Raw genomic sequence first — 54935 nt, forward strand, 5'->3', positions numbered from 1 at the left:
CAACATGACCATGCGCCGCAACAGCCTGAGTTGTGGCGTTTCTTGCGGTTCCTGAGGTTCGGAAGGGTCAGTCATGGGCACCCGCCTGATAGAGTTCGTCATCGCGGCCGCGCCGCCACCCCGCCTTGATAAGGCGCTTGCACGGGATGTGCCAGAGCAAGAAAACTTGTCCCGCACACGCCTTGGCCGGCTGATCGAAGAGGGCGCCGTGTCAATCGATGGCGTCGCTGTACATGACCCCAAGGCCAGGGTTTCGGAAGGCGCGCAGGTCGGCGTTCGGATTGCAGAGGCCGAGGATAGCCATATCGGACCCGAAGACATTCCTCTGGATGTGGTTTTCGAAGACGACGATTTGATTGTGGTCAACAAACCGGCAGGCATGGTGGTCCATCCGGCTCCGGGCTCTCCCAGCGGAACATTGGTCAATGCGCTGCTGCATCATTGTGGTGATGACCTTTCAGGCGTAGGCGGGGTCAAGCGGCCCGGCATCGTGCATCGGATCGACAAGGAAACCAGCGGTCTTCTGGTGGTGGCGAAATCCGATGCCGCCCATCACGGGCTGGCGGCGCAGTTCGAGGCGCACAGCGTTGAGCGTTATTACCGCGCCATATGCTACGGGGTGCCGGACGCCAATGATCCGCGCCTTCGGGGCGTCAAAGGGGTCAGTTTCGAGCCCGGTAACATCATGCGCCTAACAACCCAACTGGCGCGACACAAAACCGACCGGCAGAAACAGGCAGTCGTTTTTCATGGCGGACGACACGCGGTCACCCGGGCGCGCATCGTCGAGAGTTTTGGGGCGCCAAAGTCTCTCTCGTTGATCGAATGCTGGCTGGAAACCGGGCGCACGCATCAGATACGGGTGCACTTGGCCCACGCGGGTCATGGCCTGGTCGGTGATCCGGTCTATGGCGGAAGGCGCAAGCTCGCCGCGCGCGCCTTCAGTGCCGATGCGGTCGAGGCGGTGCGTCTTTTCCCACGTCAGGCGCTGCACGCCGCTGTTTTGGGGTTCAAGCACCCCGTGACTGGCGAAAGCCATCGCTTTGAAGCCCCGTTGCCCGAGGATATGGAGGCTCTGTTGGCGGGTTTGCGCCAGCCCGAGGCGTAATTCGCAATGCCTTGTGAAAAGGTCATTTTCAGCTTTTCTTTACATTCAGTTAATTCCAAACTGTTAACGGTACCACTTGAAAGTGCTGGGTGATGTACCCATATCGCATGTTAAGGGATTAAACATTTGTCCAAGGGGCAGACTTAAATGGCAAATTACAAAAATCTTCCCGCGCCGACACCCGAAGGTGGACTGAACCGCTATATGCAGGAGATTCGCAAGTTTCCTCTGCTGGAGCCGGAAGAAGAGTACATGCTGGCCAAACGCTGGGTCGAAGAACAGGATACAGAGGCCGCGCATAAGATGGTCACATCGCACCTGCGTCTCGCAGCCAAGATCGCCATGGGTTATCGCGGCTATGGCTTGCCGCAGGCCGAGGTGATTTCGGAGGCCAATGTGGGCCTGATGCAGGCGGTTAAACGGTTCGATCCGGAAAAGGGTTTCCGCCTTGCGACCTACGCGATGTGGTGGATTCGCGCTTCGATCCAGGAATACATCCTGCGGTCTTGGTCGCTGGTGAAACTGGGCACGACCTCGGCGCAGAAAAAGCTGTTTTTCAACCTGCGCAAGGCCAAGGCGCGCATCGGCGCGTTGGAAGAGGGCGATCTGCATCCCGATAACGTCGCCAGGATCGCCAATGATCTCGGCGTCACCGAAGAGGAAGTCATTAGCATGAACCGCCGCATGTCCGGCGGCGATGCCTCGCTGAACGCGACCGTCGGGTCCGAGGGCGAAGGCACCATGCAGTGGCAGGATTGGCTTGAGGATGAAGATGCCGACCAGGCGGGTGATTATGAGGCGCGGGACGAACTGGATGCCCGTCGCGAGTTGCTGGCTGCCGCGTTGGACGTTCTGAATGATCGTGAAAAAGACATTCTGACCCAACGCCGTCTGATGGATCAGGTCGTCACGCTGGAAGACCTGAGCACGCAGTACAATGTCAGCCGCGAGCGGATTCGTCAGATTGAAGTGCGCGCCTTTGAAAAACTGCAAAAGAAAATGCGCGAACTGGCGCGTGAAAAGGGGATGCTGGGCTCGGCCTGATTGACCCGTTTTCTTAATCATTAAGCCGGTCTGATTCCCGTCAGGCCGGTTTTCTCGCGTATAGGTGAGCGTGACAGGCATGACAGACGGGCCCGCTGTTGGTAAAAGACCTGAAATTCGATAGCGCTAACGACGCGCGACGCGCGCACGACAGAGGGACGATCATGCAAAAACCGGTTCAATGGGGTATTCTTGGGGCCTCGAAATTCGCGCGCGAACAGATGGCGCCTGCTATTCACGCGGCTCATGGCGCGCGTTTGGCCGGGCTGGCCACATCCGACCCGGTCAAGGCCGAACCGTTTCAGCAGTTTTGCCCGGATTTGAATGTTTATAGCAGCTATGACGCGTTGTTGGCGGACCCGGCAATCGACGCGGTCTATATCCCGCTGCCCAACCATCTTCATGTGGAATGGAGCCTGAAGGCGTTGGACGCGGGCAAGCATGTGCTGTGCGAAAAACCGATGACAATGAAGGCGGAAGAGTTCGATCAGCTGATCGCGAAACGGGATCAGACCGGCCTGCTGGCAGCTGAGGCCTATATGATTGTCCATCACCCGCAATGGCAACTGGCACGCAAACTGATTACCGACGGGGCGATCGGCAAACTGGTGCATGTGACCGGCGTGTTCAGTTATGACAACCGTGCGGATACAGGCAACATCCGCAACCGTCCGGAAACCGGCGGCGGCGGACTGCGCGATATCGGAGTGTATGTGATCGGCAGCGCCCGGTTCGCATCGGGGCAGGAGCCCGCTTCGGTCACCAGCGCAATCCGGTGGGAGAATGACGTGGATGTCTTCACCGAGATTCGGGCGCGGTTTCCCGATTTCACCTATTCGGCATACGTCTCGACCCGAATGCACCCGCATCAGGAAATGGAGTTTCACGGCGAAGGCGGTGTTATCCGCCTGACGGCACCGTTCAACGCGCGCCTCTTTGGTGAGGCACGGGTTGAGCTGCACCGCCCGGGTCTGGAACTCCAGGTCACTCGCTTTCCTGGCGACGATCAGTACAAGCTGCAGGTCGAAGCCTTTGGACGTACCGTGCGCGAAGGGGCCGAGTATCCCTGTCCGCTTGAATTCGCACGTGGCACCCAAGAGGTGATTGACCGCGTGTTCGAGGGTGCTGCGCCCTTGTAACTTGTCACGGGCAGGGCAGCTTGATTAATCTGGTTTGACCAGATCAGGAGGATGCAATGGCGGGCGGCTGGGCGCGCGACGGCGCGGTGAGTGAACAGATCGAAGCGTCGATTTCGGATGAACTGGCACGGATGCAGGCGCAAAAGCGTCCTGTGGGTGAAAGCCTGACCCATTGTGCTGAATGCGAAGAACCCATCCCCGAAAAACGCCGCATCGCGCTGCCGGGGGTCAAGCTGTGTCTGGATTGCCAGCAGGACCGCGACAGCAGCTTCAAGGCACGTGGTGGGATCAACCGGCGCGGGTCTAAAGACAGTCAGCTCAAATAGCGCGAGGCGCCGGTGCAAGACACATCGCAAAGATCGTCTTGGTTTCAGAGCGGTCTGGTTCTGGGTTTTCTCGCGGCGTTTCTGTGGGGCACGCACAGCGTCATCGTGCGCTATCTAACAAGCGATTTGGGCGGGTTGCAGATCGCAGTGTCGCGTCTGTTCATTGCGGCGCTTGCGATCTATTGCATGTTGCGGTTGATGAAAGCCCAGGTTTCGATCCGGTTTGGAGACTGGAACTTTCGGCTGGCGGTTTTGTCGACCGTGATAAATTACATCCTGTTTCACATAGGGTTGGAGCATACAGGTGCAGCCAACGCCATGGTGTTGGAGAACACCGCCCCTTTCTTCGTACTTCTTTTTCTGTATTTCTTTGCGGATACCACCGTTGCGCGCAGGGATGTGCTGGCGACGATCTTGGCGATCCTTGGTGTGTTTCTGACTGTTTATCGCGACTTTCAAGGCGGCGGAGAACCTTTGCTGGGCGACCTGATGGAGATCGGAGCAGGGCTGAGCTGGGCGGTGTTTCTGATCTCAAGCAGTCGCGCGATGCAGGCGTCGCAAACCACCGCCGAACGGCTGAATTTCCTGTTCGGCATCTTCCTGTGCTCAGGCGTGATGTTGGTGCCGTTGGCAGCCTTCTCACTGCAGATGCCCACCGCTAACGATCTTGTTTTCCTGATCCTGCTGGGCGTCTTGCCGACCGCGCTGGCCTATTACCTGTGGTACGAGGCCGCCGCGCGGGTTTCGACCCTGACGGCGACCCTGATGTTTGCGGCTTCGGTTGTGTTCACCTTCCTCAACGCGGCTCTGTTTCTGGGCGCGACCATCACGCCGCTTGCCGTTTTTGGCGCAGTACTGATCGTTGCAGCCATCTTCCTGACCACGTTGAAGAAGACCGACGAATAGGGGCTGGATCAGCCCTCCATCGCTTCCAATTCATCGATAAAGCCCGAGATCATCGACAGGCCTTTATTCCAAAAGGCGGGGTCACTGGCGTCCAATCCAAAGGGGGCCAGCAGTTCCTTGTGATGCTTGGACCCTCCGGCGCGCAGCATCTCGAAATACTTGTCTTCGAATCCGTCCGCGCCGCTTTCGTAAACCGAATAGAGCGCATTCACGAGACCATCGCCGAAGGCATAGGCGTAGACGTAGAAGGGCGAGTGGACGAAATGCGGGATGTAGGCCCAGAAGGTCTCATAGCCCTCCATGAACTCGAATGCGGGTCCAAGGCTTTCGGCCTGAACGCTCATCCAAAGGGCGTTAATGTCATCCGGGGTCAGCTCACCCTCGCGGCGCGCGGCGTGGAGTTTGCATTCGAAATCGTAGAAGGCGATCTGGCGGACCACCGTGTTGATCATATCCTCAACCTTGCCTGCCAGCAGCACCTTGCGCTGTTCCGGGGTTTCGGCCTGATCCAGCATTTTGCGGAAAGTCAGCATTTCGCCAAATACGCTGGCGGTTTCGGCGAGTGTCAGAGGCGTAGACGACAACATCTCGCCCTGATCGGCGGCCAGCACCTGATGCACACCGTGGCCCAATTCGTGCGCCAGCGTCATCACATCGCGCGGTTTGCCCAGATAATTGAGCATCACATAGGGGTGTACGTCCGTGACGGTCGGATGCGCAAACGCTCCGGGGGCCTTGCCGGGTTTGACTGCTGCATCGATCCAACCCTTCGAGAAGAAGGGAGACGCGATCTCACCCATACGTGGATCAAAGGCGTTATAGGCATCCATAACGGTTTTCTCGGCCTCGTCCCAACCGACGATGCGGGTGTCTTCCATCGGCAGCGGTGCGTTGCGGTCCCAGACCTGCATCACGTCCAGTCCCAACCATTTGCGCTTCAACTCATAGTAGCGATGGCTCAGCTTGGGGTAGGCGGCAACGACCGCCTCGCGCAGGGCCTCGACCACTTCGGGTTCGACGTCATTAGACAGGTGGCGGCCGGTCTGCGCGGTCGGCATGTTCCGCCAGCGATCAATGATTTCCTTTTCCTTGGCCTGTGTGTTGTGAACGCGGGCAAAGGTTTTGAGGTTCGCCTGAAACACGTTTGCCAGCTCACGCGCGGCAGCTTCGCGCTTGGCGCGGTCCTGTTCCGTCAGCAGGTTCAGCGTGCCTTCGATGTTCAGCTCTTCCCCATCGACAGTAAAGGTCAGGCCAGCAATGGTTTCGTCGAACAGGCGTTCCCAGGCATCCCCGACAACGCCCAGATCATGCATGAATTTCTCAAGCTCATCCGACAGTTGATAGGGCTTCATCGCCCGAATACGGCGGAACACAGGCTCATAGCGTGCCAGATCGGCATTGGCCGAGAAATGCGACTTCAGCACATCATCATCGATCCGGTTGATCTCGAGCGTGAAAAACACCAGAGGCGTGGTAAAGATCGTGATCTTTTCCTGCATGTCCGACAGGAATTTGGCGCGATCCGCATCGGTGGTCAGCTGATAATAACGTAGACCGGCAAAAGACATTATGCGCCCGGCGATGCCGTTGATTTTCTCGTTGCGATGAACGCAGCGCAAAAGACCTGCGGCATCCAGATCCGCCAGCTTGCCCTCATAATCCGCTGCAAAAGATGCACATTCACCTTCCAACCAGTCCAGATCGCGCGCCAGTTCGGGCGCGTCTTCCGAGGTATATAGATCGCTGAGATTCCATTCCGGCAGGTTGCCAAGGTTGTCGGCCCCTCCAACTGCGTTTGCGTCACGGACTGGAAAGGGAAGGTCGCGCATGGATCACCTCGATAAATCTGCTTTGGCAAACATCTAGGCCCGAGGGGCGGGGATCACAAGCGGCCTTTGATCACAGAGTGACTTACTTCGACAGGATCATTGAGGACGAGGCGTTTGCTCCGGCGCTGGTAAAGTGCGTCGCCAATTGTTCGAACACCGGCCCGCGCACATCCGGGCCTTCCATCAGGACTTCGTGTTCGCCGTCCGGAATCTCGACCAGAGTGCCGCTGGGCCAGTCTGCCATGCGTGCGCGGATCGCCTTGCGATCGACGATCTGTTCGTGGCTGCCCAGAAAAGTCAGTGCGGGTATTTCCGGGGCGTTCTGATCCATCAGCCATGCACATTCATCCAGTGCCTCGCGCAGCCAGATGGTGGATGGCGCGCCCAGAGCAAGCTCGGGATGAGCCGTCAGCTGGTCTTTCATCATCTGGTACATCGCAGGATCGCGGGTCAGAAAGTTGCCGTCGAATGGCTGCGAGGACACATAGCTTTCCAGCGACGTCGTGGGCGGCGTTTTCTCGCCCAGACCTATCTTGGGTCCCCAATAGGCCGTCAACCGGCTGAGCGGCTTCATCAGCGGAGTGAAAAAGATCCCCCACATCGGGCCGGTAAAGGCGCAGGCGGTGAATTGGTCGTTCTCAAGAACGGTTCGCAGGCCGATTGCGCCGCCCATGGAATGCCCGATCACGTACCACGGTTTTGGAAGATTCAGTTCGACCGCCAACTCCAGCGTGGCGGCAACGTCATGCTGATAGTCGGTAAACACGTCCACATGCCCGACGCGAGGGTCATCCAGCAAGCGGTCAGCCAGCCCCTGTCCGCGCCAGTCAATCGCGAGCGTAGCAAAGCCGCGATTCACGAATTCACGGGCGGTATCGCCGTATTTCTCGATATATTCCGTGCGGCCCGGGAACAGCATGACGGTGCCGGCTGCCGCACCCTCGGGCAGCCAATGACCGACACGAATGCGTTTCCCGTCGGCAGTGGTCACCCAATGCGCGGTGCCACCGGCAGGACCGCCGGCCACGTCTTCGAAAAAGGGGGCCGGCGTTGCTGTCATCAGGCTAACGCCGATGCCAGTTGCATCGCAACACCCATGTCGCCATCCACGGTCAGCTTGCCCGACATGAACGCGCCCGTGGGGTTCAATTCACCGCTGAGGATCTGTTCAAACGTCTCGGCATCTGCGCTCATGGTCACTTCGGCATCTTCGTCGCTGACGCGCGCGCCACTGGCATCCAGTACGATCGAGCCGAGGTCTGCGATGTCAAATTTTGCCGACGCGCTGAAGCCGCCATCCGCCAGTTTTTCATTCAGTGCGGCTGCGGCCTTTTCCAGAGTATCGCTCATACTTTTCCTCACTTTGAATTGTGCGCCGAGAATGGACATCCTGAGGCGCTGCGCTACAGTGACCAATGTTATGAGCATTGCAAGCACCAAACTCAAAGGTATCGTTGCGGCAACAGTGTTGCTAGTCACGTATTCCACCAATTCGCTGGCGCAGCAGGCCGATTCCCGTGACGAATCCGAACTGCTGGGCAAGCTGGCGCAGGCCTCGCCCGAACAGGCCGCCGGGTTGGACCGTCAGCTCAAGGCGTTGTGGTCGCAGTCCGGATCGGCCTCGGCGGACTTGCTGTTGGAGCGTGCGCGTGAGGCTTTGGACGATGGTGATGTGGCAGCGGCCATCGATCATCTGACGGCGCTGACGGACCACGCCCCGGACTTTGCCGAAGGCTGGTTCGTACGGGCCTCGGCCTTTTTTGGCATCGACCGGTATGGAATGGCGGCTGCGGACCTGGAACATGCGCTGACGCTGAACCCCAACAATTACGAAGCGATCTACGGTCTGGGCCTGATCTTCGAGGTTCTGGATAAGCCGCAACAGGCCATGGATGCATATGAGCGGGCACTGGCTATACATCCTCATCACGAAGAAGTAACCAAGGCCGTGAATCGATTGAAGCCTCGGGTCCAGGGATCGTCCCTTTAACAACCGGGGCAGGGGGCAAAGGTGAGCGGGTCATCCCGAATCGTGGCCGTACTTGGCCCGACCAACACAGGTAAAACTCATTACGCGATTGAACGTATGCTGGGCTACCGGACGGGTGTCATCGGTCTGCCGTTGCGACTGCTGGCGCGTGAGGTCTATGACAAGATCGTTGCCATTCGCGGGCCGTCGGTCGTGGCGCTTGTGACGGGCGAAGAGCGCATCGTACCGCCGCGCACGCAGTACTGGGTCTGCACGGTCGAGGCGATGCCCGAGGGTATGGGCGCGGATTTCGTGGCCATCGACGAAATCCAGCTTTGCGTCGATCCCGAACGCGGCCATGTGTTCACCGACCGACTGCTGCGGTCCCGTGGCACGCACGAGACCCTGTTTCTGGGGTCCGACACCATGCGCGGAACTATTGCGGCGCTGGTGCCAGAGGCGCAGTTCGCCCGGCGTGAACGTATGTCGCAGCTGGTCTATTCGGGCTCCAGGAAGATCAGCCGGATGCCCGCGTGCAGTGCGATCGTCGGCTTCTCGGTCGATAACGTTTATGCCATTGCCGAACTGCTACGTCGCCAAAAGGGCGGGGCGGCGGTGGTCATGGGTGCGCTCAGCCCGCGCACGCGGAATGCGCAGGTGGATTTGTATCAGAATGGCGAGGTCGACTATCTGGTCGCCACCGACGCCATCGGCATGGGGCTCAATCTGGACGTGAACCACGTGGCGTTCTCGTCCCTGACCAAATTCGACGGGCGGCGGATGCGGCCCTTGGCTCCTAACGAATTGGCTCAGATCGCCGGGCGCGCCGGGCGTGGTATGTCCGATGGCACATTTGGTGTGACTGGCGAGGCTCCGCCACTGGACGAGGGCGTGGCTCAGGCGATCATGGACAGCCGCTTTAAGCCTATGAAAAAGCTGAACTGGCGGAATGCCGCTTTGCGGTTTGGCTCGATCGAGGCGCTGATCGACTCGTTGGAAATCAGCCCGAACGACGAACATCTGGTCAAAGCGCGGCCCGCCGATGACCTGAACGTTCTGAAATCGCTGTCGCAAGTGACCGAAGTGATCGCCCGCGCCAGCGACCCGCAATCGGTCCGATTGCTGTGGGATGTATGTCGAATCCCTGATTTTCGCGGCATCAGCCACGCCGAACATGCCAGCCTGCTTGAGGTGATCTATGGCCACCTGCACGAACGCGGGTCCATTCCCGACGACTTCATGGCGCGGCAAATCCGCCGGATCGACCGGACAGACGGAGATATTGATGCGCTCTCCAAACGGCTGGCATACATTCGCACTTGGACATATGTTGCGCAGCGAAATGGCTGGGTGCGTGACGAATCCCATTGGCGCGCGGAAACGCGCACTGTAGAAGACAGGCTGTCGGACGCTCTGCATGACCGTTTGACCCAACGATTTGTGGACCGGCGCACATCCGTGTTGCTGCGCCGGCTCAAACAGAAGGAGGCCCTTTTGGCCGAAGTAAATGACAAGGGTGAAGTGACCGTCGAAGGCGAATTCGTCGGTCGTCTGGAAGGGTTCCGGTTTATCCCGGACAAAGCCGCGCAAGGGACCGAGGCGAAAGCCTTGAAATCCGCGTCTTTGCAAGCACTCGCACCGCAATTCCATCTGCGTGCCGACCGTTTCTACAACGCGCCCGATACCGAAATTGATTTCACCGATCAGGGAGGCCTGATGTGGGGCGAATACGCTGTCGGCAAGCTGGTTGCGGGCGCGGAGCCTCTGAAACCGGTTGTCGAAGTGTTCGTGGATGAGGCCGCAGGCCCGGACGTCGAACAGAAAGTGCAGCGCCGCCTGCAGCATTTCATCGACCGCAAGGTCGCCGCGCTGTTCGAGCCGCTTTTGAACCTGTCGCGCGATGAAGAACTGTCAGGCCTCGCCAAAGGCTTTGCCTTCCGCATGGTCGAAGCGCTGGGCGTGCTGCCCCGCGCGCAGGTTGCGCAAGAGGTCAAGGATCTGGATCAGGACGCCCGCGGCGCGCTGCGCAAGCATGGCATTCGGTTCGGTCAGTTCACCATCTTCATGCCGCTGCTGCTGAAACCCGCGCCGACGCGTCTGCGTCTGGTTCTGTGGGCGCTGTCCAGCGGATTGCAGGAATTCCCCGAAGCGCCTCCCCCGGGTCTGGTCACCGTGCCCGTCGCCAAGGATGCGCCGCAGGGTTACGACACCATGTGCGGCTACCGCGATGCGGGCGAGCGGTCTATTCGCATCGACATGCTGGAACGTCTGGCCGACATGCTGCGTGCCGAAGACAGCCGGGGAGGGTTCGAGGCCAAGGCCGACATGCTCTCGATCACCGGCATGACGCTGGAACAGTTCGCTGATCTGATGCAGGGGTTGGGCTACAAAGCCGAGCGTGGCGAGCGTGAAAAGGTCAAGGCAGCGCCTGCAGAACAGTCTGCCGCAGAAGCGCCTGAGCAACCTGCCGTCGAAGAAACCCCGGCAGACGCGGTTGCGACCGAAGAGGTGAGTGCACCCGCCGAGGCGCCAGCCGAGGCCACCGAAAGCACCGAGGCGGTAGCCGAGGCTCCTGTCGCAGAACCCGCATCGGATGAACCCGAGGTCGAAGTCTTCTACACCTTCACATGGGGTCGCCAACGCCAGCCAAACCGTGGTCCGCGTCGTGAACAAGGGCAGGGCAAAGGCAAACCGCGCGGGAAACCTCAGGGCAAACCGCAGGGCAAGAAGGGCGGCAAGCCTCAGGGGGCCAAATCCTTCTCGTCGCGGCCTCCGAAAAAGGAAAAAGCCATTGATCCCGACAACCCGTTTGCCGCCGCGCTGATGGGTCTGAAGGACGGCAACTAAAAGCCGATGGCCGAGGCCAAGCTGCGGATCGACAAATGGTTGTGGCAGGCGCGGTTCTTCAAGACCCGCAGCCTGTCCGCCAAACAGGTCAGTGGCGGCCATGTCCGGCTGAATGGAAACCGGGTGCTAAAGCCGGCGCAGGTTGTGGCTCCCGGTGACGTTCTGACCTTTCCACAAGGTCGCATCGTCCGTGTTGTCCGGATCGAAGCACTGGGTGACCGGCGCGGTCCTGCGTCCGAGGCACAAACTTTGTATACGGATTTGACCGAAAAACAGGACAAGCCGTCGAAAAACCCGGGCTATGAAGGAAAAGGTCGTCCCACCAAGAAAGATCGGCGCGCACTTGATCTTTCTCGTACGCAAGATGGCTGATCTTCCCTTGAAGAAGGGGCGATACTGATTTAGCTAGTCGCTCAAAGCGCAAATAGGAAACCCACGATGACCTACGTTGTCACTGAAAACTGCATTGGCTGCAAATACACCGACTGTGTCGAGGTATGTCCGGTGGACTGTTTCTATGAAGGTGAGAACACGCTGGTCATTCATCCGGATGAATGCATCGACTGCGGTGTGTGTGAACCGGAGTGCCCCGCCGACGCGATCCGCCCGGATACCGAGCCGGGCATGGATTCGTGGGTCGAATTCAATCGCAAATATTCGGAAATGTGGCCAGTGATCGTCACCAAGAAAGATCCGCTCCCCGAAGCCGAAGAACGCGACGGGGAAGAGGGCAAAATGGAGAAATATTTCTCCGAAGCGCCGGGCGAAGGCGGCTGAGCGATTCGCCCCTGAAATCCCGGTAATATGCAGGTGAGACCAGGTATAAGTTGCTGGGATCAAATGTGAATACTTGCATTTGGGTGTGTCGGCCTTTTGAGTGTCGCAAATTTGTGATATACTCATATCCTGAATGATGACTGTGATTGGGATGCACTCCACAAGTATGCTCGCTTTGGAGTACTGAATTATTGACAAAATCCCCACCTGACAGAGCCGCATTGTTGCTCTGGCCGGTGTGTTTTGTTGTGTGTGGCCCGGTCTGAAACCAAGGAAGAACCTGAATGTCCAAGTCGAAAAAGCTCGAGTTCCGCCCCAACGATTATGTTGTCTACCCCGCACATGGCGTGGGTCAGATCATCTCGATCGAAGAGCAGGACGTCGCCGGATTTTCACTCGAGCTGTTCGTGATCTCGTTTGAGAAAGACAAGATGACCCTGCGTGTGCCGACCAATAAGGTGACTGAATCCGGTCTGCGGTCGCTCAGCTCGCCGGATGTGATCAGCCAGGCGATGAAGACGCTGAAGGGCAAGGCCAAGGTCAAACGGGCCATGTGGTCGCGTCGGGCGCAGGAATATGAGCAGAAAATCAACTCGGGTGATCTGATTTCGATTGCCGAAGTTGTGCGCGACCTGCACCGCACCGACGATCAGCGCGAGCAAAGCTATTCCGAGCGCCAGCTGTACGAAGCCGCGCTGGAACGTCTGACCCGCGAGGTTGCCGCCGTTTCGGGCGCAGATGAAATCTCTGCCGCAAAGCAGGTGGACGAGGTTCTGACTTCGCGCGCTGCCTGATCGCCGAGATATCGTTTTCTGGCCGTCCCTGTCGGGGCGGCCTTTTTTGTGCCGGTTTGCTTGGTCTGGCGGTGAATTTCCGTTAGTTTTCCGTCATGTGACGCGGCATGCGGGGGCGGCATGAAAAAAACGGTCAAAGCGCTCTATATCGGCAGAGGGCCGGTATCTGTTTGGTTCCGCTATGGTTTGATCCTGTTTGATACCGCATCGATCGTGTTTTTTGTCGGCACCGCAAACATTCCGCACGGGCCGGGCCTGACGGCCGCCAGCCTTGGTGTCGGGCTGTTGATCTTGCTGGATTTTCTTGCCCGCATGTGGATCGCGAAAGATCGGTGGAAACTGCTACGTAAAATTTACACACTGGCCGATATCGTGGTGATCGTGACGCTGTTGCTCGACCCGTTTCTGACCGGTAATCTGGCGTTTCTTCGAATCCTGCGGGCCTTGCGTCTGATCCACTCCTACCAGTTGCTGCGGGACCTGCGGCGCGACAGCCCGTTTTTCCGAACCCACGAGGACGCTGTGATTGCGGCGGTGAACCTGTTGGTGTTCGTCTTCGCGACATCGACTGCCGTCTTGGTGTTCTTCATCCCGGATACCAGTCAAACCCCGTATATCGACGCGCTTTATTTCACTATGGCGACGCTGACCACGACGGGGTTCGGGGATATTACGCTGCAGACACCTGCGGGTAAGATTTTCTCGGTCTTTATCATGGTGGTCGGGGTGGCGCTGTTCGTGCGCTTGGCACAGGCGATTTTCATGCCTCAGAAGGTACGGCACAAATGCCCCAGTTGCGGGCTGTATCGGCATGACCCGGATGCGGTTCATTGCAAGCATTGCGGGGGCACGCTGCGGATTGAAACCGGCGGCTTGTCCTAGATCAGCGCGATCAGGGTCAACAGGAATGCGATCTCGGAGATCTGTTGCGCCGCGCCCAGAATATCTCCTGTCTGGCCGCCGATTTTCGATTTGGCAATGGAGCCGACCAGTGCGGCGGCAATCAGGGCAACAACCATCGGCAAAATCGCACCCGACCCCAACAGCAAAACCGACAGAGCGATGGCAAGCCCCAGACCGGTCAAAACAGACAGGGCCGGAGGCGTGCCGACGCTTTGGCTTAGCCCGGATTGCCGTGCATTTCTCATCGTAAGCATAAGTCCCGGCAAAAGGGCGCGAGAGAAAAGGGAGGCCGCGAGGACACCCGTCAGCAGACGCGCATCCAGCAAAGTGACCACGGCGGCGATCCTCAGGGCCTGAGACAACATCAGCGACAGAACCCCATAGGTTCCGATATGGCTGTCCTTCATGATCTCAAGCCGCCGTTCGGGTGTAAATCCCCCCCACAGCCCATCGACCGTATCGGCCAGCCCGTCTTCGTGCATCGCACCGGTGGTGACAATCAGAATGGTCACCAGTCCAATGGCGACAGCTATAACGGGAAGTCCTAGCCATAGCCCGATCCAGCCAATCCCGCAGGCAAGGGCCGCCACGATCAGACCTGCAATGGGAAAGGCCCAGGCCGCCTTGGCCTGGCGGGCAAACAGGGCCTCTTGCAGGCGCGGCAGCGGCAGACGTGTCAGCAAGACCAGCGCAAGCGGGATATCCCACAGGGAAAACGGGGTGGTGTCGTTTTTGTGCACTCCCAGGCCTTTCCGGGTCTTGTTGCTTTGGCAGCATTGGTTAAACACGCAGGACCACTCAGATGCAACGAGGCTTTGAATGCTGCCCGAACTCACCGACCTGAACAGTCTTCGTACGGCGCTGACGGATGCGCCCGGCCCCGATCAAGTCGCCGATCAAGGCGCGCGCGCGCGCAACGGTCAGTTGACCAAACCGCCGGGCGCGTTGGGCAGGCTCGAGGATCTGGCCATCTGGTACGCGGGTTGGCGCGGTGACGCGCAACCGCAGATCACCGCGCCTCAGGTCATTGTGTTTGCTGGCAATCACGGGGTGACCGCGCAGGGCGTATCGGCGTTCCCGCCGGAAGTCACCGTGCAGATGGTCATGAATTTCGAACATGGCGGTGCGGCGATCAACCAGTTGGCCAAGGCCGCAGGGGCCAAAATGGATGTTCACGCCCTGGAGCTGGACAACCCCACGGCAGATTTCACTCAAGGCCCTGCAATGAGTGAGGCCGAGGTGCTGAGTGCTCTGCGCACCGGGTGGCAGGCGGTGGACCCGCACGCGGATGTACTGGTGGTCGGTGAGATGGGCATCGGCAACACGACACCCGCCGCCGCCATCGCCTGCGCGCTGTTCGGAGGCGACGCGGCGGATTGGACGGGCAGGGGCACCGGTGTCGATGATGCCGGGTTGGCCAACAAAACGCGGGTCGTGGCCGAAGGTGTCGCTTTGCATGGTCAGACAGATGACGGGCTGGACATCTTGCGCTGCTTGGGCGGGCGCGAAATTGCGGCCATGGCGGGTGCAATCGCCGCCGCTCGGGTCCTGCGGATTCCGGTCATTCTGGATGGCTTTATCTGCACCGCCGCTGCGGCCTGTCTGGCACGGGTATCGGACACGGCTCTGGACCACGCGGTTGCGGGCCATCAAAGTGCCGAAGGCGCGCATGGTGCGATGCTGTCCCGATTGGGAAAGGCGCCGTTGCTGAACCTTGGGCTGCGGTTGGGGGAAGGGTCAGGCGGCGCGTTGGCGATCAATATCCTCAGAAGCGCGGTGGCCTGCCATTCGGGTATGGCGACCTTTGCCGAAGCGGGCGTTTCCGACGGGTAACGCGGCGGCCTGACCACCACGGAGGGGTTTGGTCAGGCGCGCTGTTTCTCGTGTTCTTCGGCCAATTCCAGCAACGCGGTTTCAAGGTCTTTGTCCAGTTGCCGCGACCGTTCGATGTATTTCTTGTTCTCGGCGGTTGCCATGCCAGGTATCCACAGCTCGGCCAGTTCCCGGACAGACATACGATCGTGGTGGTAAAAGGTCTGCTCGGCCTGCGCCGCCTCGTATTCGCTGAGCCCTATGTTCTCCAGCACATAGCGCCCGGCCCGCAGTGAACCGTCGAACATCTCGCGCACGATGTCATTGGCACCGGCCTGATAGAGCTCGTAAACGTGGTTGCGGTCGCGCGCACGGGCGATGATGTGCAGGTCGGGCCGTTGGCGGCGCGCATAGCTGACCAATCGGGTGACCTGTTTAAAATCGTCCATCGCCGCAACCAGAACTGACGCCTTTTCCAGCCCCGCCGCCCGCAGCAGTTCGGGGCGGGTGGGATCACCCAGAAAGCCCTTGACCCCAAATCGCCGCATCAGCTGGATCGTTTCGATATCATGGTCCAGAACCACTGTTTTGAACCCGCTGGCACGCACCAGTCGGTTGACGATCTGGCCAAACCTGCCAATTCCCGCGATGATGACAGGCCCTTTCTCGTCGATCGTATCGGGTTCGACCTGCGGATTGCTGTCGCCCAGAAACCGGTTGATCAGATCATAGATGATGAACAACAGCGGGGTGATCAGCATCGTCAAGGCGATGATCATCAGCAGCTTTTGCGACAGGTCCGGCGGGATGACATTCTGTTGCGTCGAAAAGGCCAGCAGAACAAACCCGAATTCACCGGCCTGGGCAAGACCAAGCGTAAACAGCCAGTGGTCGCGTTTGTGCAGTTTGAAGGCGCGCCCGACCGCAAACAGGATGATGCCTTTGACAAGGATCACCAGCAACGCCAGCCCGATCAGGTCAAACGGATCGTTGAAGAAATAAGCGACGTTGATGCCTGCTCCGACCGTGATGAAGAACAGACCCAGCAACAGGCCCTTGAACGGCTCAAGGTCGCTTTCCATCTCATGCCGGAATTCCGAGCTGGCCAGAACAACGCCCGCCAGAAACGCGCCCAGAGCGGGCGACAGTCCGACCAGCGTCATCAGGAAGGAAATGCCCACCACGATCATCAAGGCCAGCGCGGTATACATCTCGCGCAGGCGCGTGGCGTGGATGAAGCGGAACAGCGGGCGTGTCAGGTAGATACCGGCCAGTATCACAAAGGCGATGACACCGATGGTGACCAGTGTCACCGCCCACCCGGGAAGCCCTTCGACAAGGGACAGGGTGTGGTGATGATCTGCGCCATGCGCCGCCTCGCCGCCACGGGAGATCGAGCCATCATTCTGAAGTGTTGCCATCGGCGGAAGAGCCAGCAATGGCAGCAAGGCCAGAATGGGGATGACCGCGATATCCTGCGTCAGCAGAACGGAAAACGTGGCCCGACCGCCGTTGGTCTGCATCAGCCCTTTCTCGGACAGGGTCTGCAGCACAATCGCTGTCGAGGACAATGACAGTGTCAGTCCCACCGCCAGCGCTATGGACCACTGATGGCCCGCGTAGAAGGTCACCGCTGCAATCACCAGCGTCGACACACCCACCTGCAATCCGCCCAAGCCCAGCAGCTTGTCGCGCATGTCCCAAAGGGCGCGGGGCTCCAGCTCCAGCCCGATCAGGAACAGCATCATGACCACACCGAACTCGGCTACATGCTGCAGGCTCTCGGTCTCGGCGCCGACCAACCCAAGGATCGGGCCGATCACAAGACCGGCTGCCAGATACCCCAGAACCGAGCCCAGCCCAAGGCGCGCCGACAGGGGCACGGCGATCACGGCCGCAGCCAGATAAATCGATGCCTGATAAAGGAATTCGTTCATTGTCTTTTCCCTGAGCCTCTAGGTCGGCAATGGCGCATCGCGTTTAAGCTGGTCCATGACAATCTGGCTTTGGACCCGCGCAACCGCAGGATGCGGCAGGATCACTTCGTGAAGCAAGCTGTTGAGTGCGGATAAGTCGTCACAATAGACGTGAAGCAGATAATCTGCCTCGCCGGTCATCGTCCAGGCGCTGCTGATTTCGGGGCGGGTGTTGACCATGCGGGCAAAGCTGGCGGATTGATCCGGGCCATGAGTGCCCAGATGCACCTGAATGAACCCCTGCACTTGCAGCCCAAGCTTCAGCGGGTCCAGACGGGCGGTGTATCCGGTGATATAGCCCTCGGCCTCAAGCCGCTGTCGGCGGCGACCCGCCTGACTGGCGGACAGGTTCAGCATCTCGCCCAATTGGTGCGCCGTCAGATGGGCATCTTTCTGCAAAGCTGACAGCAGTCGCGTGTCTGTCGCATCCAGCATGTGCGGCTATTCCTCGGATTCTGCCCTTTTTGCGCGGTCTTTGCGCGCTTCCTCACAGTTTACACGAAAACAATGCGCAGAAACAGCGCGTATTAAGGCTTATTTTTGAATCAGCAATAAATTTCCTGTTTACCACGGAGACGCGCAATGGGTCCTTTCCCGCACAATGCCCCCAAATCTGTCATCACCGAAGAAAACCCCGCTGGTACGGATGGTTTCGAGTTCGTCGAATTCGCGCATCCCGAACCGCAGGAGCTTCGCGACCTGTTTGCCCGCATGGGGTTCGAATATGTCGGATATCACCGCAACACACCGTCGGTCGAACTGTGGCAGCAAGGCGATGTCACCTACATCCTGAACGCGGACCCTGACAGCTATGCCGCGAAATTCGTGGACGAACACGGCCCTTGCGCCCCGTCGATGGGCTGGCGCGTTGTGGATGCGCAAAAGGCCTATGAACACGCGATTGCCAAAGGGGCCGAGCCGTATGACGCAGCCGACAAGACCATGGGCGTGCCTGCCATCAAAGGAATCGGCGGTTCGCTGATCTATTTCATTGATCAGTATTACGACACATCGCCCTACAACGAAGAATTCGAGTGGCTGAAACAATCCAAGCCGGGCGGTGACGGGTTCTATTACCTCGACCACCTGACCCATAACGTGTTCAAGGGCAACATGGACAAGTGGTTCAAATTCTACGGTGATCTGTTCAATTTCCGCGAAATCCGGTTCTTCGATATCCAGGGCAAGTTCACCGGGCTTTACAGCCGCGCGCTGACCTCACCCTGTGGTCGCATTCGCATTCCGATCAACGAAGATCGGGGCGAGACCGGGCAGATCGTGTCCTACTTGAAAAAGTATAAAGGTGAAGGCATCCAGCACATCGCGGTGGGCAGCGACGACATCTACGCTTCGACAGATGCGATCGCGGAAAAGGGTCTGAAGTTCATGCCCGGCCCGAACGAGACCTATTATGATCTCTCCTATGATCGTGTGACCGGCCATGATGAGCCCAAGGACCGGATGATGAAACACGGTATCCTGATTGACGGCGAAGGCGTCGTGGACGGCGGCGAAACCAAGATTTTGCTGCAGATCTTCTCGAAAACCGTTATTGGCCCGATCTTCTTTGAGTTCATTCAGCGCAAGGGCGATGACGGGTTCGGCGAAGGAAATTTCAAAGCGCTGTTCGAATCCATCGAACGCGAGCAGATCGAGGCTGGGGAAATCTCCGCCGCATAATCTGAGCCAAGGCAATATGACACTGGGCCAAGGGTGGCCCGGTGTTATCCGCTGGGTATTTTGAGCGTCACGTTGCGGCCGCCTTTTTGGTACCGCAACTCGCTGTCGCCGATGGCGATAACGTTGCCGCCGTCGATGCGATCCCCGATTTTCAGTTTTCTGTAACGCCCGCTGGGCAACCGCACCAATGCCCGGCGATTGGCGGTTGTACCATAAACCCCGATCAGGTTGAGTTTGCGCAGATTGATCGCATTGTCGATCGTGGCCTGTCGCGCAACCGAAGCCGTTGTCGGGATTTTGGGTTTGACCGTTTTGGGCTGGAACGAACCGGCCTCGTCGCTTTTGGCCGTGACATTGGCCGTCGAGCCCAGCGGCGCCTTGGCGTCACCCGGTTTTTGTGCGACCAGCGCGGCGATGTTGGGCGATCTGGGCTTGGGGCGCGGAACCCGAACGACGGCCAGCGCCGTTGGGGTATGGTCCACTTCGGGCGGCACTTCCAAACCCTCGGGGCGCAGCTTGGGGCGGATGACGGCCAGTTCTTCGCGCGACCGCCCCCCCAGTTGGTCACGTTCGAATTGATCGACCAGATTGGCGGGGCGCGGCCGAGGGCGAAAGCCTGCCAATCGGGTGTCGGCCTCGGATTCGGCTTCGGTCGGATCGGCCTCGAACCGGACCGGAGGTTCCGGTGGCACCGATGACGGGCGTCCGAGGTAGACCATGATGCCGTCGGGGTTCAGCGTTCCGTCCCGGCTCGGAGACACAAGACCCCGTTCATCCAGTTCAAATCGCTGACCGGCCTGACCGGGCAGGGCCACGACCTCGACCGGTGCATCCGTGGTCAGGCTGTCAAAACCGGGCAGAGCGACCGCATCCTGCGATAAATCCGATCGGTCGACCGAGCTGAGATAGATGTCGCCCAACCCCCTGACCGCTGGCGGGGACAAGGCTGCCGGGGCGCGTGGTACTGTGCCGGTAAAGTCGCGAAATACAGGGTCGTTGCTGACATCCGGCGAGATAAGTTCGACCGGTTTGGGCGCGACATTCAGCGCTTCGAGAATGGGGTCACTGGTTAACGCCTCCAGAATAGCCTCATCCGTGGGCGAAAGGGGTGGCGAGTCCTCGGCCGTCGGCTCTTGCGGTTTGGCGGGCAGCGCCGCGACTTCGGGCGCGGGTGGCTCGGACTGTGGCACCGTGTTCGTCTGGTTGGCGGAAGGGGCCTCGGGAAGCGTCGGCGCGTCTGCCACTTCGACCCGTGGCTGAGGAGGTGTTACGGTTGCATTGGTGCGTTCAGCAGGGACACCGCTGTCCTGAGGCTGAGACGGACGCAGCGACCAGACCCCCAGCACCATCCCGAACAGGACAGAGGCCGCCACAACCGGCACCAGCAAGCGCCCTCGCTTGCCCGAAAACACGCGCGTTGGGGTGCTTTCCGACTGGACCGAGCGAAACGCCTCAGGATCGGCGGCTTGCGCGATCTGATGCACCAGAGGGGCATCCTGGTCGGCGTCGTCTTTCACAGCGTCTTGGGGCTCGTCCGACGGTTCTGCGACAAAGGGCGTCATCTCGGCGGTCAGTTCAAACTGCGGGTCTGTCAATGCCCCCAACTCGGTGGCGCATAGGCAGAACCGTTCAGGCACGAACCCATATGTCCGGGCGAACTCGCTGGCCTCGATCAGGGTTGATTTGGCGACCGCAGCAACCTGCGTAGCCTGATCGTCCGCTGATAAGGTATAAGCCAGATCGTCCAAGTCATAGGGAGTGGCCCCGGCCAATATGTCCCGAATGGCTTGTTCTCTGGCCTCAGGTGTCAGTTCAGCCACATCGACGGTCAGAATTCGCACCTGGTCCGGCGGAATGATCAGCCGGCAGCTCAGGTCATGTTTCAGCGCGAAGCCCTGATCGCGCAGGGCTTGCATATCAGCGGCCAGGTCCGTTTCGGTCAATGCAACGGTGCCGATGCAATACCAGTCACCATCGGACCAGTGATGCAGGGAAATGCCGTTTTCAGAAAATGACAGCGCAAAGGCGGGTTTCATAATCCGGATGAACCATAATTGTCAGCTTCAGTGCAAACGCTCTTGCGCCCGCCCAACGAGATTAGAGCAGGATCCCGCCGAGGGAAAGAAAAAGCCGTGTGACCCTCTTGTTATGTCGGGCGGCAAACGCCCATCTATGGTGCAAGTCAACAGGAGGGATCACCTTGAAGACACTCGCTTTTCTGGCCGCCATGACGGCCGCCGTCGCAGCGATGCCTGCCGCTGCGGAAGAACGTCGCATTACCGTCAGCGGCGCGGGCACGGCCCTGTCCGCACCCGACATGGCAACGATCACCCTAGGCGTCACCAATCAGGATGCGCAGGCCTCGGTTGCGATGCAGGCCACGTCTGATGCGGTGACGCAGATTCTGCAGCGTCTGGATGAGATGGGTTTGGACGCGCGCGACGTTCAGACCCGCGATCTGTCCCTGTCTCCGGTCTGGTCCGGACGAACAGGGCAAAGCAACGAGCCCCCCGAGATCACCGGGTTCACGGCCTCGAACCGGGTCTTTGTGCGCGTGCGCGCGCTGGACGATCTGGGCGCCATCATGGATGCCGTCATTCAGGACGGGGCCAATGACTTTGGCGGGTTGAGCTTTGGCGTGCAGGATCCCAAACCGCTTGAGGCCGAGGCCCGCGCTCAAGCCGTGGCAGACGCCAAGGCCAAGGCCGAGCAACTGGCAGAAGCCGCCGGGATAACCTTGGGCCAGATCGTGTCGATCAACGATCAGGGGGGTGGTGTGCGCCCGGTGGCGCAAATGCGCGAAATGAGTCTGGCCGACGCCGGAGTGGTGCCCGTCGCCGCGGGCGAAATTTCAGTATCCGTCAATATCTCGATGGTGTTCGAAATCGCCGAATAGGATCAGATGTGGGCGCGGGCTTGCAACGACTGACGTTGTTGGCCCGCGTCATCGAAGTTCGCGGGGTCAAGCCAGGCTTCGAACGCATCCCGGATACGCGGCCATTCGCTATCGATGATCGAAAACCACGCCGTGTCCCGGTTGCGGCCCTTGTAATGAGTGGCCTGCCGGAAGATGCCCTCGAAGGTAAAGCCCAGCCGCTCTGCGGCACTTCGGGAAGGTGCATTCAGCGCGTCGCATTTCCATTCATAGCGACGATACCCCAACTCGTCGAATACCCGGCGCATCATCAGATACATGGTCTCGGTCGAGGGCGGCTTGCGCTGCAGCAGGGGCGAAAAGTGGATATGCCCGACCTCGATGGCACCCGCTGCAGCATCGATCCGAAGGTACGAGGCCATCCCGACCGGAATGTGCTGCGCATCCAGAACCGTGTGGAATATCGGGTCCGCATCCATGCAGTGGGACTGCGCCCAGTCAAAGAATTCCTGCTCGCGCCTGAACGGTCCGTAAGGCAGGTAGGTCCAGTTTCGCCCCTCGGCATCGTTGGCAAACGCCCGGTACAATCCGGGCGCATGCCGGTTCACGTCAAGAGGCACAACCGAGCAATACCGGCCTTCCATCGGTGTGTAGGGCGGTGTCGGGCGTGGGAATGCGCCCGACACCGGTCGTCCGATGGGTTGACCCAGATCGTTGGTGTCATGCCCGGCCATGGCCTCAGGCCGTCGCCTTGGACAGGGCCTGATCCAGATCAGCAATCAGATCGTCCGCGTCTTCGATCCCGATGGACACACGCACGACACCCGGACCGGCCCCGGCCGCTTTTTGCTGTTCGGGGGTCAACTGACGGTGGGTGGTCGAAGCCGAGTGGATGATCAGCGACCGCGCATCGCCAAGGTTGGCCACATGGCTGAAAATCTCCAGCGCATTCACCAGCTTGACGCAGGCGTCATAGCCGCCTTTGACCGCAAAGGTGAACAGCGCGCCTGCGCCCTTCTTGTACTGCGCCTTGACCCGGTCGTGATAGGGGGACGAGGGCAGGCCCGCATATGTCACGTAGTCCACGCGGTCATCCGCCTCTAACCACGCGGCGATCTTCTGGGCGTTTTCGACATGGCGCTCCATCCGCAGCGACAGGGTTTCGATCCCCATCAACGTGTAATGCGCCGCTTGCGGGTTCATCGTCATGCCCAGATCGCGCAGGCCGATGGCGATGCTGTGGAAGGTGAAAGCCAGCGGGCCGAAGGTCTCGTGGAATTTCAGGCCGTGATAGGCTGGTTCCGGTTCGCTGAGCGAGGGGAACTTGTCGTTCGCCGACCAGTCGAACTTGCCCGAATCCACAATGCAGCCGCCGGTGACGGTGCCGTTGCCGGTCAGGTATTTGGTGGTCGAGTGCACAACAAGAGTGGCACCGTGTTCGATCGGGCGGCACAGGTAGGGCGTGGCCGAGGTGTTGTCGACGATCAGCGGAATGCCTGCTGCGTCGGCCACATCCGCCAGCGAACGGATGTCGGTGACATAGCCGCCGGGGTTGGCGATGGATTCGCAGAACACGGCGCGGGTGTTTTCGTCAATGGCGTCCTTGACGGCGTCCAGATCATCGGTATCGACAAATTTGGCAGACCAGCCAAAGCGTTTGATGGTCTGGCTGAACTGCGTGACCGTGCCGCCATACAGACGGGTCGAGGCCACCACGTTGCATCCCGGTCCCATCAGCGTGAACAGCGCCATGATCTGCGCCGCATGACCCGAAGAACAACAGACCGCGCCAACACCGCCCTCAAGTGTCGCCACACGTTCCTGCAGCACGGCAACGGTCGGGTTGGTCAGGCGGGAATAGATAAAGCCGACCTCTTGCAGATTGAACAAGGCGGCGGCGTGTTCGGCATCGCGGAAGACATAAGCGGTGGTTTGATAAATCGGGGTCTGGCGCGCGCCTGTCGCCGGATCGGGGCGGGCCCCGGCGTGGATTTGCAGCGTGTCGAAACCGTAGGTTGGGCCGTCTGACATCTAAGAATTCTCCTGTTGGTATGGGTTTTGCAAAATGTCTAGGGCATTGAAAGCCCGCGCACAACGGGGACGTCAACGAAGCCAGAGGCCCTTTGCCTTGATCTGTTTTCGAATGACCTGTTCGCGTCCGGGCAGGTTCTCGCGATCAAACAGAGCCCGGATTTTCGCGCCCTTTCCCTGAATCACCAGCTTTTTGATCGGGTCATAGCCTTTCAGCACTTTCTTGACCTTGTTTGGCGTGGTGACCGTTTGCAGCACATCGACCACATGATCGCTTTCGCGCGCATAAAGAAGGGGAAACAGGCGATAGTGACAACTGACCGAGCCGTCCAGCAAGCCGGGCGGCAGTGCATCGCGCCCACCGCCAAGCGCGTGAACGGCAAGGGGCAGGGCGATCTGGTCCAGCCAAGGGTCCAGAACCTGCCCGGTCAGTTCCGGAATATCCTCGTCGCGGATGGTGCGGGCATAGTCCAGAAACCGTGCGCCGAACGCGTGCGGGCAACGGTAGAAGAAATAGCCTGCATTGAAATACAGATACCTGCGCCAGTAGTTCTCCGGCTGCCTGCGGTCCAGTGAGCTTTCGAAATCCAGCCCGAACCTGCCATAGAGCGCGCGCCAGATGCCGTCATACCCCGGCCCATACAGCGTGGGGCGCGGCCAGGTTCCTTCAACCTTCAGCGACGCGCCGGGACGGTCAAAGTCAAATGGCACATCAGCCAACTCTCCGGTGATCAGCGTGTCGCTGTCGAAGAACACAAAGGGCTCGCCTTCGGGCAAGGCGCGCAGCGCTTCGATCTTGTTGCCGAACGGGTAGCTCTCGCCAAACACCTCGGACTGGAACGGAAGGATCTCGGCGTCCAACTGGTGCAGCGCGGTCAACACGTCCGGGTTTTGGATGGCCGGGTTTTGCGACCACAATGGACCGGCCTGCGGGACCCCGACAAAGACCCGACCGGCGAATTTGGGCGACGAATGACGCAATGAGGCGGCGAACAGCAAAGCCTCGTACTGCAGCCGGTTGTTCTGCCCGATGATGAGGATATTGAATTTTGCCGGGTGTGCCTGCATTCGGGTGCTTTCTGGACGGGCCGGATTTAAGCTTGGTTTCCATCGAACTACAGGAACGTAGGATGGTCGTCAAAACCGGATACAACCTGCGGTTTGAAAAATGCACGGACCATCCCATCTAATATCTCAGCTAACGGTCAGGAGAGTGCATATGCGGGTCAATGCAGATTTCAGCCAGCGCGTCGCGGTTCATTTCAATGAGACGGATTGGGTGGCATCGCCGTCAGCCGGGGTCGAGCGTAAGATGCTGGACCGGATCGGAGCTGAGGTGGCGCGGGCCACAACCATAGTTCGATTTGCGCCGGGAAGCGCATTTGCGGCCCACACCCATGATGGTGGCGAGGAATATCTGGTGCTTGATGGGGTTTTTCAGGATGAAACCGGTGACTTCCCGGTGGGTAGTTATGTGCGAAACCCTCCGACGTCTTCACATACACCGTCAGCCAGCGAAGGTGCGACCATCCTGGTCAAACTGCACCAGTTCGATCCGGATGACCGGACAGAGGTGCGCCGGTCAATCAATGGTGCGGGCAATGTGCAATTGTACCGTGACACGTATGAGGACGTGCAGGTGCAGGACTGGGCGGCAGGCGAAGGTATCGAGCTGGACGCATCGAAAGGGATCGAGGTCTTTGTGATCAGCGGATCGTTCACCGAAGGGCAAGAGCATTTTGGTGAATGGGACTGGCTGCGGTTGCCACCCGGAACAAGCTCGACCGCAACCGCCGGCGATGCCGGTGCCCGTGTCTGGATCAAGTCCGGGCATCTTGGTGGGATGGTCTGAGGCCGAAATAGCGTCAGAATTAGGCGATATGTGTTGAAATCCGGGCCTTGCCGTCCGGATTTTGGATTTTTTGACCATTTGGCAAATTTTACCAATTGATAAAAAATCAGAATGTGCCAAGCTGTACCGTATAACAACATATCTACAGGGAGTAGAGTGATGGCACAGGGCCAGATGGCACCCGGGATTGTCCCAGGGCGGCTTTCCAGCGATGAGCTGACCTCGAATTTCACCGATCTGCATCCGCCGCTGGCCCCGCATGAGGCCGCCGTGGCCGCAGACCGCTGTTATTTCTGCTATGACGCGCCATGTGTGACGGCCTGTCCGACGGATATCGATATTCCGCTGTTCATTCGTCAGATACAGGCCGGTCAACCCAAGGCGGCGGGCCAGACCATCCTTGAACAGAACATTCTGGGCGGCATGTGCGCCCGCGTCTGTCCGACCGAAACTTTGTGCGAAGAGGCCTGCGTGCGTGAAGCGGCCGAGGGCAAACCGGTTGAGATCGGTCGTCTGCAGCGTTTCGCCACTGATGATGTCATGGCCTCTGGGGTGCATCCTTTCGCGCGCGCATCGGCCACTGGCAAAACGGTTGCTGTTGTCGGGGCGGGGCCTGCGGGTCTGGCCTGCGCGCATCGACTTGCCATGCTGGGCCATGACGTTGTCATTCATGAAAGCAGACCCAAACCCGGCGGTCTGAACGAATACGGTATTGCCGCCTATAAATCGACAAATGATTTTGCGCAGGCTGAGGTGGACTGGCTGTTGAAGATCGGTGGCATCACGATTGAGACGGGCTCGGTTCTGGGGGAAACGATCTCGCTGGATGGGTTGCTGGCGTCTTACGATGCAGTGTTTCTGTCGATCGGCTTGGCCGGGGTCAATGCGCTGCGGGCACAGGGCGCGGATAAGGATGGCGTGCGCAATGCGGTCGATTTCATCTCGGATGTCCGGCAGGCCGGTGACCTGGCGCATCTGCCGGTCGGGCGCAACGTTGTTGTCATCGGCGGTGGCATGACGGCCATTGATGCGGCGGTAAAGTCCAGACTGCTTGGGGCCGAACATGTCACGATTGCCTACCGGCGAGATCGCGACGCAATGGGGGCCAGCCGGTATGAGCAGGACCTTGCGGCCTCGCACGGGGTTCGGATCCTGACTAACGTGCAGCCGGTGGCCGTGCATGGCAACGGGGCTGCCGCCGAGATTGAACTGGAATACACCTCCAGCCATGACGGACAGTTGCGCGGAACCGGCGAAACCATCCGGCTGCCTGCAGATCAGGTTCTCAAGGCGATTGGGCAAACGCTGGACGGCGCGCCCGAGGGGTTGACGCTGGACGGCAGCAAGATCGCAGTCAGCGGGGCTGGTCGGACATCGATGCAAGGTGTTTGGGCCGGAGGCGATTGTGCGTCCGGCGGTGAGGATTTGACCGTGACTGCAGTGGCCGAGGGCAGGGATGCCGCGATGGACATCCACGCAACACTGGTTTCGTGATACGATGAGGTCTCAAATCCCCATATATCTCAGCTGAGGTCTAGTCATGTCCCGGATCGAAGAAGCCGTCGCCCAGCATTATACGACAGGTGCCTTGACCGAGCGCGTTCGCCTTGCCTTGCAAGCCAGTGGCATCGACCCGGATGCCGCCACTGTCGCGGATCTCAAGGCCGGGGATGAATTTCACACGGGCGGCGTTGCGGCAACCGATCACCTGTTTGCGCAATTGTCGCCGACCCATGCAACCCGCGTGCTTGATATCGGGTGTGGTGTTGGCGGGACGTCGCGCTATATCGCGGATCGCTATGATGCGACGGTCACCGGCGTTGATCTGACCCCGGAATTTGTCGAAACCGCAGCGGCGCTGAGCGCACTTGTGGGGTTGTCGGATCAGCTGACCTTTCATGTCGGCAGCGCGCTGGACATGCCGGTGACGGATGCGGGGTTTGATCTTGCGGTGATGCTGCATGTCGGAATGAATATCGCTGACAAGCCCGGCTTGTTTGCAGAGGTTTCGCGTGTTCTGGCAACGGGCGGCACCTTTGCCCTGTTCGACGTGATGGGTGGCGATGTTGACGAGGCGCTGGTTTTTCCTCTGCCATGGTCGACGCAGTCTGAGACGTCCTTTGTGCACAACCCGGATGTCTACAAAAGCGCAGCCGCGGCGGCGGGCCTGGAGTTGGTTGCCGAGACTGACCGGACAGAGTTCGCGGTGGCCTTTTTTGAAGAAGTGTTCGCCAAGACTGCGGAAACCAGCCCTGCGCCTTTGGGCATCCATCTGATGATGGGTGAGACCGCGCCCGAGAAATTCCAGAACTACGTCCAAAACCTGCACGCCGGGCGCATCCGTCCGACGGAAATGATTTTCAAGAAAACCGGCTGACGCGCCGGGAAGGAGTACCCATGGCCAACCTGACCACAGATTTTCTGGGAATTTCCAGCCCCAACCCTTATTGGCTGGCGTCGGCGCCACCCACGGATAAGGAATACAACGTACGTCGCGCGTTCGAGGCGGGATGGGGCGGTGTGGTCTGGAAAACGCTGGGGTCCGAAGGGCCTCCGGTCGTGAATGTGAACGGGCCGCGTTATGGTGCGATTTATGGCGCAGATCGCCGACTGCTGGGTCTGAACAACATTGAACTGATCACCGACCGGCCGTTGGAGGTGAACCTTGAGGAAATGGCCCGCGTAAAGGCGGATTACCCGGATCGCGCGCTGATCGCCTCTATCATGGTGCCCTGTGAAGAGGAGGCCTGGAAAGCCATTCTGTCCCGGGTCAAGGAAACCGGCGCTGACGGGATTGAACTGAACTTCGGATGCCCGCATGGCATGAGCGAGCGGGGGATGGGCTCGGCCGTGGGTCAGGTGCCTGAATATATCGAAATGGTCACGCGCTGGTGCAAGACTCATTATGACCGTCCGGTCATCGTGAAACTGACACCCAACATCACCGATATCCGAAAGCCTGCCGAGGCGGCAAAGAACGGCGGTGCAGATGCCGTCTCGTTGATCAACACCATCAATTCGATCACCAGCGTCAATCTGGATACGTTCAGCCCCGAGCCGTCGATTGACGGCAAGGGCAGCCACGGTGGCTATTGCGGCCCGGCGGTGAAGCCGATTGCGCTGTCCATGGTGTCCGAGATTGCGCGGGCGCAGGCAACGCATGGATTGCCGATTTCGGGCATTGGCGGTGTGACCACGTGGCGCGATGCGGCGGAATTCATGGCCTTGGGCTGCGGTACGGTGCAGGTGTGTACGGCTGCGATGACCTATGGGTTCAAGATCATCGACGAGTTGACTGCCGGTTTGTCAGAATGGATGGATGAGAAGGGCTATGAAAACCTGTCAGACATTGTTGGTTTGGCGGTTCCCAACGTGACGGACTGGCAATATCTGAACCTGAACTATGTGGCCAAGGCCAAGATCGATCAGGATCAGTGCATCAAGTGCGGTCGTTGTTATGCCGCGTGCGAGGATACGAGCCATCAGGCCATCTCCATGTCTGCCGACCGCGTGTTCGAAGTGATGGACGATGAATGTGTTGCCTGTAATCTCTGCGTCGATGTGTGCCCGGTGGATGGGTGTATTTCGATGGAGCCAATGGCGGCAGGCGCGATAGACCCCCGCACCGGTTTGGAAGTGCAGCCGGACTATGCCAACTGGACAACGCATCCGAACAATCCGATGGCGAAAGCGGCGGAGTGAGAGATTTTTCTGCGAAAAATCTTGATGGAGAAAATTCGTCGAATTTTCTCAGAACAGGATGTCGATCGGGCCGCCGTGGCAAATAATGATGTATTGGTTTGCGGTGCGGATCAGATGAAAGCCGCGCCGTCTGACTTCGTACTTGAAACGGTCATGGCCTACTTCTCGCTCGACCCATGTGATTGAGCGGCGTACGACTGCTCCGCGCTTGGCGGATTGAGACGAGAAGAGCTGTGTGATCCACGGTTCAGGATTGGCGCGATGAGGTAGCATCTCTCAACCTTGGTCAATCACGGTTAACGTTTCCCTAAGGCGTTAGAAGTTTGCGGTAGAGCGTGTCGATGAATGGCCCGGCCCCTTCAAAAGGGTCTTCTTTGTCCAACACTGCTCGCACCTGAACGTCAAAATCCGCATAGTGTTGGGTCAGGGCCCAGATGGAAAATATCAAGTGATAGGGATGTACGCGGGTAATCTTTCCGTCATCCATCCAATTGGTCAATATTGTGGTTTTTTCGTCGACCAGCGCCTTGAGATCAACCGACAGAGAGTCGTAAATCCGCGGGGCACCCTGTACCAGTTCATTTGCAAACAGGCGGCTTTCGCGCGGGAGATCGCGGCTCATCTCAAGTTTGCGCCGGATGTAGGCCAGGATTTCTTCCAGCGGATCGCCCCGCGCATCCAAGGCGCGCAAGGGCGCTAGCCAGGTTTCCAGCAGGCCCGACAGCAAAGCCGTATGAATCGCGTCCTTGGAGGGAAAATAGTAAAGCAGATTCGGTTTGCTCAGGCCGGCCTCGGCTGCGATCTGATCGACCGTTGCGCCCCGAAATCCATGAGCCGAGAACACGTTCAAGGCCGCATCCAGGATTGCCGCGCGGTTCTTTTTTTGGATGCGGGTTGGGGCGCGATCTTTGGGCATGTTTACACGGCGTCTCATTTTTGACAGGCGGGCTGCGCTTATGCCGAAAAATCCGGCTTTGCTATGCAATTTCTTGACTGATCTCGAACCCGTGATAGCGTGAGTTTGACCAGATGGTCAAATCAAGACATCAAAAGCGAGCCAACTCGCGAGCACAGGGAAGAACAAGATGGCAGCTCCGGCGCAAAACCTCAGGATCAATGGCGACAGGTTGTGGGACAGCCTGATGGAGATGGCCAAGATTGGACCCGGCGTTGCGGGGGGGAATAATCGTCAGACTTTGACGGATGAGGATGCCGAAGGACGGGCATTGTTCCAGAAATGGTGTGAGGATGCGGGCTGCAGTATGGGGTTGGATCAGATGGGCAATATGTTTGCTCATCGCGCGGGAACGGACCCGGATGCCCTGCCGGTTTATGTAGGGTCGCATCTGGATACGCAGCCTACGGGTGGCAAGTATGACGGTGTGCTGGGGGTTCTTGGCGGGTTGGAGATTATTCGAACGCTGAATGATCTGGGCATCAAGACCAAGCATCCGATTGTGGCCACCAATTGGACCAACGAGGAGGGGACGCGGTATGCCCCGGCGATGTTGTCGTCAGGCGTGTTTGCCGGAATGCACACTCAGGACTGGGCTTACGCGCGCGAGGATGCCGAGGGCAAGACGTTCGGAGACGAGCTGAACCGTATTGGCTGGCGTGGTGATGAACAGGTCGGTGCGCGCAAGATGCATGCTTTCTTTGAATTACACATTGAACAAGGGCCAATTCTGGAGGCGGAGGGTAAGGATATTGGCGTTGTCACGCATGGTCAGGGGTTGAGTTGGACCCAGATCACCGTGACTGGAAAGGACGCGCATACCGGATCTACTCCGATGCCGATGCGTAAGAATGCCGGACTGGCGATGGCGCGTATTCTTGAGAAAGTGGATGAGATTGCGTGGTCGCATGCACCCCATGCGGTGGGGGCTGCCGGGCATATTGATGTCTATCCGAACTCGCGCAACGTGATCCCGGGGAAGGTGGTGTTTACAGTCGATTTCCGCTCGCCCGACTTGGAGGTGATCGCCGATATGGAGAACCGGTTGCGGGTCGCCGCGAAGGATATTGTCGATGAGATGGGTTTGCAGATCGAGTTCGAGAAGGTCGGCGGCTTTGACCCGGTGAAGTTTGATGAGGGCTGCGTGGCCGCAGTACGCGATGCGGCCGAACGGTTGGGGTATTCGCATAGGAATATCATCTCGGGTGCCGGGCATGATGCCTGCTGGATCAACCGGGTCGCGCCGACGGCGATGGTCATGTGCCCTTGCGTGGATGGGTTGAGCCACAATGAGGCTGAGGAGATCAGCAAGGCGTGGGCTGCTGCCGGGGCTGATGTTCTGTTTCACGCGGTTGTTGAGACGGCTGGGATCGTGGAATAGGGGGCTCTGCCCCCGTCGCCCGAGGGCGACTCCCCCGGGATATTTTTAGCCAGATGAAGCAAGCGGCGCAGACCGCATCAGGGAGTTTAAGATGAGCACTGTGATCAAGAACGGAACCGTTGTGACGGCTGATCTGACCTATAAGGCGGATGTGAAGGTTGAGGCTGGGGTGATTACCGAGATTGGCCCGGACCTGCGAGGTGACAAGGAACTGGATGCGACCGGCTGTTATGTGATGCCAGGTGGGGTTGATCCGCATACGCATCTGGAGATGCCGTTCATGGGGACCTACTCCAGCGACGATTTTGAAAGCGGGACGCGCGCGGCCTTGGCGGGTGGAACCACGATGGTCGTGGATTTCGCGCTGCCCAATCCGGGGGAAAGTCTGCTGGACGCGCTCAAGCGCTGGGATAACAAATCGACGCGGGCGAATTGTGACTATTCCTTCCACATGGCGGTGACCTGGTGGGGTGAGCAGGTATTTGATGACATCAAGACGGTGATCGAGACGCGCGGCATCAACACATTCAAGCACTTCATGGCGTATAAGGGCGCGCTGATGGTGAATGACGACGAACTGTTTGCGTCGTTCAAGCGGCTGGCTGAGCTGGGTGGCACTGCCATGGTGCATGCCGAGAATGGGGATGTGGTGGCTGAGTTGAGTGCAAAACTGCTGGCCGAAGGGAATACGGGCCCCGAGGCGCATGCCTATTCCCGCCCGCCGCAGGTTGAGGGTGAGGCGACCAACCGGGCGATCATGATTGCCGACATGGCTGGTGTGCCGCTTTATGTGGTTCACACGTCCTGTGAAGAGGCGCATGAGGCCATTCGCCGGGCCAAGATGCAGGGCAAGCGGGTGTGGGGGGAACCTCTGATCCAGCACCTGACATTGGATGAGAGCGAGTATTTCCACCACGATTGGGAGCACGCGGCGCGGCGGGTCATGAGCCCTCCGTTCCGGAACAAGCAGCATCAGGACAGTCTGTGGAACGGTTTGCAATCGGGGACGCTGAGCGTAGTGGCTACGGATCATTGCGCGTTTACGACCGAGCAGAAGCGCTATGGCGTGGGCGATTTCACCAAGATCCCCAACGGGACCGGAGGGCTGGAGGACCGGATGCCGATGCTCTGGACCCATGGGGTGAACACCGGACGTTTGACGCCGAACGAGTTCGTGGCCGTCACTTCAACAAATATCGCCAAGATATTGAATTGTTATCCGAAAAAGGGGGCGGTTCTGGTGGGCGCTGACGCAGATCTGGTGGTTTGGGATCCGGACAAGGCCAAGGTGATCCGCGCGGAGACTCAGCAGTCGTCGATCGATTACAACGTGTTCGAAGGCAAGGAGGTGCGCGGGTTGCCTCGGTTCACACTGACACGTGGCGCGATAGTGGTGCATGATGGTGAAATCCAAACACAGGAAGGACACGGTAAGTTCGTGGCTCGGGAGGCGAATACCCATGTGAACAGGGCGCTGAGTACATGGAAGGAACTGACGGCTCCGAGGCCAGTTGAGCGGACGGGGATTCCGGCGACGGGGGTGTAGGCATTGACTCGAGGCGCGGAATATCCATCTCCGATACAGTTTATCACGTTCGCCGTTCTTGCCACGGCGATCGCTCTGATTGCGTTTTGGGTGCTCGGTACATTGTTCGCTCTGACAGAAATTGGTATTGCGAATGTGTTTCCCTCTCTATTGTCGATGTTGCTGCTAACTTTGATGCTGGGGTGGCCAATCTGGGGTCCGATACTGCTTTGCGCGCTATTTCCGGGCTGTGTCGTTTTTGTGATTGTGCGCCGTGTCTCCAACAATCTTCCAATCGGCCGTCGCGGGCCCACAATAGTCGCGTCAGCTGCCGTAGCCGTGTTTTCTTGGGGGGCGGTAAGTGTGCTGTTTTGGGCTTTTGCTCTGGCAAGTCAGCCCTTTCAGAACGCCTTCTTACTTATATTCGGTGTCCCCGCTGCTATGATTGCGGCTGGGGTCGCCCTGCCTAATCCTGAGTGATCATGCCTTCAAATACACACGATACCTCCGCAGTAGTAGAAGCGGATAACCTTGACCTCACCTTCCAAACAAACGATGGCCCGGTTCACGCGCTCAAAGATGTGAACCTGACCATCAACAAGGGCGATTTCGTCAGTTTTATCGGCCCGTCGGGCTGCGGCAAAACCACGTTCCTGCGCTGTATCGCGGCGCTTGAGCATCCGACCGGGGGGGCTTTGTCCGTCAACGGCATGACCCCGGACGAGGCGCGGCGCAAGCGGGCCTATGGGTATGTGTTTCAGGCGGCGGGTCTGTATCCGTGGCGGACGATTTCCAAGAACATCAAATTGCCATTGGAGATTATGGGTTATTCGGCTTCTGAGCAGGAAGAGCGGGTAAAGAGTGTTCTAAAACTCGTTGATCTTGCTGGATTTGGTGGCAAATTTCCGTGGCAACTGTCCGGCGGGATGCAACAGCGAGCCAGCATCGCTCGTGCCTTGGCTTTCGATGCGGATATCCTTCTGATGGACGAGCCGTTTGGGGCATTGGATGAGATCGTTCGCGACCATCTGAATGAACAGCTTCTGGACCTGTGGGCGCGCACGGAAAAGACCATCGGGTTTGTGACACACTCGATCCCCGAAGCGGTGTATCTGAGCACCAAGATCGTTGTCATGAGCCCCAGGCCCGGGCGGATCACGGATGTGATCGACAGCCCTTTGCCGAAAGAGCGGCCTCTGGATATCAGGGACACGCCGGAATTCATCGAGGTGGCGCATCGCGTGCGCGAAGGGCTGCGGGCCGGGCATGGGGATGAGGTCTGATGGCGGGGGGCGGGATCAGACGCGCCGTTCCCGAGGATGTGGCGGCCTGCGCGCGGGTGGTGAGGACGTGGCTCGAAGAAACGGACTGGATGCCCGAAGAATTGCCGCAAGAGAAACTGGCCGATCTGATACGCGAAGCATTCCCGCAGCGCGAGATTTGGGTCTCGGGTGATCCGGTGGATTGTTATATGTCCGTCGATCCGGTCGAGTGCAAAGTGGGCGCGCTCTATTGCCTGCGCACAGGTGAGGGGATTGGAAAACGGCTGTTAGACCAGGCCAAGGACGGGCGCGATTATTTATGGCTGACAACCCATGTGCCGAACCGGGGCGCGCAGCGGTTTTACCGGCGCGAGGGGTTTGTCGAAACGGGGACTGAACCTCCGACCCCGCCCGACACGGTTCCGGTCATTCGGATGGAGTGGCGGGCATGAAGCAGTTTGTGGCAGTCATGGTGGTGATCGCAGCGATTGTGGTCGCGTGGTATATTGCCTGCATTCCGATGAACATCGACAGCGCGCTGAACGCGGCCGAGCGCGCGGGTGAAGAAGTGGATCCTCCAACCGCAAAAGAGCGGTTGCAGGAAAATGACATTGTGCTTGTCTGGGACAATGCTTTCGCGATCCCGGACACCTGGGAGCAAAACCGCCCGCGTTTGCCTGCGCCTCATGATGTGGTGCTGGAGTTATGGGACTCCACCGTCAACAAGAAGATCACGTCCAAGCGGTCACTGGTCTATCACGGGTGGATCACACTCAGCGCGACGTTGCTGGGCTTTGCGATTGGTACGGGACTGGGCATTCTGCTGGCTGTCGGGATCGTGCACAGCAAGGTGATGGACCTGTCGGTGATGCCGTGGGCCATTGTCAGCCAGACCATTCCGATCATTGCGCTGGCCCCGATGATCATCGTGGTGCTCTATTCGATCGGGGTACAGGGGCTGATCCCAAAGGCGACTATTTCGGCCTATCTCAGCTTTTTCCCGGTCGTCGTGGGCATGGTCAAAGGGTTGCGCAGCCCGGATGCGATGCAGTTGGACCTGCTGCGGACCTATAGCGCCAGCAAATCGCAGAGTTTTTGGAAACTGCGCCTGCCCGCGTCGATGCCTTACCTGTTTGCCTCGCTCAAGATCGGCATCGCAGCCTCGTTGGTCGGGGCCATCGTCGGCGAATTGCCCACCGGCGCGGTGGCCGGGCTGGGTGCGCGGCTTCTGGCGGGCAGCTACTACGGGCAGACGGTGCAAATCTGGTCGGCCTTGTTTGGGGCGGCTATATTGGCAGCTTGTTTGGTCGGGTTGCTGGGCTTGCTGGAGCGCACGGTTCTGAAACGAATGGGAATAGCGCCATGATCCTTGTCCTGGGTGCAATTCTTCTGTGGCTGTTTGGCTGGTGGCTGAACAGTCGTCTGGCGAGCGGTCCGCAGGCTGACAGTCAGATGGTTCGGTTCCTGGCACCGCTGATTTTCGGCCTGACGGTTATCGGCATCTGGGAGCTTGTGGTGCGCGGGCTTGAGGTACCTCTGATCATTCTGCCGGCACCATCGGTGATTGCCGTCCGCTTTGGCGACAGCCTGCCGATCCTTTGGGCAGATTTCGTGCAAACCATCATCAAAGGCGCGCTGAGCGGGTATCTGATCGGCTGCGGTGCGGCCTTCCTGATGGCGATTGCGGTTGACCGGTGGGAATTCCTGCGTCTGGGCCTTCTGCCCGTTGGGAATTTCGTAGCCGCGTTGCCGATTGTGGGAACGGCTCCGGTTCTGGTGATGTGGTTCGGTTTCGACTGGCACTCGAAAGCGGCGGTTGTCGTTGTGATGGTGTTCTTTCCGATGCTGGTGAACACCGTCGCCGGGCTGCGCGAAGCTTCTGCCATGCAGCGCGATCTGATGGAGACTTATGCGGCAACCTATTGGCAGAGCTTCGTGAAACTGCGCCTGCCTGCGGCGATGCCGTTCATTTTCAACGGGTTGAAAATTTCGACCACTCTGGCGTTAATCGGCGCTATCGTGGCCGAATTCTTCGGTTCGCCGACCTTGGGAATGGGTTTTCGGATATCAACCAGCGTCGGCCAGTTGGCGCTGGACATGGTCTGGTCCGAGATCGTGGTCGCCGCGCTGGCTGGTACAGCATTCTACGGACTTGTCGCCATGATCGAAAAGGGAGTGACTTTCTGGCACCCGTCACAACGAGGATAACAAAACTTCAACAGACCCCGAAAAAGGGGCAACAACAACTAGGAGAAGATGAAGATGAATAAGCTACTCAGCGGGGCGGTTGCCGCCTTGGGCCTGACAGCCACGGCGGCCTGGTCGGCGGATGAAGTGACATTGCAATTGAAATGGGTAACGCAGGCACAGTTCGCTGGCTATTATGTGGCCGCCGACAAAGGGTTCTACGAAGAAGAAGGGCTGGATGTCACCATTTTGCCTGGCGGGCCGGATATTGCACCGACACAGGTCATTGCGGGCGGCGGAGCGGATGTCACCGTCGAATGGATGCCTGCCGCGTTGGCTGCTCGTGAAAAAGGTTTGCCTTTGGTGAATATCGCGCAGCCATTCAAAAGCTCGGGCATGATGCTGACCTGTTGGAAAGACGCAGGGATTGCCTCGCCCGACGACCTCAAGAACCGAACGCTGGGGGTTTGGTTTTTTGGCAATGAGTTCCCGTTCATGAGCTGGATGAGCCAGTTGGGGATCAGCACCGACGGCAAAAGTGAAAGTGGTGTCGAAGTGTTGAAGCAGGGTTTTAACGTTGATCCACTGCTGCAGCGGCAGGCCGATTGTATCAGCACCATGACCTACAATGAATACTGGCAGGTCATTGATGCAGGCGTGAACCCGGACGAGCTGGTGACCTTCAAATACGAAGATCAGGGCGTTGCCACGCTGGAAGACGGTCTGTACGTGCTGGAAGAAAACCTGAACGACGCGGCTTTTGTCGACAAGATGGAACGTTTTGTCCGCGCCTCGATGAAGGGTTGGAAATACGCCGAAGAAAATCCTGATGAAGCGGCTGATATCGTGCTGGAAAACGACGCAACGGGCGCCCAGACCGAAGAGCATCAACAGCGCATGATGGGGGAAATTGCCAAGCTCACCGCAGGGTCGAACGGCTCGCTTGATCCCGCGGATTTTGACCGTACCGTCAGCACGCTGCTGGCTGGCGGGTCTGACCCGGTCATCACCAAAACGCCCGAGGGTGCTTGGACACACAAGATTACCGATGCGGCCTTGAACTGATCCAGACTTCAACGCTTCGGAACGCGGTCCCAGTGGGGCCGCGTTTCTTGTTCGGGGTGTCGGAATTGTGTCTGTACTTGCGGCTCAGATGGCTTAGTATTCTCTTGTAAATACATGCAATTTGTACGAACTTGCAAAAACATGGAAGAAAATGCAGGGTTTTGCATCAGAATTCAGTTCGGCCCTGGCTCTGATCCTTGACGGGGATGCAGAGCTTTGGGCGATTGTGTTTCTGTCCCTGAAAGTTTCTGTTTTTGCGGTGATGATTTCGGCGCTGATCGGAATGCCTGTAGGGGCAGCGCTCGCCGTGGCCCGGTTCCCGGGACGGCGGATGCTGATCATCCTGATGAACGCGCTGATGGGCTTTCCTCCGGTCGTGGTCGGTTTGCTTGTGTATCTGATGCTGTCGCGGTCTGGTCCTCTGGGTGTGTTGGAATTGCTTTACACGCCGACGGCGATGATCATCGCTCAGGTGGTGCTGGTCACGCCCATCGTCGCGGCGTTGACCCGACAGGTGATCGAGATGCTGGCCGAGGAATATTCCGAGCAGCTGCGGTCGCTGGGGGTGTCCCGTCTGGCGTCGGTGCCGGTTTTGTTGTGGGACGCCCGATTGGCGTTGGTTACGGCTTTGCTGGCCGGGTTCGGTCGCGCCATTGCCGAGGTCGGGGCGGTGATTATCGTCGGTGGCAACATCAATCATGTGACGCGGGTTATGACGACGACGATCGCGCTGGAAACCTCGAAGGGCAATTTGGCGCTGGCTCTGGCGCTAGGAGCGATCCTCATCGGAATCGCCGTGGCCGTGAACGCCATGGTCAGTGCTGTCAGCCTGCGGGCCGAACAAGAGGGGTTGCGCCATGCGTGATCTGGTTTGTGACATGGCCGGGTGTCTGAGGGTGAAAGGCCTGCACATCTCGCGCAAGGGCAAAGCCCTGCTGAATGTGCCGCACCTGGAGTTGGATGGCCCGGGGCCGACCTTGATCCTCGGGCCCAATGGTGCGGGAAAAAGTCTGCTGTTGCGGTGTTTGCACGGGTTGATTGCGCCCGATCATGGAAGCATCGAGCAGGATGGACATGCCCTGAACGAAAAGCACAAGGCCCGGCAGGCGATGGTGTTTCAGCAGCCTGTTTTGCTGCGTCGGTCGGTTTCGGCCAATCTGGACTTTGTCCTTAAACGTCAGGGGGTGACGCGAAGTGCCCGTAGAACCCGCATCGAGGCATTGCTGGCCGAAGGCGGGCTTGAGGGCAAAGCACGGCAGTCCGCGCGCTCGCTATCAGGAGGGGAAGCGCAGCGTCTTGCCATATTGCGTGCTTTGGCTTTGGATCCCGAGACCTTGTTTCTGGACGAGCCAACCAGCGCCTTGGATCCCAGCGCCACGCAGGTGATCGAGCGGATGATCCTTAGGGCCTCGAACCGGGGCGTGCGTATCGTGATGGTCACCCATGACATCGGGCAGGCGCGGCGGTTGGCTGCGGATATCATCATGATGCAGGGTGGCCATGTGGTCGAACATGGAGCCGCCAAACAGGTGCTGGATGCGCCTGAAAGTGATGCCTCGCGCCGCTATCTTGCTGGCGGGCTGGTGACCTAACCAAAACGACGGAGAATGGAATGATCCGGAACCTTGTTCGGGCGGCCTTGATAAGCTTGGGCTTTTCCGCAACGGCGTTACAGGCCGAAGCCCCTTTCATCATTGTGCAGTCCACGACCTCGACACAGAATTCAGGTTTGCTGGACTATATTTTGCCGGGCTTTGAAGCAGAAACCGGGATTGACGTTCGGGTTGTAGCTGTCGGCACCGGTCAGGCTATTCGCAATGCGATCAACGGGGATGGGGATGTCCTGCTGGTGCACGCCAAACCCGCTGAAGAGAAATTCGTTGCCGAGGGGTGGGGCGTAGAGCGGCTCGACGTGATGTATAACGATTTTGTTCTGGTGGGACCGAAGTCCGACCCCGCCGGAGTGAAGGGTGGCACGGATATCGTGGCGGCGCTCAGCGCCGTTTCTGCGGTCGAAGCGCCATTTGCATCTCGTGGCGATGACAGCGGTACGCACAAAGCCGAGATGGGGCATTGGGCCGCTGCCGACCTTGATCCGACCGGTGCGTCGGGCGGATGGTACCGCGAGACCGGCTCGGGGATGGGTGCGACGCTGAACGTGGCCAGTGGCATGAATGCCTATGTGCTGACCGATCGCGCAACCTGGCAATCCTTTGGCAACAGAGGAGATCTGGAGGTGATGGTTGAAGGGGATCCACGCCTGTTCAACCAGTATGGGGTCATATTGGTGAACCCGGAGAAACACCCGGCGGTGCGGGCCGCTGCGGGGCAGAGGTTCATAGACTGGCTGGTGGGGCCGGATGGGCAGGCGGCGATTGCGTCTTTCGCTCTGGACGGGCAGCAGGTGTTCTTTCCCAACGCGCGCTGAATTGGCCTGCGGCCAATGCCTTCGGCGAGAGTATTTTGGAAAAGATGAAGGGGCAGGACCGCGGGTCAGCCGCTGGCCCCGTTTCGGTGGATTGTTCCCAGTCCTGACAATTCATATCCACCCAATTCCTGTGCGCGGGTGGCGAAGCGCGGGGACTGGAGGAATGTGAGTAGTTTTTGCAGCGGTGTATCGAAATAGGCGCGTCGCCAGATGGCGAGGTCGAGCCGTTCGGTATGGGTTGGTGTGAAACCAAGGTCGTAAAGGTTGGCCAGTGCGCCCAGACCGAAGCCTACTTCAGCCTTGCGATCATGCAAAGCGATCGCCAATTCTTCTTCTGTTCGGGCGCAGGTGGGCAGTGTGGTCAGATCGTCTCGCGACAGACCATGGGACCGGAGCTGGGCATCAAACAGCCGCTGACTGGCGGCGTTGTCCTGACGCAGGGCAACGCGGCGACCTTTGAGATCGGCAAAAGAGGTCAAAAGTTCGACGCCGGGCGCATGCAGCAGGCCGCGTTGGCGTTGTGCGATTTCCACCAGGACGACCGGCGCTTCGCCCAAAGTGCTTTGCAAGGTTTCCGTATTGAACCCGCCATCTTCGTGGATGTGCAACGCGGCGGCTTGGGCGGTGCGTTGGCTTAACCGGGTCAACCCGTCAAAGGAGCCATCGTAATAAGTTGCCAGTTCCGAGCCGCTTTCACGTAGCGCCCAGTCGAGCAGCGGGTCATGGGATCCGGCGACAATCGGGGGCAGGGGGGGCTGGGCAACCTGGGGACCGGACCGTGATGCGTTGAGCCAGGCGATGATCTCGGTTCGGGGAAACAGCAGTTTGCCCATGGCCCGGACGCAGGGTATTTCACCGGATGAGGCCAGATCATAGGCTTTGCGCTCGCCGATACGCAAGAGATCGGCCAGCTCTCTGGTTGTCAGGTATTCTGGCATTCAGTCGAGGCGCACAGCTGCGCCGGACCCGGTATCGGCCGCGCTGAATCCGATCTGGTCCAGAACATTCGGCGCGGCCACGGTGATTACGACCATGACGACAACGGCGGCGGCAAAGGCTTTCATAGGGTCCTCCAGCTCAGTTTTCTGGTGCCGTGGCGCGGCGCAGAAAGGCGATCAGGTCGTCTCGGTCGTTGGCCTGCGTGATCCGTTGCATGGGCATCTTTGATCCCGGAATGTAGTGGTCGGGCCCTTCGTCGAAAAGGGCATTTATCGTTTCGTCATTCCAAATGATATCAGAGTCTTGCAGGGTTTCCGAGTAGAAATATCCCGGCAGTGTTCCGGCTTTGCGTCCGAAGATACCGTGCAACGTCGGTCCGGCGCGGCGTTGGCCATCCGGTGTCAGGCTGTGGCAGATGGAGCATTTGCGGGCGAATTGGCGTTCTCCGTTGCTCATCTGATCGGGATTTTTCAGAAAGCTTGGTTCGGATGCGGCCATCCGTTCCTGTTCGCGCAGGTTGGCAATGGGCCAGCTATACATCGCCTCGTCAATTCCGCCCGCATGAATGTTTTCACCGTCAGAGGAAAAGGCCAGTGCCCAAACCGGCCCGCGCAGGGTGGCGCGGAAATCCTGGGCGATGCGCCAGTCCGTGGTGTCGATGACCATGATATAGCCTTCGCCATCACCGACGGCCAACAGACGGCGGTCGGGGCTGAGGGCCAGGGCCAGTATGGGGCGGCGGTCGAGGGTGAAATCACGTTCTTCCCCGGTGTTCAGATCGCGAATCCGGGTGACGCCGTCTACGGCGCCGTAGGCGAGCCAGTTGTCTTGTGCGTTAAGGACCAGTTCATTGATGCCGAACCCATGTTCGACCAACCGCTGGGTTTCCTGCCCGGTGGTCACATCCCATCGTCGGAGGGCCCCATCCACCCCGGCCGAGTAGAGCTGTGACCCATCGGGTGAGAACACAACCGCGTTCACACCGCTGCCTGTACTCAATATCTGAGGTTGCGAGCCGTCCACAGGCCACAAGCCAATCGTGCCATCCCAGCTGGCAGTGGCCACATGGGTTTTTGAACCCGCGATACCAACGATCTTGCCTTTGTGCTGACCCACAACCTCGCCGCCTGGCCAGCGGCGCAGGGTGAAATCGTCGCCTGCGGAATAGATCGCCGTGCCGCTGAAGGCGACTGCGTTTACAGCAGCCTCGTGACCCTCCAGCCATTCCGGCATTTGATCCGACCAGATGCCAACCGAGTTGTCGAAGCTTGCCGTGGCAATCCTCCCGTCGGGGGCCGTGGCGATCCCCATGATCGGGCCGCCATGACCTTTGAGCGTATAGAACTCAGCGAGCGCGGGCAGCGGCACCAACGCCAGCGCCAGAACCAACCTGCGCATCTATTCAGCGGGCGAGGCCGCCGCCTTGCCGGCCTCTTTTTCCTGGACCTCTTCCAGCCACAGCGAGTGGTGTTCGCGCGCCCATTGCTCTTCCACCTCGCCGGTGCCCATGGCGTCAAACGCGCCCTCCATCCCGATCGAGCCGAGGTAAATATGAGCGATGATGATGGCAATGAAGACATAGGCAATCATCACGTGCCAAACCTGCGCGTATTGCATCTCTTCCTGCGGTGACATCTGTACCGGCAGGGTCAGACCCATCATCTGAGGCAGCCCGGTTGAATTGGCGATCTGGAAGCTTTTGGCAAATAGCGGCATCTCGAACGGGAACAGAAGCGACAGGCCCGATAGGCTGATCGACACGCCCAGAACGATGCAGGCCCAGAAGATCACCTTTTGACCGGCGTTGAACTTTTTGGCGGGCGGATGGCTGTTCTTGGTGAACAGGCCGCCACCTGCAGCCAGCCATTTCAGGTCGGTCCGGTTGGGAATGTTATGGGCAATCCAGTTCACCGTCACGATGATCAGGCCCAGCATAAAGGCCCAGGCCAAATTGTTGTGCAGCCATTTGCAGCCCTGCGCGATGGCGGCAAACCCTTCTTTTCCGAAGACCGGGATCAGGAAATCGCGACCATAGAGGGTCAGCAGGCCCGTCAGGCCAAGAACCAGAAACGATCCGGCGAAAAGCCAGTGACCGAAGCGTTCGAAGCTGTTGAAGCGGGTGACAGTGCGGCCTGTTTTCTCTCCGTCGATGCGGATTTTTCCACGGATCAGGAAGAACAGCAGGATCACTGCGGCCATGCCTGCAATGATGTAGGTGCCGTATTCGCGCAACGGTCCGGTGCGGAAGGCCCACCACCACATGCCGCCATCCTGGATCAGAACGCTGGCTGCGGGACCCTGAGACGACACGGTGACATCCGCCGACCCATAGCGCAGCGCGCGATAGACATCACTGTCTGACGCGATGCCATTTGTCCCAAACTGTCCCAGCAAACCTTCGACATTACCTTGGCCTGTATTTTCCGAGCGATAGGCATTGTCCACCTTCTCGCCGCGTTGCCGGGCCAGGATATCTTCAAGCGTCGTGGCCCCGCCCGTTGCCGAGCGATCCGGCGCAGGCTGTTCCGAGGCGTCCTGCGCCCATGCAGCTCCGGTCAGGAAAAGTGAGACGAGCAGAAAATGGATCAGGCGCATGGGTTCTTGTCCTATTCTTGGTCGTGTCAGCGATCAAAGCCGCCGATCTGCGTGTGAAAGACAGCACCGACGGGGGACAGTGCCGCCCTAAGGTCGTCTTTCGCGGGGCCGTAGACATCAAGCTGAACCGGCGTAAGCAAAGACATAAACCGATCTGCAAAATTTGCCCCGAAATTTTGCATATGAATCATTGCATCGTCAGAACTGGCATAGCGTTCGTAGATGTGAATGGCGTTTTCGCTTTGGTGCCATTCATAGCTTTTGGCACCGGTTTCCTGCAATGTGGCCGCAACCATTTCAGCCATCAGGGCCTCGAATTCAGACTGCTTTTCGGGGTTCAAATCCAGCTTCAACAGCCAGTAGATATCGTCGGTCATAGGCGCTCCACCACGGTCAGGAATTGAGGCGACCGACACGCGGCCACCGGCAAGAGTAAAACAGCCCCCGGCACAGGGCGGGGGCTGTCAAGCTTCGGTCAGACCTTAGCCGTCTTTCTGGTCGTAGGCGGTGCCCCAACCCCAGGCGCCCGAGCCAAACCCGCGCGCAACAACGCGCTCGCGGTAGATGGCCGAGACCACGTCGCCGTCACCGGCAAGCAGGGCTTTGGTGGAACACATCTCGGCGCAGATGGGCAGCTTGCCCTCGGCGATCCGGTTGCGACCATATTTGGCGAACTCCGCGGTCGAGTGCGTTTCCTCGGGGCCGCCAGCACAGAAGGTACATTTGTCCATCTTGCCGCGCGACCCAAAATTGCCTGCCTGCGGGTATTGCGGCGCGCCGAAGGGGCACGCGTAGAAGCAATAGCCGCAGCCAATGCACAGGTCCTTGGAGTGCAGGACGACCCCTTCTTCGTTCTGATAGAAGCAGTCGACCGGGCACACCGCCATGCAAGGCGCATCCGAACAATGCATGCAGGCCACCGAGATCGAGCGTTCGCCCGGATTGCCGTCATTGATCGTCACCACCCTGCGGCGGTTGATGCCCCACGGGACCTCGTGCTCGTTCTTACACGCGGTGACACAGGCGTTGCACTCGATGCAGCGTTCAGCGTCGCAGAGAAACTTTGCTCTAGCCATTATCGTCCTCCTTTACGCTGCCGAGATCTTGCAGAGAGTACATTTGGACTCCTGCATCTGGGTCACTGAATCGTAGCCATAGGTTTGGGCGGTGTTGGAACTTTCACCCAAGACATAGGGGTCGGCACCTGCGGGGTATTTCGACCGCAGATCGTCGCCCTGGAAATGGCCGCCAAAGTGGAACGGCATGAAGGCCACACCGGCACCGACCCTGTTGGTCAGCATCGCCATCACCTTGACCTTTCCGCCTTCGGGACCTTCAACCCAGACCTGTTGCCCGTCACGGATACCAAGGTTGTTGGCATCGCGCGGGTTGATCTCGACGAACATGTCCTGCTGAAGCTCGGCCAACCACGGGTTCGACCGGCTTTCTTCACCGCCGCCTTCATATTCGACCAGACGACCAGACGTTAGGATTATCGGATAATCCTTTGAAAAGTCGTTCTTCTGGATCGAAGCATAAAGGGTAGGCAGGCGATAGGCATGCCGGTCCTCGTAGGTCGGATAGTCCGCCACCAGATCGCGACGCGGCGTATATAGCGGCTCGCGATGCAGCGGGATCGGATCCGGGAAGGTCCAGACGACCGCGCGGGCCTTTGCGTTCCCGAAGGGCGCACAGCCATGCTTGATCGCAACCCGCTGGATACCGCCCGAAAGGTCGGTCTTCCAGTTGGTTTCAGGACCCGCAACGGCGTCGATCGCCGCGCGTTCCTCGGCGGTCAGGTCACCGTCCCAGCCAAGATCCATCAGCATCTGCATCGTGAATTCAGGGTATCCATCCTGAATTTCCGAACCAACGCTATAGACCCCTTCGGCCAGCAGGTTGTCGCCGTCGCGTTCCACGCCGAAACGGGCGCGGAAGGTCAGGCCACCTTCGGCCACCGGTTTGGACATGTCATAGAGGTTTGGTGTCCCCGTATGACCCATTTCCGGTGTGCCCCAGCAGGGCCAGGGCAGACCGTAATACTCGCCGTCGTTGGGTCCACCGATGGCTTGCAGCGTTGTTCTGTCGAACGTGTGCTGGTTTGCCATATGGCTTTTCAGACGTTCCGGCGACTGACCGGTATAGCCGATGGTCCAGAGGCCCGAGTTGAACTCACGCGTGATGCTTTCAACATTCGGGGTTTCCGGGTCGTCCATCTCGATATTGCGGAAGAACCGATCTGCCCAGCCAAACTTGTTGGCGAACTTGGCCATGATGACCTCGTCCGGCAGGCTTTCGAACAGCGGATCAACCACCTTGTCGCGCCACTGTAGCGACCGGTTCGAGGCCGTGACCGAGCCACGGGTTTCGAACTGCGTACAGGCTGGCAGCAGGTAGACACCATCGGTGCGGTCATGCAGAACGGCGGAAACGGTGGGATACGGGTCGATCACGACCAGCATGTCCAGCTTTTCCATCGCCGTCTTCATTTCCGTCATCCGGGTCTGCGAGTTGGGCGCGTGACCCCACAGAACCATGGCACGGACATTGTTGTCCTGATCCATGTTGGCCGGGTCTTCCAGAACACCGTCGATCCAGCGGGAGACCGGGATGCCGCGTTCGTTCTGAAGCGGTTTGTCCTTGCCTTCCTTGTCCTTGATCGTGGCGAACTGACCTGCCAGCCATTCGGGCTCTTCACCCCAGACACGGGCCCAGTGACCCCACGCACCCTTCGACAGGCCATAATAGCCGGGCAGGGTGTGGGACAGAACACCAAGGTCCGTCGCGCCCTGCACGTTGTCATGGCCGCGGAAGATGTTGGTACCACCACCTGAGGTGCCCATGTTGCCCAGCGCAAGCTGCAGCACGCAATAGGCGCGGGTGTTGTTGTTGCCGTTGGTGTGTTGCGTCCCACCCATGCACCACACAACGGTACCGGGACGGTTGTTCACCATGGTCCGGGCGACGCGGCGCAGCTGCGAGCCGGGCGTGCCGGTGACGCGCTCAACCTCTTCGGGGTTCCACTTGCGCACTTCTTCCTGAATCTGGTCCATACCCCAGACACGGGTGCGGATGAACTCTTTGTCTTCCCAGCCGTTGTCGAAGATGTGCCACAGGATACCCCAGATCAGCGCGACGTCGGTGCCGGGGCGGAAGCGGACATATTCATCCGCATGGGCCGCGGTGCGCGTAAAGCGCGGGTCGCAGACGATCAGAGGGGCGTTGTTCTGCTCTTTCGCGCGCAGGATATGCAGCAGCGAGACGGGGTGCGCCTCGGCCGGGTTACCACCGATGATAAAGATGGCCCGGCTGTTGTGCATGTCGTTGTACGAGTTGGTCATGGCGCCGTAGCCCCATGTGTTCGCAACGCCCGCAACAGTGGTCGAGTGGCAGATACGGGCCTGATGGTCCACGTTGTTCGTGCCCCAGTAGGCGGCGAACTTGCGGAACAGATAGGCCTGTTCGTTATTGTGTTTCGCGGACCCCAGCCAGTACACGCTGTCCGGTCCGGATTCCTCGCGGATGTTCATCATGCCGTCGCCGATCTCGTCGATCGCCTGTTCCCAGCTGATGCGCTTCCACTCTCCGCCTTCCTTTTTCATCGGGTATTTCAGGCGGCGTTCGCCATGGGCGTGCTCGCGAACCGAGGCCCCCTTGGCGCAGTGCGCACCCAGATTGAACGGGCTGTCCCAGCCGGGTTCCTGCCCGACCCAGACGCCGTTCTGCACTTCGGCAACGACGGTACAGCCGACCGAGCAGTGGGTGCATACGGATTTGATATTTTCGACGGCCTGATTGGCCGCTGTCTGGGCGCTGGCTGGCGTCACGGTTCCACCCGTGGCGCTGATCGCGGCAAGGCCGCCGATCGTCAGGCCCGAGCCACGCAGGAATGCGCGGCGATCGACGGTTTTCTCGCCGACCTGGGACAGGATACTTGTCCGCTGGGGGCGTCTCGCAACCCCGTTGGTCTTTTTCCTAAGCATTACTTTCCTCCCTTGCGCGCCGTGTCAGCCACGGCTGGCTTGGTACTTCACGAAACCGACGTCAGGGCCAATCGCAACCGTCTGTCGGGTGTGACCTCGTCCGGTATCAGAACCGGGCGCTGTCCAGATATGCGCGCGTGTGCGCGGTGTCCTGCATCCGGGTTTCGTCCGTGGGCAACTCGGCTGCTTCGGCCTGTCCGGTCAGGGTGGCGGCGGCAACGGCAGCGGGCGCTGCGGTTCCGGCCAGTTTGAGGAAGTCGCGGCGGCTTGCGCCTTCTTCCTTGGTCTTGCTCATGGGGGTCTCCTTTCCCATTTGCAGTTTAGCGCCCGGATCCGGGCGCTGGCGAATGACAGCCTGTCACGCTGTCGTCATCCGGAAGGCCTCGCGCTCGATCTCCATGAATACCCGACCGGCCGTGCCGACCGAGGCATAAAGAACCGAGTTCTCGGCTGCTTCCAAATCCGAATAGAAATGCGTGGCCCAGGGGCCGACATGCTTGCTCCAGAACGCTTTCTGGTCGTCCAGCGAGGCCGCAGAGCCAAATCGGCCAACGATCATGCCCGCCATCATCTCCATCAACGAGGCGATATTGTCTTCGGGCTCGAATACATTCTGCGCGCGGGTGATCCCGCGTGACGCCATGTCATTGCGCAACTGGGCCAAAGGTTTTTCGTTCAGGAACCCGGTCAGGTAGAAACTGGCATAGGGCAGCAACTCGCCCCGGCCCAAGCCGATGAACAGCGCATTGAACTCGCGCTCGGCGGCGGCGGGCTTGGTGACCTTGGCCACCCGCGCCATGGCCTGAATGGCCTGACCCAGATCGGTCTCATCACCGCCAAGACCCGCGACCTGATCCAGCAACAGCTGATCGGGTGGGGCTGCCAGCAGAAGCCCGAGAAAGTTGTAGAAATCCGCGCGCAGGCGATCCTCGGCCGAGACATCAATCTGTTGCGCTTCGCTTGCGGTCATCAGGTTATCCTTCAAATTCAAATTTCATGCGGCGTGGGGCAGGGGCGAGCTCTGCATGCTCTTCCGCCTCGTCGATTTCGGGCGTCGACACAGGTTCTGCAGCCAATTGTTCAACATGTTCGGCTGTATCCGGCTGAGCCTCGGGCTCGTCTTCGGTTTCCTGAGGTTCCGTTTCAACCTCGTCTTGCTCGGCTTCTGCCGCCAAGGCTTCGACATGGGCCAGCATGCCTTTACCAACCTGATAGGCGGTCTGGAGGTTTTCGATCACACAGGCGGCGTCGGTGTAGTCCTCGCCATAGTCGACCAACCCGTCAACATTCGCGAGAACCGGGTTCAATCGCCACAACCTGCGCAACGCACGGCGACGCAACCGGTCAGGCACGGCCTTGGCCATAAAGCCCGAGACGTCATCTCCGGCCTGCAATGTATCTGGGTCCGGCAGATTGAACTCGGCCAATATCTCGGCGTCGGTCTTTTCATCCAGTTCGGCCTGCTGAGCCGCGATAATCTGTTCCTCGGCGGCCAGAGCTTCGGCCTCGGCTTCGGCCTGAACAGCGGCCTTGCGGCGTGACCAGAAATCGCGGGTCTGGGTCATTGGATGATCCTGCGCGGTGCGCGGTAGACGTCCGAGGCCTGTCGGATGCGTGCATCGCCCTTGCCATCTTCGACCAGATCGGTGCGTTTCTTGTCGCGCATTCGTTTGACGAAGATCTCATCGCGGTGATGCTCCAGCGCGAAATCCCGCACCCAGGCAATCAGCCCGTCGGTCATCGGAATTTTCTCGACAATCTCTTCACCGGTATCCGCGTAATCCTGACCTTCATAGGGGGAAGCCGTTACCAGCACTGCATCCATCGGACGCTGCCCGTCCAAAGCGTCACGCAGGACAAGATAGATCGAGGGTTGCCCATCCGACAGATTGACCATGTACGCTTCGGTTTCGTCCGCCCACAGGGTCAGGGGCAGGGTCGCGGCATGGTACTCAACGGCCTCACCTTCGCGGCGCATCTCATGCCAGTCCGCCGGGCCCGCACCGGGCAGGACGGCGACGGCACGCCAATTCCATTTCGCCCAGCGGGTCACACCGGGTGTTTTGCGCACGACGACGCCGATTGGCATTTCAATCTGGTTTGCGGCCTTCGCCACGCAGTCCTCCCCGGAAGGCTCTCCCCTGCCTTCACCACGTCCACTATGGTACACAATTTGATCTTCTGCCAAGCCCCGGCATTACGACCTTAGTCGTAGATGGTCGTAGGGTAACCCTGAGCAGTGATGCGGATTGCTGCGAATACAGGGCTTTGGGGTGCCTCAGGCCACGGAATTTTAGCGAAAACCGCGGTCTTTACATTGTCACTTCGGGGCGACAGCCTACTGTGCTGTGGGATGGAGCGGCGACCTGGGAGGGGATATGAGCACCAAAATACTATTATGTGACTGCGCAGGGACCCAGTCTATGGATGCCGAATTGATTGCATCGACCTGTGATGTTGCATGTTCGAAGGTGCACACCGCCCTGTGTACGCGCGAGTTAGAGCTTGCCGCAGGGCGGCTGCAAGAAGGTGATACTGTTATTGCCTGCGGGCAGGAACAGGACGTGTTCCGCACGCTTGCCGAAGAATTGCAGATTGACGCCCCGGGGTTCGTGGACCTTCGCGATCGCGCGGGTTGGTCGGACGAGGGCGGTGAGGCGGCCGCCAAGATGGCGGCGCTTGCAGCTGAGGCGCTGGTGCCGCAACCGATTACGCCCAGCGTGGATGTAATCAGTGAAGGCACCTGTTTCATCATTGGCCCGGGCGCGGTCACGTTTGACCTGGCCGAGCGGCTGTCGGCCACGCTGGCCGTGACTGTTCTTTGCACTGACGATACCGAGCCGATGTCGCGTGCTTATGATGTGGTACGCGGAAGGGTCCGTGCGCTCAACGGGGCGTTGGGCGGGTTCACGATGCGCCTGGACGGATTGCAGCAGCTTGAGCCCGGCGGGCGTGGAGCGTTCGTGTGGTCTGCGCCGCGCGACGGTGGGCACTCCGCCTGCGATATCGTGCTGGATCTGACGGGCGATACACCTCTGGTGCAAGCTCCGGCCAAGCGCGAAGGGTACCTGCGCGCCGATCCGAGGGATACGGTGGCCGTAGAACGTCTGGCCTTTGAGGCCGCGCAATTGGTCGGAACCTTTGAAAAGCCGCTTTATGTGCGGATGGAGGAAACGCTTTGCGCCCATTCCCGCGCCGAACAGGTCGGGTGTACGAACTGTCTTGATATCTGCCCGACCGGCGCCATCACCCCGGCGGGTGAACATGTCGCGATTGATCCCATGGTTTGTGCGGGATGCGGGGAATGCGCGGCGGTCTGTCCCTCGACAGCGATCACGTATGAAGACCCGCCCGTCTCCGCGCTATTGTCCCGGATGCATATTCTGGCCCGCACCTATCGGCGGGCCGGGGGTGAAAGCCCCCGCTTGCTGGTGCACACCGCCCATGGGGCCGAGATGATCCGACTATCGGCACGGTTCGGGCGTGGCTTGCCCGCGGATGTCATTCCGCTGGAGCTCGACGTGATTTCGGGCTTTGGCCATGCCGAGATGCTGGCCGCACTGGCGCATGGCTTCGCGCGCGTCGATATCCTGCTGTCCCCGACAACCGAGCGCGACGCGCTGGACAAGGAACTGGAACTGGCGGCAGCCATCGCGGGGTCCGGAAAACTGGGTTTGATTGACGAGGCCGACCCGGACGCGATGTCGGACCTGCTGTATGCGCAGGACGTGCCGAAACCTCTGACCGATCCGGTGCTGCCTTTGGGGAACCGCCGACAAATTGCCCGGCTGGCGGCGCAGGCGCTGAACCCGCAGGCCGAGGTGCCTTTGCCATTGCCCGAGAACGCGCCCTATGGGGCCGTTGCGGTGAATACCGACAGCTGTACGCTGTGCCTCAGCTGCGTATCGCTGTGCCCGTCCGGCGCATTGATCGACAACCCGGACAAGCCGCAGCTGAATTTTCAGCAGGATGCGTGCCTGCAATGCGGCATGTGCAGGACCATCTGCCCCGAGGATGCGATCACTCTGGTCCCGCAACTGGACCTGAGCGACGCGGCCCTGTCACAGCAGGTGTTGAACGAGGAAGAACCTTTTGCCTGTGTCGAATGCGGTGCACTGTTTGGCGTGAAGTCCACGGTGGAACGCATCATGGAGAAGCTGTCGGGCACGCACCCTATGTTTGCCACCTCGGACAAGGCGCGGATGATCCAGATGTGCGACAATTGCCGGGTAAATGCGCAATTCCAGCAGCAGGACAATCCGTTCCAGTCCGCACCTCGTCCCAAAGTGGTCACGACCGAGGATTACTTCTCGAAACGGAAGGATCACTGAAGTTGCAGTGGCGCGCCCAGATCGGCGGCCCGGATCACCGAGACGAAGGCCAGAATCGCCTCAAGCTCGTCCAGCGTCATCTCGACAGGATGGATGGGCGAGGGGCGCGTGGGATCAAAAGGCGGCGTCAGCCCGTCGATCTGCGTGAAGGCCGGATGCGGGTTCAGGGCAAAGAACGCCTCGAACCGTTCCGACCAGTCGGGCATTGCGCGCAGCACCGCGAAAGACGGAGTCGAACCCAGACCGTTCATCCGGTTCTGCGGTCCGATCACGTGACATCGCCCGCAATGGGTCATCGACAACTCCTCGCCCCACACAGCGTCGCCATCGACCACGATCTCGTCCTGCACGGCCGCGACCTCGAATTCCGCCGAAAAAGGCGCGCCGTTTTCTGGTGCGAACCCTTCCACCGTGCGCTTGCCGATATCGGACAGCAGCCAGTCGCGGAACCGTTCGTGTTTGGCATCTTCACCGATCCGCAGGTGATAGATCACACCATCACGGGCAAAAACCGGATCGCCGGGCGGAGAAGGTTCCAGAGTCAAAACGCCCGTATCATCGGCAATAACCCGTATCCCGGTCTTGAGAGAGAAGCGCGGAAGGATATGTTGCAACAGACCAGAGTCTGCAACCTCGGGCGGGGCTGCCAGTCCCAAAGCCTCTTGCGACCAAGAGGGGGTGGCGGCGAGCGTCAGGCTCAGGCACAAAAGGACAACGCGCATGGGTGCAGCCTAGCGGCAGGACATCAAATGCGTCAAATAAACTGAAAGAGACGGAGACACATGCAATGAACAGCAACCACATGGTTGGGAAAATCAAAGGGTTACAGGCATGAGTGTTCGTGACGCGGTTCTTGCGAACCTCAAAAAGATCACTGATCCGGTCTCGGGACAGGACATTGTCAGCGCTGGTGTGGTGCGTGCGCTGAATGTCGAGGGCGACACCGTGCGGTTCGTTCTGGAGATCGATCCCAAACACGCCGAACAGATGGAGCCGGTGCGCGCGACCGCCGAAAAAGCTGCGCAGATGGTTGACGGCGTGGCGAAGGTTTCGGCCATGTTGACGGCGCATTCCGACAAGGCGCCGCCGGACCTGAAACCCAAACCCAAGCCGTCACAGACCGGACCGCAAGCGGTGCCGGGTGTGGATCGGATCATCGCCGTGGCTTCGGGCAAGGGGGGCGTGGGCAAGTCGACCGTTTCAGCCAACCTCGCCTGCGCGCTGGCGGCTGAGGGGCGTCGCGTCGGCCTGCTGGATGCGGATGTCTATGGCCCGTCGCAGCCTCGGATGCTGGGTGTCTCAGGTCGTCCGGCCAGCCCGGATGGCAAGACGATCCTGCCGCTGCGCAATCACGGCGTGACCATGATGTCCATGGGTCTGATGACCAATGAAGGCCAGGCGGTTGTCTGGCGTGGTCCGATGCTGATGGGCGCGTTGCAGCAGATGATGAATCAGGTGCAATGGGGCGCACTGGATGTGCTGATCGTCGACCTGCCGCCCGGCACGGGCGATGTGCAACTGACGCTGAGCCAGAAGTTCCAGGTGGACGGCGCGATAGTTGTCTCGACCCCGCAGGACGTGGCGCTGATTGATGCCCGCAAGGGGATCGACATGTTCAACCAGCTCAAGACACCGATTGTGGGCATGATTGAAAACATGTCGACCCACATCTGCTCGAACTGCGGACATGAAGAGCATGTGTTCGGCCATGGCGGTGTGGCCTCCGAGGCCGAGGCGCTGGGTGTGCCTCTGCTGGGGGAAATCCCGCTGCATCTGGATATCCGCGTCGCAGCAGATGGAGGCGCGCCCATTGTGGTCAGCAAGCCCGACAGCGCTCAGGCCGACGCGTTCCGCAAGATCGCGCGTGATTTGATCGCCAAGGGGAACGCATGACCGAGCCGGTCTTTCCCCCCTTGCTGGTCGGCCATCCTGTTCTGGGCGGAGAGGATCCGTTTGAAAGGGCGCAAGCCATGGCGGCGCTGGGATGCGATGCGGGGACGGTGGTCTACAACATTCAGGCCGACCGCCTGCGGGTCGCCATCGTTTTCGCGCCCGAGGTCCCCTTGCAGGACGCGATCGCGATGCTGCCGCTCTGTGCCGTGGGGTTCCAGAACGCACTGGGCGCGCTGGCCCCGCCCGAAGTGGCCGTTCACCTGGACTGGGATGGTCCGATCTGCGTGAACGGTGCGAAATGCGGCATGTTTCGGGTCGCTGCGTCTGGTGCCAGTCCGGACGCCGAACCCGATTGGCTGATCGTCGGCTGGGAACTGGCCCTGATGCAAACCAGCGATGCGCCGGGCGAAAACCCGGATATCACCGCGCTTTATGACGAAGGCTGCGCCGAGGTTTCGCCCACACAACTGGTCGAAAGCTGGTCGCGGCACATGTTGACCTGGCTCAATCGCTGGCAGGAAGACGGCAATGCGCCGCTGCACGCCGAGTGGATGGGCCTGTTACGTGGTGTGGGCGAACCTTTTGACGAGACCGGCGTGTTTCTGGGCACGGATGAGCGGTTCGGCATGTTGATCCGCGACGGAGCGGACACGCGGCTGAGCCCGCTCACAGATCTATTGGAGAACCGAACATGAAACTGGCCCGAGCGATCCATTTCGACGAAAGCGACATGAACGTATTTCACTCTCCGGCCCGCACCGGCGAGTGGTGCATCTCGGGTGGATTCGAGTTTTCGAACTGGGGCGAGGGCGATCTGTCGG

The 54935-nt window shown here is 59.5% G+C and carries 57 protein-coding genes (2 of these 57 only partly in view); 33 read left to right on the plus strand and 24 right to left on the minus strand.

Going from position 1 to position 54935, the window contains the following annotated elements; genetic code table 11:
• A protein-coding gene (locus tag ACRZ9X_RS04490; protein WP_480516217.1) for a DUF6476 family protein crosses the window boundary here: on the minus strand, positions 1-75 show its start. The gene continues 234 nt to the left of window position 1, outside the view; only the first 75 of its 309 coding nucleotides appear in the window; it begins with the start codon at positions 73-75; its stop codon lies beyond the left edge, outside the window.
• Here ACRZ9X_RS04490 and ACRZ9X_RS04495 point away from each other — a divergent pair.
• The 5 genes from ACRZ9X_RS04495 to ACRZ9X_RS04515 all read left to right on the plus strand — a co-directional run bounded on the left by ACRZ9X_RS04495 (position 74) and on the right by ACRZ9X_RS04515 (position 4523).
• Positions 74-1108, plus strand: coding sequence for an RluA family pseudouridine synthase (locus ACRZ9X_RS04495; protein ID WP_480516219.1), 1035 nt, complete (start codon positions 74-76; stop codon positions 1106-1108). The genes ACRZ9X_RS04490 and ACRZ9X_RS04495 overlap by 2 nt on opposite strands.
• A gap of 147 nt (positions 1109-1255) precedes the next feature.
• On the plus strand, positions 1256-2152 hold the full coding sequence (gene rpoH, locus ACRZ9X_RS04500; protein ID WP_480516221.1) for an RNA polymerase sigma factor RpoH: 897 nt from the start codon (positions 1256-1258) through the stop codon (positions 2150-2152).
• A gap of 164 nt (positions 2153-2316) precedes the next feature.
• Positions 2317-3291 (plus strand): Gfo/Idh/MocA family protein, encoded by a 975-nt coding sequence (locus tag ACRZ9X_RS04505; protein WP_480516223.1) that lies wholly within the window; start codon positions 2317-2319, stop codon positions 3289-3291.
• Positions 3292-3347: 56 nt separating this feature from the next.
• Positions 3348-3617 carry a DksA/TraR family C4-type zinc finger protein gene (locus ACRZ9X_RS04510; protein WP_480516225.1) on the plus strand — a complete coding sequence of 90 codons (270 nt, stop codon included), beginning with the start codon at positions 3348-3350 and terminating at the stop codon, positions 3615-3617.
• Positions 3618-3629: 12 nt separating this feature from the next.
• Positions 3630-4523 carry a DMT family transporter gene (locus tag ACRZ9X_RS04515; RefSeq protein ID WP_480516227.1) on the plus strand — a complete coding sequence of 298 codons (894 nt, stop codon included), beginning with the start codon at positions 3630-3632 and terminating at the stop codon, positions 4521-4523.
• Between the two features lie 8 nt (positions 4524-4531).
• Here ACRZ9X_RS04515 and ACRZ9X_RS04520 read toward each other — a convergent pair whose 3' ends face one another.
• The 3 genes from ACRZ9X_RS04520 to ACRZ9X_RS04530 all read right to left on the minus strand — a co-directional run bounded on the left by ACRZ9X_RS04520 (position 4532) and on the right by ACRZ9X_RS04530 (position 7702).
• On the minus strand, positions 4532-6352 hold the full coding sequence (locus ACRZ9X_RS04520; protein ID WP_480516229.1) for a M3 family oligoendopeptidase: 1821 nt from the start codon (positions 6350-6352) through the stop codon (positions 4532-4534).
• An 82-nt stretch (positions 6353-6434) separates the two neighbouring features.
• Positions 6435-7412 (minus strand): alpha/beta fold hydrolase, encoded by a 978-nt coding sequence (locus ACRZ9X_RS04525; RefSeq protein WP_480516231.1) that lies wholly within the window; start codon positions 7410-7412, stop codon positions 6435-6437.
• Positions 7412-7702: an SCP2 sterol-binding domain-containing protein gene (locus tag ACRZ9X_RS04530; RefSeq protein ID WP_480516233.1), complete on the minus strand. Its 291-nt coding sequence runs from the start codon at positions 7700-7702 to the stop codon at positions 7412-7414. Before ACRZ9X_RS04530 ends, ACRZ9X_RS04525 begins: the two co-directional genes overlap by 1 nt.
• Positions 7703-7772: 70 nt before the next feature.
• Between ACRZ9X_RS04530 and ACRZ9X_RS04535 the strand changes: the two genes are divergently transcribed.
• From ACRZ9X_RS04535 to ACRZ9X_RS04560, 6 genes are all read left to right on the plus strand, one after another.
• Positions 7773-8342: a tetratricopeptide repeat protein gene (locus ACRZ9X_RS04535; RefSeq protein ID WP_480516235.1), complete on the plus strand. Its 570-nt coding sequence runs from the start codon at positions 7773-7775 to the stop codon at positions 8340-8342.
• A gap of 21 nt (positions 8343-8363) precedes the next feature.
• Complete coding sequence (locus ACRZ9X_RS04540) at positions 8364-11168, plus strand: helicase-related protein (protein ID WP_480516237.1); 2805 nt, start codon at positions 8364-8366, stop codon at positions 11166-11168.
• A 6-nt stretch (positions 11169-11174) separates the two neighbouring features.
• Positions 11175-11540 carry an RNA-binding S4 domain-containing protein gene (locus ACRZ9X_RS04545; protein ID WP_480516239.1) on the plus strand — a complete coding sequence of 122 codons (366 nt, stop codon included), beginning with the start codon at positions 11175-11177 and terminating at the stop codon, positions 11538-11540.
• A 66-nt stretch (positions 11541-11606) separates the two neighbouring features.
• Positions 11607-11945 carry a ferredoxin FdxA gene (gene fdxA, locus ACRZ9X_RS04550; RefSeq protein ID WP_480516241.1) on the plus strand — a complete coding sequence of 113 codons (339 nt, stop codon included), beginning with the start codon at positions 11607-11609 and terminating at the stop codon, positions 11943-11945.
• A gap of 284 nt (positions 11946-12229) precedes the next feature.
• On the plus strand, positions 12230-12739 hold the full coding sequence (locus ACRZ9X_RS04555) for a CarD family transcriptional regulator (protein ID WP_170572040.1): 510 nt from the start codon (positions 12230-12232) through the stop codon (positions 12737-12739).
• A 120-nt stretch (positions 12740-12859) separates the two neighbouring features.
• Positions 12860-13621 (plus strand): ion channel, encoded by a 762-nt coding sequence (locus tag ACRZ9X_RS04560; protein WP_480516243.1) that lies wholly within the window; start codon positions 12860-12862, stop codon positions 13619-13621.
• On the opposite strand, the gene cobS is transcribed toward ACRZ9X_RS04560, so the two are convergent.
• Positions 13618-14382, minus strand: coding sequence for an adenosylcobinamide-GDP ribazoletransferase (gene cobS / locus ACRZ9X_RS04565; protein WP_480516245.1), 765 nt, complete (start codon positions 14380-14382; stop codon positions 13618-13620). The two genes, ACRZ9X_RS04560 and cobS, sit on opposite strands and share 4 nt — an antisense overlap.
• A gap of 79 nt (positions 14383-14461) precedes the next feature.
• On the opposite strand from cobS, the gene cobT reads away from it, so the two are divergent.
• Complete coding sequence (gene cobT / locus ACRZ9X_RS04570; protein ID WP_480516247.1) at positions 14462-15475, plus strand: nicotinate-nucleotide--dimethylbenzimidazole phosphoribosyltransferase; 1014 nt, start codon at positions 14462-14464, stop codon at positions 15473-15475.
• Positions 15476-15507: 32 nt separating this feature from the next.
• On the opposite strand, the gene ACRZ9X_RS04575 is transcribed toward cobT, so the two are convergent.
• Complete coding sequence (locus ACRZ9X_RS04575; RefSeq protein ID WP_480516249.1) at positions 15508-17391, minus strand: monovalent cation:proton antiporter-2 (CPA2) family protein; 1884 nt, start codon at positions 17389-17391, stop codon at positions 15508-15510.
• 18 nt (positions 17392-17409) lie between these two features.
• Entirely contained in the window at positions 17410-17865 is a 456-nt protein-coding gene (locus ACRZ9X_RS04580) for an Lrp/AsnC family transcriptional regulator (RefSeq protein WP_170669588.1), read from the minus strand.
• A 147-nt stretch (positions 17866-18012) separates the two neighbouring features.
• On the opposite strand from ACRZ9X_RS04580, the gene hppD reads away from it, so the two are divergent.
• Positions 18013-19110: a 4-hydroxyphenylpyruvate dioxygenase gene (gene hppD, locus ACRZ9X_RS04585; protein WP_480516252.1), complete on the plus strand. Its 1098-nt coding sequence runs from the start codon at positions 18013-18015 to the stop codon at positions 19108-19110.
• Positions 19111-19154: 44 nt separating this feature from the next.
• Here hppD and ACRZ9X_RS04590 read toward each other — a convergent pair whose 3' ends face one another.
• A complete protein-coding gene (locus ACRZ9X_RS04590) occupies positions 19155-21146 on the minus strand; it encodes a hypothetical protein (RefSeq protein ID WP_480516254.1) in 1992 nt (663 codons plus the stop codon).
• A 164-nt stretch (positions 21147-21310) separates the two neighbouring features.
• Between ACRZ9X_RS04590 and ACRZ9X_RS04595 the strand changes: the two genes are divergently transcribed.
• The gene (locus tag ACRZ9X_RS04595; RefSeq protein WP_480516256.1) at positions 21311-22006 is read left to right on the plus strand and encodes an SIMPL domain-containing protein; all 696 of its coding nucleotides are present in this window, start codon (positions 21311-21313) and stop codon (positions 22004-22006) included.
• A gap of 2 nt (positions 22007-22008) precedes the next feature.
• Here the strand turns inward: ACRZ9X_RS04595 and ACRZ9X_RS04600 are convergent, their stop codons facing one another.
• From ACRZ9X_RS04600 to ACRZ9X_RS04610, 3 genes are all read right to left on the minus strand, one after another.
• A complete protein-coding gene (locus ACRZ9X_RS04600; protein ID WP_480516257.1) occupies positions 22009-22719 on the minus strand; it encodes a GNAT family N-acetyltransferase in 711 nt (236 codons plus the stop codon).
• A 4-nt stretch (positions 22720-22723) separates the two neighbouring features.
• Positions 22724-24016, minus strand: coding sequence for an O-acetylhomoserine aminocarboxypropyltransferase/cysteine synthase family protein (locus ACRZ9X_RS04605; protein ID WP_480516259.1), 1293 nt, complete (start codon positions 24014-24016; stop codon positions 22724-22726).
• A gap of 72 nt (positions 24017-24088) precedes the next feature.
• Entirely contained in the window at positions 24089-25084 is a 996-nt protein-coding gene (locus ACRZ9X_RS04610) for a hypothetical protein (RefSeq protein WP_480516261.1), read from the minus strand.
• Positions 25085-25235: 151 nt separating this feature from the next.
• Between ACRZ9X_RS04610 and ACRZ9X_RS04615 the strand changes: the two genes are divergently transcribed.
• From ACRZ9X_RS04615 to ACRZ9X_RS04635, 5 genes are all read left to right on the plus strand, one after another.
• On the plus strand, positions 25236-25868 hold the full coding sequence (locus tag ACRZ9X_RS04615; protein WP_480516263.1) for a cupin domain-containing protein: 633 nt from the start codon (positions 25236-25238) through the stop codon (positions 25866-25868).
• A 159-nt stretch (positions 25869-26027) separates the two neighbouring features.
• On the plus strand, positions 26028-27362 hold the full coding sequence (locus tag ACRZ9X_RS04620) for an NAD(P)-dependent oxidoreductase (RefSeq protein ID WP_480516265.1): 1335 nt from the start codon (positions 26028-26030) through the stop codon (positions 27360-27362).
• 46 nt (positions 27363-27408) lie between these two features.
• The gene (locus ACRZ9X_RS04625) at positions 27409-28245 is read left to right on the plus strand and encodes a methyltransferase domain-containing protein (protein WP_480516267.1); all 837 of its coding nucleotides are present in this window, start codon (positions 27409-27411) and stop codon (positions 28243-28245) included.
• A 20-nt stretch (positions 28246-28265) separates the two neighbouring features.
• Positions 28266-29570 (plus strand): NAD-dependent dihydropyrimidine dehydrogenase subunit PreA, encoded by a 1305-nt coding sequence (gene preA / locus ACRZ9X_RS04630; protein WP_480516269.1) that lies wholly within the window; start codon positions 28266-28268, stop codon positions 29568-29570.
• A gap of 24 nt (positions 29571-29594) precedes the next feature.
• Positions 29595-29756, plus strand: a complete 162-nt coding sequence (locus ACRZ9X_RS04635; RefSeq protein ID WP_480516271.1) for a hypothetical protein — start codon at positions 29595-29597, stop codon at positions 29754-29756.
• Between the two features lie 121 nt (positions 29757-29877).
• On the opposite strand, the gene ACRZ9X_RS04640 is transcribed toward ACRZ9X_RS04635, so the two are convergent.
• Positions 29878-30486, minus strand: a complete 609-nt coding sequence (locus ACRZ9X_RS04640; protein ID WP_480516273.1) for a TetR family transcriptional regulator C-terminal domain-containing protein — start codon at positions 30484-30486, stop codon at positions 29878-29880.
• A 169-nt stretch (positions 30487-30655) separates the two neighbouring features.
• Here ACRZ9X_RS04640 and ACRZ9X_RS04645 point away from each other — a divergent pair, with 169 nt between their 5' ends.
• From ACRZ9X_RS04645 to ACRZ9X_RS04690, 10 genes are all read left to right on the plus strand, one after another.
• On the plus strand, positions 30656-31906 hold the full coding sequence (locus ACRZ9X_RS04645) for a Zn-dependent hydrolase (protein WP_480516275.1): 1251 nt from the start codon (positions 30656-30658) through the stop codon (positions 31904-31906).
• A 91-nt stretch (positions 31907-31997) separates the two neighbouring features.
• Positions 31998-33452 carry a dihydropyrimidinase gene (gene hydA / locus ACRZ9X_RS04650; RefSeq protein WP_480516277.1) on the plus strand — a complete coding sequence of 485 codons (1455 nt, stop codon included), beginning with the start codon at positions 31998-32000 and terminating at the stop codon, positions 33450-33452.
• A gap of 461 nt (positions 33453-33913) precedes the next feature.
• Positions 33914-34714, plus strand: a complete 801-nt coding sequence (locus tag ACRZ9X_RS04655) for an ABC transporter ATP-binding protein (protein ID WP_480516279.1) — start codon at positions 33914-33916, stop codon at positions 34712-34714.
• Positions 34714-35145 carry an N-acetyltransferase family protein gene (locus tag ACRZ9X_RS04660; protein WP_480516281.1) on the plus strand — a complete coding sequence of 144 codons (432 nt, stop codon included), beginning with the start codon at positions 34714-34716 and terminating at the stop codon, positions 35143-35145. The genes ACRZ9X_RS04655 and ACRZ9X_RS04660 overlap by 1 nt, the downstream gene beginning before the upstream one ends.
• A complete protein-coding gene (locus ACRZ9X_RS04665; RefSeq protein ID WP_480516283.1) occupies positions 35142-36059 on the plus strand; it encodes an ABC transporter permease in 918 nt (305 codons plus the stop codon). Before ACRZ9X_RS04660 ends, ACRZ9X_RS04665 begins: the two co-directional genes overlap by 4 nt.
• Positions 36056-36901, plus strand: a complete 846-nt coding sequence (locus ACRZ9X_RS04670; protein WP_480516285.1) for an ABC transporter permease — start codon at positions 36056-36058, stop codon at positions 36899-36901. The genes ACRZ9X_RS04665 and ACRZ9X_RS04670 overlap by 4 nt, the downstream gene beginning before the upstream one ends.
• 54 nt (positions 36902-36955) lie before the next feature.
• Positions 36956-37945, plus strand: a complete 990-nt coding sequence (locus ACRZ9X_RS04675; protein WP_480516287.1) for an ABC transporter substrate-binding protein — start codon at positions 36956-36958, stop codon at positions 37943-37945.
• Between the two features lie 151 nt (positions 37946-38096).
• Positions 38097-38810: an ABC transporter permease gene (locus ACRZ9X_RS04680; RefSeq protein WP_480516289.1), complete on the plus strand. Its 714-nt coding sequence runs from the start codon at positions 38097-38099 to the stop codon at positions 38808-38810.
• Positions 38803-39537, plus strand: a complete 735-nt coding sequence (locus tag ACRZ9X_RS04685; protein WP_480516291.1) for an ATP-binding cassette domain-containing protein — start codon at positions 38803-38805, stop codon at positions 39535-39537. Before ACRZ9X_RS04680 ends, ACRZ9X_RS04685 begins: the two co-directional genes overlap by 8 nt.
• Before the next feature lie 20 nt (positions 39538-39557).
• On the plus strand, positions 39558-40373 hold the full coding sequence (locus ACRZ9X_RS04690) for an ABC transporter substrate-binding protein (protein WP_480516293.1): 816 nt from the start codon (positions 39558-39560) through the stop codon (positions 40371-40373).
• A 65-nt stretch (positions 40374-40438) separates the two neighbouring features.
• Here the strand turns inward: ACRZ9X_RS04690 and ACRZ9X_RS04695 are convergent, their stop codons facing one another.
• The 11 genes from ACRZ9X_RS04695 to ACRZ9X_RS04745 all read right to left on the minus strand — a co-directional run bounded on the left by ACRZ9X_RS04695 (position 40439) and on the right by ACRZ9X_RS04745 (position 50006).
• Complete coding sequence (locus ACRZ9X_RS04695) at positions 40439-41311, minus strand: substrate-binding domain-containing protein (RefSeq protein ID WP_480516295.1); 873 nt, start codon at positions 41309-41311, stop codon at positions 40439-40441.
• Complete coding sequence (locus tag ACRZ9X_RS04700; protein ID WP_480516297.1) at positions 41312-41437, minus strand: hypothetical protein; 126 nt, start codon at positions 41435-41437, stop codon at positions 41312-41314.
• A gap of 13 nt (positions 41438-41450) precedes the next feature.
• Positions 41451-42710, minus strand: coding sequence for a c-type cytochrome (locus tag ACRZ9X_RS04705; RefSeq protein WP_480516299.1), 1260 nt, complete (start codon positions 42708-42710; stop codon positions 41451-41453).
• A complete protein-coding gene (locus ACRZ9X_RS04710; RefSeq protein WP_480516301.1) occupies positions 42711-43907 on the minus strand; it encodes a formate dehydrogenase subunit gamma in 1197 nt (398 codons plus the stop codon).
• Positions 43908-43933: 26 nt separating this feature from the next.
• Entirely contained in the window at positions 43934-44284 is a 351-nt protein-coding gene (locus ACRZ9X_RS04715; protein ID WP_480516303.1) for a putative quinol monooxygenase, read from the minus strand.
• Between the two features lie 105 nt (positions 44285-44389).
• Positions 44390-44983 (minus strand): formate dehydrogenase FDH3 subunit beta, encoded by a 594-nt coding sequence (gene fdh3B / locus ACRZ9X_RS04720; protein ID WP_037307340.1) that lies wholly within the window; start codon positions 44981-44983, stop codon positions 44390-44392.
• 12 nt (positions 44984-44995) lie between these two features.
• Positions 44996-47890: a formate dehydrogenase subunit alpha gene (locus tag ACRZ9X_RS04725; protein WP_480516305.1), complete on the minus strand. Its 2895-nt coding sequence runs from the start codon at positions 47888-47890 to the stop codon at positions 44996-44998.
• 106 nt (positions 47891-47996) lie between these two features.
• Entirely contained in the window at positions 47997-48185 is a 189-nt protein-coding gene (locus ACRZ9X_RS04730; RefSeq protein ID WP_480516307.1) for a twin-arginine translocation signal domain-containing protein, read from the minus strand.
• Between the two features lie 63 nt (positions 48186-48248).
• The gene (locus ACRZ9X_RS04735; RefSeq protein WP_480516309.1) at positions 48249-48860 is read right to left on the minus strand and encodes a TorD/DmsD family molecular chaperone; all 612 of its coding nucleotides are present in this window, start codon (positions 48858-48860) and stop codon (positions 48249-48251) included.
• 4 nt (positions 48861-48864) lie between these two features.
• Positions 48865-49455 carry a DUF3306 domain-containing protein gene (locus ACRZ9X_RS04740; protein WP_480516311.1) on the minus strand — a complete coding sequence of 197 codons (591 nt, stop codon included), beginning with the start codon at positions 49453-49455 and terminating at the stop codon, positions 48865-48867.
• Positions 49452-50006: a DUF3305 domain-containing protein gene (locus ACRZ9X_RS04745; RefSeq protein ID WP_480516313.1), complete on the minus strand. Its 555-nt coding sequence runs from the start codon at positions 50004-50006 to the stop codon at positions 49452-49454. The genes ACRZ9X_RS04740 and ACRZ9X_RS04745 overlap by 4 nt, the downstream gene beginning before the upstream one ends.
• Positions 50007-50268: 262 nt before the next feature.
• Here ACRZ9X_RS04745 and ACRZ9X_RS04750 point away from each other — a divergent pair, with 262 nt between their 5' ends.
• Positions 50269-52221: a 4Fe-4S binding protein gene (locus tag ACRZ9X_RS04750; RefSeq protein ID WP_480516315.1), complete on the plus strand. Its 1953-nt coding sequence runs from the start codon at positions 50269-50271 to the stop codon at positions 52219-52221.
• Here the strand turns inward: ACRZ9X_RS04750 and ACRZ9X_RS04755 are convergent.
• Entirely contained in the window at positions 52215-52943 is a 729-nt protein-coding gene (locus tag ACRZ9X_RS04755) for a c-type cytochrome (RefSeq protein WP_480516317.1), read from the minus strand. The genes ACRZ9X_RS04750 and ACRZ9X_RS04755 overlap by 7 nt on opposite strands.
• Before the next feature lie 109 nt (positions 52944-53052).
• Between ACRZ9X_RS04755 and ACRZ9X_RS04760 the strand changes: the two genes are divergently transcribed.
• The 3 genes in view from ACRZ9X_RS04760 to ACRZ9X_RS04770 are tightly spaced (each overlapping or abutting the next) and all read left to right on the plus strand, a layout consistent with a single transcriptional unit that may run on beyond the window.
• Positions 53053-54114: an Mrp/NBP35 family ATP-binding protein gene (locus tag ACRZ9X_RS04760; RefSeq protein WP_480516319.1), complete on the plus strand. Its 1062-nt coding sequence runs from the start codon at positions 53053-53055 to the stop codon at positions 54112-54114.
• Complete coding sequence (locus tag ACRZ9X_RS04765) at positions 54111-54809, plus strand: biotin/lipoate--protein ligase family protein (protein ID WP_480516321.1); 699 nt, start codon at positions 54111-54113, stop codon at positions 54807-54809. The genes ACRZ9X_RS04760 and ACRZ9X_RS04765 overlap by 4 nt, the downstream gene beginning before the upstream one ends.
• A protein-coding gene (locus ACRZ9X_RS04770) for a DUF6505 family protein (protein WP_480516323.1) crosses the window boundary here: on the plus strand, positions 54806-54935 show its start. The gene runs 350 nt beyond the window's last position; 130 of the gene's 480 nt are visible here — the first part of the coding sequence; it begins with the start codon at positions 54806-54808; its stop codon lies off the right edge, out of view. Before ACRZ9X_RS04765 ends, ACRZ9X_RS04770 begins: the two co-directional genes overlap by 4 nt.

The sequence above is a fragment of the Ruegeria sp. AL1 genome (genome assembly GCF_056540905.1).

Excerpts from the sequence above, each read along its gene's own strand:
- ACRZ9X_RS04495 (WP_480516219.1), top strand. The coding sequence starts at position 74 with ATGGGCACCCGCCTGATAGAGTTCGTCATCGCGGCCGCGCCGCCACCC.
- rpoH (WP_480516221.1), top strand. The coding sequence starts at position 1,256 with ATGGCAAATTACAAAAATCTTCCCGCGCCGACACCCGAAGGTGGACTG.
- ACRZ9X_RS04505 (WP_480516223.1), top strand. The coding sequence starts at position 2,317 with ATGCAAAAACCGGTTCAATGGGGTATTCTTGGGGCCTCGAAATTCGCG.
- ACRZ9X_RS04510 (WP_480516225.1), top strand. The coding sequence starts at position 3,348 with ATGGCGGGCGGCTGGGCGCGCGACGGCGCGGTGAGTGAACAGATCGAA.
- ACRZ9X_RS04520 (WP_480516229.1), bottom strand. The coding sequence starts at position 6,352 with ATGCGCGACCTTCCCTTTCCAGTCCGTGACGCAAACGCAGTTGGAGGG.
- ACRZ9X_RS04525 (WP_480516231.1), bottom strand. The coding sequence starts at position 7,412 with ATGACAGCAACGCCGGCCCCCTTTTTCGAAGACGTGGCCGGCGGTCCT.
- ACRZ9X_RS04530 (WP_480516233.1), bottom strand. The coding sequence starts at position 7,702 with ATGAGCGATACTCTGGAAAAGGCCGCAGCCGCACTGAATGAAAAACTG.
- ACRZ9X_RS04535 (WP_480516235.1), top strand. The coding sequence starts at position 7,773 with ATGAGCATTGCAAGCACCAAACTCAAAGGTATCGTTGCGGCAACAGTG.
- ACRZ9X_RS04545 (WP_480516239.1), top strand. The coding sequence starts at position 11,175 with ATGGCCGAGGCCAAGCTGCGGATCGACAAATGGTTGTGGCAGGCGCGG.
- fdxA (WP_480516241.1), top strand. The coding sequence starts at position 11,607 with ATGACCTACGTTGTCACTGAAAACTGCATTGGCTGCAAATACACCGAC.
- ACRZ9X_RS04555 (WP_170572040.1), top strand. The coding sequence starts at position 12,230 with ATGTCCAAGTCGAAAAAGCTCGAGTTCCGCCCCAACGATTATGTTGTC.
- ACRZ9X_RS04560 (WP_480516243.1), top strand. The coding sequence starts at position 12,860 with ATGAAAAAAACGGTCAAAGCGCTCTATATCGGCAGAGGGCCGGTATCT.
- cobT (WP_480516247.1), top strand. The coding sequence starts at position 14,462 with ATGCTGCCCGAACTCACCGACCTGAACAGTCTTCGTACGGCGCTGACG.
- ACRZ9X_RS04575 (WP_480516249.1), bottom strand. The coding sequence starts at position 17,391 with ATGAACGAATTCCTTTATCAGGCATCGATTTATCTGGCTGCGGCCGTG.
- ACRZ9X_RS04580 (WP_170669588.1), bottom strand. The coding sequence starts at position 17,865 with ATGCTGGATGCGACAGACACGCGACTGCTGTCAGCTTTGCAGAAAGAT.
- hppD (WP_480516252.1), top strand. The coding sequence starts at position 18,013 with ATGGGTCCTTTCCCGCACAATGCCCCCAAATCTGTCATCACCGAAGAA.
- ACRZ9X_RS04590 (WP_480516254.1), bottom strand. The coding sequence starts at position 21,146 with ATGAAACCCGCCTTTGCGCTGTCATTTTCTGAAAACGGCATTTCCCTG.
- ACRZ9X_RS04600 (WP_480516257.1), bottom strand. The coding sequence starts at position 22,719 with ATGGCCGGGCATGACACCAACGATCTGGGTCAACCCATCGGACGACCG.
- ACRZ9X_RS04605 (WP_480516259.1), bottom strand. The coding sequence starts at position 24,016 with ATGTCAGACGGCCCAACCTACGGTTTCGACACGCTGCAAATCCACGCC.
- ACRZ9X_RS04610 (WP_480516261.1), bottom strand. The coding sequence starts at position 25,084 with ATGCAGGCACACCCGGCAAAATTCAATATCCTCATCATCGGGCAGAAC.
- ACRZ9X_RS04615 (WP_480516263.1), top strand. The coding sequence starts at position 25,236 with ATGCGGGTCAATGCAGATTTCAGCCAGCGCGTCGCGGTTCATTTCAAT.
- ACRZ9X_RS04620 (WP_480516265.1), top strand. The coding sequence starts at position 26,028 with ATGGCACAGGGCCAGATGGCACCCGGGATTGTCCCAGGGCGGCTTTCC.
- ACRZ9X_RS04625 (WP_480516267.1), top strand. The coding sequence starts at position 27,409 with ATGTCCCGGATCGAAGAAGCCGTCGCCCAGCATTATACGACAGGTGCC.
- preA (WP_480516269.1), top strand. The coding sequence starts at position 28,266 with ATGGCCAACCTGACCACAGATTTTCTGGGAATTTCCAGCCCCAACCCT.
- ACRZ9X_RS04635 (WP_480516271.1), top strand. The coding sequence starts at position 29,595 with ATGGAGAAAATTCGTCGAATTTTCTCAGAACAGGATGTCGATCGGGCC.
- ACRZ9X_RS04640 (WP_480516273.1), bottom strand. The coding sequence starts at position 30,486 with ATGCCCAAAGATCGCGCCCCAACCCGCATCCAAAAAAAGAACCGCGCG.
- ACRZ9X_RS04645 (WP_480516275.1), top strand. The coding sequence starts at position 30,656 with ATGGCAGCTCCGGCGCAAAACCTCAGGATCAATGGCGACAGGTTGTGG.
- hydA (WP_480516277.1), top strand. The coding sequence starts at position 31,998 with ATGAGCACTGTGATCAAGAACGGAACCGTTGTGACGGCTGATCTGACC.
- ACRZ9X_RS04655 (WP_480516279.1), top strand. The coding sequence starts at position 33,914 with ATGCCTTCAAATACACACGATACCTCCGCAGTAGTAGAAGCGGATAAC.
- ACRZ9X_RS04660 (WP_480516281.1), top strand. The coding sequence starts at position 34,714 with ATGGCGGGGGGCGGGATCAGACGCGCCGTTCCCGAGGATGTGGCGGCC.
- ACRZ9X_RS04665 (WP_480516283.1), top strand. The coding sequence starts at position 35,142 with ATGAAGCAGTTTGTGGCAGTCATGGTGGTGATCGCAGCGATTGTGGTC.
- ACRZ9X_RS04670 (WP_480516285.1), top strand. The coding sequence starts at position 36,056 with ATGATCCTTGTCCTGGGTGCAATTCTTCTGTGGCTGTTTGGCTGGTGG.
- ACRZ9X_RS04675 (WP_480516287.1), top strand. The coding sequence starts at position 36,956 with ATGAATAAGCTACTCAGCGGGGCGGTTGCCGCCTTGGGCCTGACAGCC.
- ACRZ9X_RS04680 (WP_480516289.1), top strand. The coding sequence starts at position 38,097 with ATGCAGGGTTTTGCATCAGAATTCAGTTCGGCCCTGGCTCTGATCCTT.
- ACRZ9X_RS04685 (WP_480516291.1), top strand. The coding sequence starts at position 38,803 with ATGCGTGATCTGGTTTGTGACATGGCCGGGTGTCTGAGGGTGAAAGGC.
- ACRZ9X_RS04690 (WP_480516293.1), top strand. The coding sequence starts at position 39,558 with ATGATCCGGAACCTTGTTCGGGCGGCCTTGATAAGCTTGGGCTTTTCC.
- ACRZ9X_RS04695 (WP_480516295.1), bottom strand. The coding sequence starts at position 41,311 with ATGCCAGAATACCTGACAACCAGAGAGCTGGCCGATCTCTTGCGTATC.
- ACRZ9X_RS04700 (WP_480516297.1), bottom strand. The coding sequence starts at position 41,437 with ATGAAAGCCTTTGCCGCCGCCGTTGTCGTCATGGTCGTAATCACCGTG.
- ACRZ9X_RS04705 (WP_480516299.1), bottom strand. The coding sequence starts at position 42,710 with ATGCGCAGGTTGGTTCTGGCGCTGGCGTTGGTGCCGCTGCCCGCGCTC.
- ACRZ9X_RS04710 (WP_480516301.1), bottom strand. The coding sequence starts at position 43,907 with ATGCGCCTGATCCATTTTCTGCTCGTCTCACTTTTCCTGACCGGAGCT.
- ACRZ9X_RS04715 (WP_480516303.1), bottom strand. The coding sequence starts at position 44,284 with ATGACCGACGATATCTACTGGCTGTTGAAGCTGGATTTGAACCCCGAA.
- fdh3B (WP_037307340.1), bottom strand. The coding sequence starts at position 44,983 with ATGGCTAGAGCAAAGTTTCTCTGCGACGCTGAACGCTGCATCGAGTGC.
- ACRZ9X_RS04725 (WP_480516305.1), bottom strand. The coding sequence starts at position 47,890 with ATGCTTAGGAAAAAGACCAACGGGGTTGCGAGACGCCCCCAGCGGACA.
- ACRZ9X_RS04730 (WP_480516307.1), bottom strand. The coding sequence starts at position 48,185 with ATGAGCAAGACCAAGGAAGAAGGCGCAAGCCGCCGCGACTTCCTCAAA.
- ACRZ9X_RS04735 (WP_480516309.1), bottom strand. The coding sequence starts at position 48,860 with ATGACCGCAAGCGAAGCGCAACAGATTGATGTCTCGGCCGAGGATCGC.
- ACRZ9X_RS04740 (WP_480516311.1), bottom strand. The coding sequence starts at position 49,455 with ATGACCCAGACCCGCGATTTCTGGTCACGCCGCAAGGCCGCTGTTCAG.
- ACRZ9X_RS04750 (WP_480516315.1), top strand. The coding sequence starts at position 50,269 with ATGAGCACCAAAATACTATTATGTGACTGCGCAGGGACCCAGTCTATG.
- ACRZ9X_RS04755 (WP_480516317.1), bottom strand. The coding sequence starts at position 52,943 with ATGCGCGTTGTCCTTTTGTGCCTGAGCCTGACGCTCGCCGCCACCCCC.
- ACRZ9X_RS04760 (WP_480516319.1), top strand. The coding sequence starts at position 53,053 with ATGAGTGTTCGTGACGCGGTTCTTGCGAACCTCAAAAAGATCACTGAT.
- ACRZ9X_RS04765 (WP_480516321.1), top strand. The coding sequence starts at position 54,111 with ATGACCGAGCCGGTCTTTCCCCCCTTGCTGGTCGGCCATCCTGTTCTG.